Origin of the sequence: Acinetobacter sp. UBA991 (genome assembly GCF_002292065.1) — a bacterium.
Classification (GTDB): Bacteria; Pseudomonadota; Gammaproteobacteria; order Pseudomonadales; family Moraxellaceae; genus Acinetobacter; species Acinetobacter higginsii.
The window spans coordinates 57,672-99,331 of record NZ_DBBF01000035.1; the positions used below are offsets into that span (position 1 = coordinate 57,672).

A 41,660-nucleotide genomic window follows, 5' to 3' on the forward strand; every position below is an offset into this window, starting at 1 on the left:
ATAATACATTGGCAACCAATCCAGCTTCATTCATGCCGTCAGTCGTTGAAATATCATAACCTGTGGCAATCACACTGCCGTATTTAGCTTTCCATTTTAGAGATTTTGGCCCTGCATTGCTGTCTCTAAGTACACCACTGGGTAAAATCCAAAGATTAGTGCCTACATCAACCTTCCAGTCCATGGAGCGGGCGGTGATGATATGGTCATTGTTGCCTAAATAAACTGCTCGGGTGCAGGCATGGCTGGTTTGTAGAATGAATGAGGATGCGAGAAAGGAAAAACATAATATTTTTTTAAACACAAGTCAGACTCCTTGCTGTAGTATCAAAGTGATTTATATCAAATATTTTTATAATGACTTGGCTTTAGTCTATTAAAAAAAAATTCTTATTCAAGCATTAAAATGTAATCATTATAAAAAGTAGGGTTTTATTTTTTTGATCTGGAATTTAGATAAATGTGGATAGAGATTAATCTCTATCCACAAGAAAATGGATGTTCTAGTTTTCGTTTGGTGGTAATAACATCACGACGGCGGTATTCAGCAACGTTGTGATATCTTCTAGAATCTCAACTTCATTAAATCGGTCATCTAGCAAGAGGCTTTCACCATCTGCAATTTGCTTCAAAAAAGGAATAAAAGCTTCTGATACACAAACGGTATCGCCATTTGCCCAAAACTCTAAAGATTCACCTTGTTTTCTGTAAAGCAAACGAGAGGCGGGTTCTAGAATAATTTGATAATCCGCACCAATAATCTCGGCAACATCATGAGCATCAACCTCTTCAGGTTCTGGAATGTTGTTTGGATAGCTTGCTTCACTCATATAGGCCATGATCGCTGCATCAAATTCAGGTGCCTGAGTGAGATAATCAAGTAATTGAGTCTTTAAATATGAAAACTCAGTACTGTTAATTTCCCCTAAATGTGCTGTTTGCTGGCGTGCAATATCGATCAATGGATTTTTGAGTAAGGTATTCTCTGCAAATTTATCACTCACTTGATCAATCATTTCTGAGAGGTTTGGCATGCGGAAGCCAAAAGAGTAGGTTAAGCAATCATCTTCAGCCACACCATAATGCGCGAGACCTGGTGGGACATAAAGAAGGTCGCCTGGGGCAAGAATTTCATCAAAATGAATGTCTAAGTCTGCTAGAAGTTTCAGCGGTTGATCTGGCAAAAACTCAGTTGATTCATCACACATTTGACCTAATTGCCAACGGCGATGACCATGGCCTTGTACCAAGAACACATCATAAAAATCGAAGTGCTTACCAACAGAGCCACCTTTAGGTGCATAAGACACCATGATATCGTCGCGGCGCCATTGAGGGATAAATGGAAACTTCTTCCAAAGCTCTGAAATATCAAATGAATAATGATCTACTGCTTGAACTAGAAGTGTCCAAAGATTTGGCAGCTTTTGGAAATCACCTTTGGTTAAAGGAGAGGATTTCACATGCCACTCATTTGGATTTTTATTTTTCTGACGGATTAAGCGAGCGGTGACATCTTCTTCCAATGCCAGTTCTTGAACATCTGCTGGTTCTAATAAGCCGATAATTTCAGGCATTGCATTACGGACCAACAACGGCTTTTTCTGCCAATATTCATTAAGAAATTGTTCTGCGCTAATGCCGCCGAGTACCGTTAAAGATTGAGACATGGGAAATAAAACCAACAACACATAAATTAGTGCGTATTCTCCCTTGAGTTGAATATTGGCGCAAGTCTTGTCTGAATGTGATGAAAAGATCGGAAATAGTCATCAAAAGTGCAGCAATGTATTTAATCTTGATCAATTAGAAGCGGATTCATTCACAGACTTTCAAAAAAACAGTATGCTTAAGACGCAAAAAGGAGCATTCATGTATCAAGTACTGGCAAGAAAATACCGTCCACGTAATTTCAATGAGTTAGTGGGGCAAAACCATGTTTCTCGTGCTTTAACCAGCGCATTAGAACGTGGGCGTTTGCATCATGCCTACTTGTTTACTGGAACGCGTGGTGTCGGTAAAACCACGATTGCCCGTATTTTAGCCAAATGTTTGAACTGCGAGACAGGCGTGACGTCAACGCCCTGTGAAGTTTGTGCAACTTGTAAGGCGGTAAATGAAGGTCGTTTTATTGATTTAATTGAAATCGATGCGGCGTCACGGACCAAAGTTGAGGATACCCGCGAGTTACTCGACAATGTGCCTTATGCGCCGACACAGGGTCGCTTCAAAGTTTATCTGATCGATGAAGTGCATATGCTTTCAACGCATTCATTCAATGCCTTGCTCAAGACACTGGAAGAACCACCTGAGCATGTGAAGTTCCTCTTTGCAACGACAGATCCACAAAAACTGCCGATTACCGTCATCTCGCGCTGTTTGCAATTTACCTTACGTCCTTTGGCTGTTGATGAAATTACAGAACATTTGACAGCAATTTTAAATAAAGAGCATATCGAAGCCGATCAAGATGCGATTTGGCAAATTGCAGAATCTGCGCAAGGTTCATTGCGTGATGCATTGTCTTTGACAGATCAGGCAATCGCCTATGGTCAAGGTGCAGTCCATCATCAAGATGTTAAAGATATGCTTGGTTTGATTGACCGAACCATTATTTATGATTTGATTTTGGCAATTCATCAAAATCAGCAAGCACGAGTAAGTCAGCTACTTCTACAATTTAGACAGCAAGCTTTAGACGTGTCTTTGGTTTTGGATCAATTGGTTTCTACCTTGCATGAACTGGCATTGTTGCAATACTTGCCTGATCTTGCATTGAAATATAGTGAAGAAATTAACCAGAAAATTCTGCAGCTGTCGAAACTTATTTCTGCTCAAGATTTGCAGTTGTATTATCAAATTGCCTGTAAAGGTCGAGCTGAGTTGCAACTTGCGGTGACACAAGAGCAAGGATTTGAAATGACGGTGTTGCGTTTACTGGCATTTAGACCGTTAACGTTGAATGAAGTCACGGTTACGGCAATGCCTGTTACGCAAATTACAGCACCTGAAGTGCTTCAGCCAGTACCGGATTTAAGGATAGAAAATCAGTTTGCAGTTCAGCAAGAAACGGTTAGCGTTGAACCTGAACCTGAACCTGAACCTGAACCTGAACCTGAACCTGAACCTGAACCTGAACCTGAACCTGAACAGCGCAATCAAGATCCTCATCTCATGGTGTTTGATGTCGAGGACGGTCAGTTAATTGGATTGGATGTATCAGTACAACAACACACGATTCAGTCGAATATCGTTGAAGCAGATGAGGTGCTGGTTTTTCCTGTTGAGCAAAATCTTCAAGAACAGCTGGAGCAGCCCAAAGTTGAGCAAGTACTTGATCTCGTATCAGAGTCAGTAGCTGAAGTCGTTGTTTTGGAGCCGAGTGTTGTTGCAGACAAGCCCGTTGCACCTAAAATACAACAGCAAGTTCATGAACAAACTGATCTGATGCCTCAAGATATTTTAAAACTGCGTGAGCAGGTCTTAGACGGTGAGTGGGATTTGGAGAAGTGGGAATATTGGTTTAGAACCAGCCAGCTTTCACCTGCGGTTCAAGAGTTAGCTCAACATGGTGTGATGCAAGGACAGATCAATGGCACTTCTGTTTTTCAGATTCCTCAAGAATATGAAGGCATGTTGTCGCAATTGCAGCATGATTTGGAGGAGGCTTTAAAAGCGCAATGGCCACAAACCCTGTTTAGTGTGCAATATGCTGCAGTGGATTCCAATACGCCTTTAATGATGCAAAATGAGCGTAAAGAAAGAGCATATCATCGTGCAGTCGAGTTATTACACCAAGAGCCGACAATTAAGAGTTTGGTCGATACTTTTGATGCCGAACTAGTCAATATTAAGCTTAATCCTTAGCTGAAATAGGTAGACAGAAGAGTATTTATTTTTTACTTTGTAATGATTTAGATAAGCTAAAAGTGTAATCTAGGCTTAAAATTTAAATCATAACGAAATAAGGGTAAAAAATAATGCGTCGTTTACCAGTTTATTTATTACTTGATACCTCAGGTTCTATGCATGGTGAGCCTATAGAAGCCGTAAAAAATGGGGTACAAATTTTACTTTCGACTTTACGTCAAGATCCTTATGCGCTGGAAACGGCCTATTTATCTTTAATCAGTTTCGACAGCCAAGCCAAACAGTTAGTGCCTTTAACTGAATTGGCTGTTTTCCAAGCACCAGATTTGCAGGTCACAGGAACCACAGCCTTGGGCGATGCTTTAGCGCTATTAGCCGATAAAATAGAACAAGAAGTGGCAAAAACCACAGCAGATGTCAAAGGTGACTGGAAACCATTGATTTTCATTATGACTGATGGTGTGCCAACAGATGATTGGCGTAAAGGTTTGCAACGTTTACAACAAGTCAAAACAGGGGTGATCGTGGCCTGCGCAGCGGGACATGGTGCTGATACTTCAATTTTAAAACAAATCACAGAAGTTGTTGTTGAATTGGCAACGGCAGATTCAAATACGATTAAAGCATTCTTTAAATGGGTTTCTGCCAGTATTTCAACTGGCAGCCAGAAAGTGGATGCAGGGCAAAAAGAAGTCACAGGCTTGGGCGATTTGCCACCTCCACCGCCTGAAGTCAACATCGTACTATAAAAAAAGCAAAATAAAGATTAAATAAGAGGGTAAAACCATGGCTGTAAGTTTAAGTAAAGGTCAAGGCATAAGTTTAAGTAAAACTGAAAATAATTTGTCTCAAGTAACGATTGGTTTAGGTTGGGATATTCAGGAACAGAAAAAAGGCTTTCTTGGCGGATTATTTGGTGGCAATAGCGCTGAATATGATCTGGATGTGATTGCCTTCCTTGTGGGGAGTAATGGCAAGGTTAATAATCTGGGGCGAGATGCGCAGGGGAATGTCACCTTAGAAAATAGTGATGTTATCTTTTTTAATAATCAAAAGCATTCTTCGGGACATATCTGGTTAACCGGTGATAACCGTACAGGTGCGGGGGATGGCGATGATGAACAAATTATCGTGAAGCTCAATGACCTGAATCAACAATACCAAAAAGTGGTTTTTGTGGTGCAAATCTATAAAGCCGCAGAAAATAACCAACATTTTGGTCAAGTTAAAAATGCATTTATCCGTGCAGTGGATACCACAGGCAAGGAAATGGTCCGTTTCGATTTGTCGGGCACAGGCCAATATGATCAACAGCGCTCATTACTCTTTGCTGAACTTGTCCGTGAATCAGCTGGATGGAAATTTAATGCAGTCGGACAGGCCTCCCAATCCGATTCATTTGTAGAATGGTTAAAACAATACGCTTAAAAATTTGATTTTCGGCTAAAGAAAGGTTTAGAACAACATGCGCCGTTTACCCGTTTATATTTTATTAGATACCTCTGGATCGATGCGAGGTGAGCCAATTCATTCGGTGAACGTCGGCTTGCAGTCTATGTTGAGTGCATTGCGTCAAGACCCTTATGCATTGGAGAGTGTGCATTTAAGTATTATTACCTTTGATTTGGAGGCGAAGGTTTATTTGCCTTTAACGCCCTTAGATCAAGTGCAACTGGCTGATATCGATGTGCCGAGTGCGGGCGCAACTTTTATGGGCGCTGCACTTGAGTTGCTTGCTGAGCAAGTCACTCAGCAATTACAGAAAAGTACCGATGAGGTCAAAGGGGACTGGCGTCCACTATTGTTTGTGATGACAGACGGCTCACCGTCTGATGTCTATGCTTACCAGCAAGCGATTCCTGTCATAAAACAGTTAAACTTTGCCAGTATCGTTGCCTGTGCCGCTGGGCCAAAAGCCAAGCAGGAACATCTGCTACAACTTACTGATAAAGTCGTGGTATTGGATACCATGGATGCGGCCTCTTTTGCAGGATTCTTTAAGTGGGTGTCTGCCAGTGTTGTGGTGGGAAGCAGTAGTGCTGGGATTTCAGGCTCTGTTTCATTGCCACCACCGCCGCCAGAAGTGCAGTTGGTGCTGTAAATAAAATAAAGAATACATTAAGGATAATCAGAAGATGCGCCGTTTACCTGTTTTTTTCGTATTGGATTGTTCTGAGTCGATGGCGGGGCAAAATATTCAACAGATGCAACAAGGCATCCAGTTGATTATGCAGCAATTACGTCAAGATCCATATGCCTTGGAAACTGTATATGTTTCTGTTATTGCCTTTGCAGGGATTGTCCGAACTTTAGTTCCGTTAGTGGAAGTGTTTGCTTATTATCCTGCGAAATTACCTTTGGGCGGCGGGACACATTTAGGCAAAGCCTTAGAACATTTGATGAATGAATTTGATCGTCATTTGATTAAAACAACGGAAGAAATTAAAGGGGATTGGAAGCCAATCGTATATTTGTTTACAGATGGTCGTCCGACCGATGAATGTAAAGATGCGATTTACCGTTGGCAAAAGAAATATGCACGACGCTGTACGCTGATTGCCTTAGGAATGGGTAAAAACGTCGATTATGCAACGCTCAAGCAATTAACAGAACACTGTATTGCTTTTGATGAGTTGAAAGAACAAGACTTTAAAAAGTTTTTCCAGTGGATTAGTGCTTCTGTGGTTGCACAAAGTAAAAGTATTGGCGATGGACAGCAGCAAGATCATTTACCGCCAATCGATGAGCGTTATATGCGTCTGGTCAAGGATTTGCCAGCCAAGAAAACCTTGGTGGATGAAAACTGTGTCACTTTTGTGGGACGCTGTGGCAAGCTGAATCGACCCTATTTAATGAAATTTGAACGTGAAATTCAGTATCAAGCACCTCAAGATTTAAATATCAACCTGAATTTATATCATTTTCAATTAACCGAATGCTGCAAAATTGATGAGGATTATTTTACTTGGTCTGATCAAACCCAACATCAGCAGCAGGTCAATACCACGCTATTACAAGGTACTCCAGAATGTCCACATTGTTTGGCCGAAACGGCTTTTGCCATGTGTGGTTGTGGCCAATTGATGTGTTATGACGGTTTTAGCGAAGACGTGACTTGTCCATGGTGTCGTCGCCAAGTCAGTTTTGGCTATGGTGGAATGGACGGCTTCGATGTGCAACGAGGGCGTGGTTAACAATTGGATCTAGGAAAAGCCATGTCGCAAACTTTGACTCCTGACGTTCAGACAGTTTTTTTAAATACATTAAAGCAGCTGTTACAAGATCAAACTCAACAGAATCCTCTGTTACTGGATGATAATTCTATTGATCAATTACTAAGCAATAAGAAGATTTATAATGCCTATCATGATTTGGCTGAACAGATTTATGAGCTGATGGGCTTTCAATTAGAACAGTCAGCAGCGTTTCAGCATTCTTTATTACAGCGCATCCTGGAGCAGGGGCGCTTGCCGGTTTACATCTCTAAAGCTGAAAATATCAATAGCGCTGAATCAAGCCAACCGCTATTCGATCATATCCAAATGATGCAGAATTCAATTGATGAGACGGATGTATTGGAGTCAGTTGATCAGCTTGATTTTCTAGATGAACTTTATTTGTCCCCGTCTATTGAAGCAGAAGCTGATCCTTCTTTTATAAATGATTGCTTTGTCGCTACGCCACACCAGACAACCTCGCTGCTGTCAGTTAAGTCGATCACAGATATCGACGCAAATAATACAGACCACAATCAGAATAATGCCTCAGGAAAATCAAATCATGAGGTGAAAATGGTGAAAAAAATGCCTCATTTTCAGATACCCAATGCGCGTGTTGGGCAAGACTATCAAGCCCGTATCCAAATGCAATATCCAGTCAAAGAGGACGTGCTGATTTGCTCAGAATCGATCAAAATTCCAGACGACTTAGGCATCGTATTTGATGATGAAACGCAACAATTACAGGGCATACCGCTACAAGCTGGTGAATTTAAACTGGCATTTCAGTATAAAAATAACGAAGCCACACAAGCATGGTCTTCGGGTGAGGTGACCTTTATTATTACTGCCGATCCGCGTAGTTTATGGCAGGTCAATGAGCCTGATATCCATGCGCCTTATCAGAAAGCACATAGTGATCACCAATTGATCCAGACTGAGCACTTTAACCTTGCTGCCTGTAGCCAGCGCGGGCGCTCACATGAACACGCAGGTACATTCCGTGATGATGACTTTCTGATTACTCAAGTTGCAGAGACCGATTGGTCAGTATTGATCGTTGCAGACGGTGCTGGCAGTGCCAGTTATTCTCGACAAGGTTCTTTGCTTGCAGTGCAAAGTGCAGCCAAAACGCTGACGGATTATCTCGAACAGCATCATCCGCATCTTGATCGCTTATTGCAGCAATGGCAAGTTGGCAGTGACGATGAAATGACCAAGTCTGTTGCACAGAAAATCTATAAAGATTTTCATGATACTTTCTATAAAACAGCTCAAGTGGCCATTGAGGCCATTGAGCAGGAAGCCGAGTTAAAGCAGGTTGCAGCCAAGGCCTATGCCACGACTTTATTGGTGGCTGTGGTTAAACAATGCGAGCAAAAAACCTTTATTAGTACCTTTTGGATGGGCGATGGCGCGATTGCTGTATATGCCAAAGATAAAGTACGTTTAATGGGCAAACCAGATGGTGGCGAGTTTGCTGGGCAAACTCGTTTCTTGGATCGCAGTTTTGCACAGCAGTTTGCTAGTCGCGTCAATATTGGCTATTACGATGATTGTGAAGCTGTAATTCTGATGACAGATGGTATTTCCGATCCACGCTTTGAAACGGATGCTGGACTTGCGAACCACGAAAAATGGCAGGCCTTATGGCAAGAAATTGAACCACAGTTACAGCAGCCACACCCAGATCAGGCTTTATTGGAATGGTCAAAGTTCTTTAGTGCAGGGCATCATGATGATCGTACTTTGGCGATTTTATGGAATAAGCCTGTGAGTGTGGATGTGGAGGGTCTTGCCCATGACTAAGATTATCCAGTGTCAAACCTTAGATGGTCGGCCAGTTGCATTCGTTGATGAAGTCATTGGCTCAGGAGCAATGAAAGATGTCTATTTTTCTCCTGATAAATCTTATGTGGTGTGTTTTTTTAGCAAAGAAAAAAACCATTTCTATCAGTCACATGCTGAGCTGGAAAGACAGAAGGACCGCTTAAAGGAAATTGTTGGCAATAAATGGCAAGGTATTTTCAACAGTGCAGGCGGGGATTACTGGAAAAATGTGTTTTGCTGGCCCGATGGTTTGATTGAATATAATGGTTTGTTGGGGATTACAGCACCGACCTACCAAAAACAGTTTTTCTTTGAACATGGGTCTAAAAATAATGATTTTTTAGGCATTAAAGGTAAGGAAAAAGAAGGGAAATGGTTTGCCAGTGCCAATAACCAAAATCGGTTTTTAGATGAAAAAGAAAAAGGCAATTGGTCGAATTATCTGCGTATTTGTATTTTAATTGCCCGTGCTGTACGCCGTATGCATGCAGCAGGTTTGGCGCATTCAGATTTATCCTACAAAAATATTTTGATTGATCCTGTAACTGGCCGTGCCTGTGTAATTGATGTTGATGGTTTGGTTGTGCCGGGTAAATATCCACCTGATGTGGTCGGAACGCCTGATTTTATTGCACCTGAAGTGGTGAAAACCAATCATTTAAAAAAAGATGACCCACAGCGAAATCTCCCAAATATCATGACCGATCGCCATGCCTTGGCGGTCTTGATCTACATGTATTTGCTGTATCGGCATCCATTACGTGGTGGCAAAGTCCATGATGTGAATGATCCTCAGCGCGATGAAAATCTGGCAATGGGTGATAATGCCTTATTTATTGAACATCCAACCGATTCAAGCAATCGGGTAAAAGTTAGTCAAGTCCGTCCAAGTGCTTTACCGTGGGCCGATCCTGAAAAAATTCCATTCACTGTGACAGGCCCTTATTTAAAAGAACTGTTTTTACAAAATTTTGTGACAGGTTTACAGCAACCGCAGCAGCGGCCTTCAGCCAATGATTGGGAAACCGCTTTGGTTAAAACGGTGGATTTGATCCAGCCTTGTTTAAATAGCGATTGCAGTCAAAAATGGTATGTATTTGATAATACAACAAAACCAGTATGTCCATTTTGTGGTACAGCCTTTAAAGGCAAGTTACCTGTACTGAACCTCTATTCGGCACGCCGAGAAGGTAGTTTTAGACCTGATAATCATCGTTTAATGGTCTGGACAGGGCAGTCACTTTACCCGTGGCATGTCAATAATTTGATTGCACCGAACGAGCGTCTAACAGCAGAGCAAAGCAAACGTGTCGGCTATTTTGTTTTTCACCAAAATCAGTGGTGGCTGGTCAATGAAAATCTGCCTGACCTCATGGATGTGGCAAGCAAAACAACGATTCCAATTGGCGAAAAAGTTGAATTGCTGGATGGAAAACAAATTTTACTTTCACGTCAGGATGGAGGCCGCTTAGTGGTGGTGCAAATGGTGGAATGTGTATGACACAAATAGTGAATGATCTTGCTCAGATTGGAATTACTGAAGATTCGATCGGGATTTGGTTTACCCAAGCGCATTCTTGTCAACGTGATTTAATTTTGGCCGCAAAAACGGCGCCGTTTGATACCCGAATTCATGTGGTGGCATCACATGCAGACGATCGTCCTGAAATTACATCTGTTGCCGATATCGCTTTACAAGAACCGCCTTTGTTAGAGCGAGTCGAGTGGGTTTTACAGCAGGCACAACGCTTCAATGTCAAATTGATTATTGCTGGGCATCATGCTGAACTTTATCTGGCGAAAAAACAGCGCTTCGAACAATTGGGCATCCGTCTCATGGCGGGCTGTGATACGGTTGAGCAGATTGAGCAACTGAATGACAAAGCTCTGTTCACTCAGATCTGTGTAACACACGGCTTGGCGGTCGCGCCTGCAACCATTGTTGAAAATGCCGAGCAATTAGAAGATGCATATCATGACTGGTTGCAACAAGGCGATGTGTGCGTCAAGCCTGCCAAAGGGGTTTTTGCTTCAGGGTTTTGGCATTTAGATCCTAAAGCGGATGCTTTTGATGTGTTTGCCAATAGTATGAAATTCAAGGCGCATCCTGAAAGTTTTATTGAGAGTTATCGCCAGTTAGAACAGCCTCCTGTGTATTTGGTCATGCCATTTCTTGCTGGACTGGAGTGCTCAGTGGATATGTTGTGCGTACATGGTCAGGTGCATGGTGCGATCGCACGTTATAAGCAAAAGAATGGCTGCCAGAGTTTGACATTTGAAGATCCAGCGATTGAGTTGGCCAAACAGGTGGCTGCATTATTTGGTTGTGATGGGCTGGTGAATATGCAGGCTCGATATAATGATCAACAGCAGTTATATATTTTGGAAGTGAATTCTCGGCCATCAGGTGGCATTGCACATACCTTCATGAGCGGCGTGAATTTGGTGCATTTGGCGATTGCCCAAGCACTACAGCTCAATTATCAACCTGAAAAGATGAAAAGTTCGGTCACTGTACGCAGCATAAGTCAGAGTATTTGTGTAATATAAAGACCATTATGTATATTATTTTAACTTAGATTTAAGAATTATATGATTGAGATTGAATTACAACGTGGCAAATTGGATTTAAAGCCCGATGAAAATAGCCATTGGAAATGGCAGGATTTACTCGGTTTTGCTGAACGAATAAATCCGAAGAGAGCTTTTTTATTTGTCTCAAAAGTCTTGGGGAGACATATTCCAGTCAGTCCTCAGGTGATGCGCCATGCGTTTACTGATTTAGCCCAACTGATTCCGAGTGATTTACCTGAGCCAATCTTGGTGATTGGGATGGCAGAAACCGCGGTAGGTTTAGGCGCAGGTGTACATCAAGTCCTGCAAGAACGCTATCCAGATGCACTGTATGTCACCACGACTCGTCATCCTGTTGAAGGCGCACCGTTATTGGCTCGCTTTTTAGAAGAACATAGCCATGCCCAAGATCAATTGCTGTATGGATCTCCTGATGCTGATATCCAAAAGAAAATTTTAGCCAGCAAAAGTATCGTATTGGTTGATGATGAAGCTTCTACAGGGAAAACCTTTATCAATTTAGTGTCTGCACTACAAGCGGCTGGCTTTGATCAAATTTCCCATATTGTGACGGCTACTTTGGCAGATTGGTCATCAGGTATTCATATTGCTGGATTAGATTGTCAGTCCGTGGCGTTGATGACGGGTAAATGGCAGTGGCAGGATGCCGAAAATCCACCACAGATCAACATGCCCAAAGTCGATACCGTGGCATTTGGTGAGTACGCGACCTTGTCTGAACCGACTTGGGGACGTTTACCGATTCAGGATACTTCTGCCTATATTCGTTTGCAGGTCGAACCTCAGCAACGGATTTTAGTATTAGGAAGCGGTGAATATGTCTGGTCTTCATTCTTATTGGCTGAAGATTTGCAGCGTCAGGGCGCAGAGGTGAAATTTAGTGCGATCACCCGCTCACCGATTGCAGTAGGGCATGCAATTCAATCTGCTTTAGCTTTTTCAGATAACTATGGCTTAGGTATTCAGAACTTTGTCTACAATATCAATCCATTAGAGTATGACCGAATCTTTATTACAGTGGAAACCTGTGCTGAGTCAGTCGCCGATAGCCTATTAGACGCGATTCCAAATGCTGAAGTTATCAGCGCAGTAGAATTCCCACATCAAACCTTTAATCTGTGTAGTGCGAATGACTAATTTCTTATTTGACGCGCCAAATATTGCAACGCCGCTCATGTTGGTTGATCTGGATGATACTTTATTCCAGACCCATCGCCGTATTGTTCCCCAAGCTGACTTTAAAATGGTCACCACGGACAAACAGGGACAAGCATTGGCGTATATGAACCCGATTCAGCAGCACTTTGTGCAGTGGTTGTTGCATAGTACACATTTGATTCCCGTCACAGCACGAAGTGCAGAGGCATTGTCTCGGGTACATTTACCTTTTCAGTATGGAGCAGTTTGTTCTCATGGCGGTACGGTACTGAATGCAGATTTCAGTGTAAATCTGGATTGGCATGCACAGATGCAACATGCATTGGCCCCTTATCAAGCACGGCAACAGGCTTTAATTGAGGTGGTACAGCAACAGGCAACCCATTTTGGTTCTATCCGTACTTGGGTGGTCGAAGAGCAAGGTTTAGGTTTATACGTGGTGGCCAAGCAAAATACCGAAAATGATAATCCTTATGCACCGAATTTCTTACCAGAACTATTAAATAGCTTAAGTCCAGATGTATTAGATGGGTTCTATTTTCATTTAAATGGCAATAATTTGGCTTTGATTCCCGAACCTGTAAGCAAAGCCAATGCAGCCCGTTTTTTATTGCAACAGTTTGCGTCTCAACAACGTCCGATTCTCGGTTTTGGCGATAGTTTATCCGATGTGGAGTTTTTGAATCTATGTCATTGGTGGGGCATGCCGAATCACAGTCAATTGAATCGTTGGGTAAAACATAATTTGACGCAGCAATATAAACAAGAAGGATATTATGGCGATTATCAATAAAGATAAAGCAAATGAATTAATTTTAAAACAAGGGTTTAGCGGTAGTTATCAATCAGAACAAGTGACTTTTTTACTTAAACGGACGCATATTGAACCAACCGATACCATCGAAAAAGAACGCCTGATTCAATCGGGCGAAAAGCATTATTCGCAAATGATCAGTTTGGAGAGTGCACCGACCGAACGCCATTTACAGTTGTTTGAACAGGCCATGCAGCAAGGGCAACAGCGTTTGGCTCGAGAAGTTCAGCAGTTGGCACAAGCTTTGGTTGCACAATTCAAGGAACCAATTGTATTGGTGAGTTTTGTACGTGCGGGCGTACCCTTAGGTGTACTGCTTTATCATGCGGTACAGGATTTAGGTCGTGATTGTGTACATTATGGCATCAGTATTATTCGAGACCGTGGTATCGATTTTGCTGCCTTGGAAACCATTATTGCCAAACATGGACACCAATCGATTGTATTTGTGGATGGTTGGACGGGTAAAGGCGCGATTCGTCAAGAATTGCAGCGTAGTTTAGGCAATGATGCGCGTTTTGCTGGGCGGCCTTTACCGTTGGTGGTCTTGTCGGATATTGCCGGTTGTGCATGGTTGGCGGCCAGTGGTGAAGATTGGTTGATTCCGTCAGGTATTTTGGGGTCGACTATTTCGGGCCTTATTTCCCGCAGTATTTGTGAAGGTGAAACCTTGAGTGCCGAGGAAATCAATGCCGAGAATATCGATCAATGGCATCGCTGTATCGAATATAGCCATTTAAAAGAATTTGATACTTCGCAGCAATTTATTCAGCGCATCAACCAGATTCGCACCCAGCTTAATCCACAGCCCAATGCAGTTTGGGCAGAAATACAACAACAGGAACAACAAAATCAAAGCCAGCAAGTGGTACAGAAACTGGCTCAAGAATACGACATTCAAAATATAAATCGGATAAAACCGAGTATTGCTGAAGCAACCCGAGCGATTTTAAGACGAGTGCCTGATCTGGTCTTACTTCGCGACGCCGATGATGCCGATACCCGTTTATTGCGTTATTTAACGCAAGTCACTGAGACACCGGTACAAGTGGTTGGTGATCAAATTGCGCCGTATAGAGCGATTACATTGATTCAAAAATTGGGGAAAGGATAATTTTATGTTATCTGCATTATCTTTAGGGGCAACATTATACATGCCTGCCACGCGTCCAGATTTATGGGCTGTGGTGAAGGGTGAAAAATATCCAGAGTTGCGCTCTTTGGTGATCTGTCTGGAAGATGCGATCACTGAACAGGAAATTGAGTTTGCTAAACAAAATCTCAAACACTTGTTGCAGCAAATTCAACAGCAACAGCGCCTTGAACAACATCCAAAAGTATTTATTCGCCCTCGTCACCTTGCAATGGCCGCTGAGTTAGCAGAATGGCAAGAAATCACCGCTTTAGATGGCATGGTATTGCCGAAATTTGGTTTAGCCAGCTTTAAGCAATGGCTTAGCGTTCTTCCACCAGATCTTCATTATATGCCTACGCTTGAAACAGCTGATAGTTTTGACATGGGGCAAATGAAAGAGCTGAGACAAGCCTTGCCAGAATTTCATAAAGTATTGGTACTTCGGGTTGGGGGCAATGACTTACTCAATTGTTTGGCCTTACGTCGGCCGAGTGATATGACCTTATACCAAACGCCCATCGGCACACTCATTGCAAATCTAGCAGGTCAGTTTTTACCTTATGGTTTTGCACTGAGTGCACCTGTCTGTGAGCATTTTAGTCAGGTGAAATTATTGCAGGATGAATTATATCTGGATTTACAGCATGGCTTGTCGGGTAAAACTGTGATTCATCCTGCACAGATCTCGATTGTACATCAGGCTTATCAGGTCAATGAAATCGAGTTGAAACAAGCGCAGGGTATTTTACAGGATGGCAGCAAGGCTGTATTTGCCTGTCATGGCAGTATGCTTGAACCTGCAACCCATCGTCGTTGGGCGGAACGGATTTTAGAACGGGCAAAAGTGTTTGGGCTAAAAGTATAAAAATCAAAAAATATAGGAATAATCGATGCAACAACTGATTACAGGAGCCAATTTGGCATTGAGCCAGTCACAGTGCCAAGTGAAAATTAAAACCACATTAGCGGCGCATATCGGTTTAGATGTCACCGCCTATGTCTTGAATGCTCAGGCGAAGGTTCGTGGTGATGCGGACATGATCTTTTATGGGCAAAAGCAGACACCGAACCGTAGTGTGGAATTGGTCGAGGCAACCACAAAAGCCCCGTATATTGCGCAATTTAATCTGAACACTCAATTATTCGATGCGGATATCAGCAAGCTTGCGATGTGTGCAACGATTGATGGGCAAGGTGCAATCAATGCGATTCAAGATATTCAGATTGAATTATGGGAAAACGGACAGCTCACGGCAACAGCAACGGTAAAAAGTGCTGAAAAGACTGAAAAAGCACTGATTTTGGCCGAAGTTTATCGTCATAAAGAGCAGTGGAAATTCCGCTTTGTCAATCAGGGGTTCAATGGTGGTTTAAAACCGCTAGCTGAACATTTTGGCGTAGAAATTAGTGATCAAGCTGCAACGCCTGAGCCAGTGCCTCAACCTGTACCTACGCCAGTACCACAGCCTAGAATTAATTTAAGCAAAATTACCTTAGATAAACGCAATAGCCAGATTAATTTACAGAAACAGGCTCACGGTTTTGGTGAGATTAAAATTAATCTGAATTGGAACCAACGGACTCAACAAGCTCAGTCAGCTGGTTTCTTTAAAAAGCTGCTCAACCAAAATCAAGGTATTGATCTGGATTTGGGTTGCCTATTCGAGATGCAAGATGGTAGCAAATCGGTGATTCAGGCTTTAGGTAATCGATTTGGTGATTTTAACGGCTTCCCCTTTATCCAACTTTCTGCGGATGACCGTACTGGTGCATTAACAGAGGGTGAGTGGCTCAGAATTAATGGACAGCACTGGTCGCAGATTCGCCGTGTAGTGTTGTTTGCCTTTATTTATGAAGGTGTCCCGAACTGGGCTGAAACAGATGCTGTGGTCACCATTTATGTTCCAGATCAACCACCGATTGAAATCCGTTTAACTGAAGGGCAGCCTTTGGGGATGTGTGGAATTGTTGAATTGGTGAATCAAGGCGGTAGTATTCAAGTACAACGTCACGTGCGCTATGTACCTGGACATCAGGAGTTGGACCAAGCCTTTGGTTTTGGTCTGCGCTGGGTTGCAGGCAGTAAATAAAGTTGATATTTAATCATGTATTAGATAACAACAATTTCGTATCTATGTAGACATTATTAAGACCATTGAATTTTAAGTGTTCAAACGAGGAGAAAAAACAAAATGGCAATTAGTTTAAATAAAGGTGGAAATTTATCCCTAAGTAAAACAGATCCAAATTTAGTTCGTATTTTAATTGGATTGGGCTGGGATGAGCGTGCGACTGATGGCGCAGCATTTGACTTGGATGCGAGTGCATTCTTATTAACTGCAACAGGTAAAGTACGTGGTGATCACGACTTTATTTTCTACAACCAACTTAAATCTCAAGATGGTTCAGTCGAACATACGGGTGACAACCGTTCAGGTCAAGGCGATGGTGATGATGAAACCTTATTGGTTGATCTGTCAAAAGTCTCACCTGAAATTGAAAAAATTGCGATTACCGTGACCATTCATGATGCACAAACACGTGGTCAGAATTTTGGTCAGATTGCCAATGCCTTTATTCGTGTTGTGAACCAAGACACCAATGTAGAAGTGGTTCGTTTTGATTTGGCAGAAGATTATTCGACTGAAACTGCCATGGTGTTTGGCGAGGTTTATCGCCACAATGGCGAATGGAAATTTAAAGCCGTTGGTCAAGGCTATGCTGGTGGGCTTGCTGCAATGTGCCAACAATATGGTATTCAGGTCGGCTAAGGTTCTCATTTCAACACATAAATGATGAATAGCTTAAAGCTGTTTAGAAAAGGAAAAAAATGAAACATTTTCGTTTCTCAATTATTTTTACAGTAATCTGTCTAGGGTTATCAGCATGGTGGGGCTTTACGCATGGCCCAAATGCTGGTTTCTCGATGATGCTTAAAGTTTTATTGATTACGACAGTACTAGCGGTCATGGAAGTATCCCTGTCTTTTGATAATGCTGTTGTCAATGCATCAGTACTCAGAAACTGGGACGAGTTCTGGAAAAAACTATTTCTTACCGTTGGTATTTTAGTTGCTGTATTTGGTATGCGTTTAATCTTCCCACTCTTAATTGTTGGTGTAACCGCTGACATGGGAATGATTGAGGTTGCGAAACTGGCACTGAATGATCCAAAAACTTATTCAGAAAAGTTACTTGCACATCATGCTGAAATTGCAGCCTTTGGTGGGATGTTCCTACTGTTGGTGTTCTTAAACTTCTTGTTTGATGATGGTAAAGATACGCACTGGTTCCATTGGCTGGAAACCCATTTATCGAATCTAGCAAATATTCCTGCGATGTCAGTATTCGTGTCACTGATTGCTTTACTGACTATGGCTGCTTTTGTACCTGAGCAACAAAAACTGATTGTGATTGTCGCGGGGATCTGGGGCATCGTGGTTTATATCGGTGTACAGGTATTGGGTCATTTGCTTGAAGGCAGCAGCGAAGATGATGAAGCCGATGAAAAACCAGTTACTGGTACTTCAAGTAATATCGTCAAAGCAGGCATTGGTGGTTTCCTTTACCTCGAGGTATTAGATGCTTCGTTTAGTTTTGATGGTGTGATTGGTGCATTTGCGATCACAAGTGATGTGGTTGTGATTATGCTCGGTCTGGCCATTGGTGCAATGTTTGTCCGTTCGATGACGATTTATTTAGTTGAGAAAGGCACACTAGAAGCATTTATCTATCTGGAGCATGGCGCACATTATGCGATTGGTGCTTTAGCTGCAATTATGCTTTATACCGGAACAGGTGGTCATGTGCCTGAAGTTGTAACAGGCTTGATTGGTATTGCATTCATTATTTGGGCTGTATTATCTTCAATTGCTTACAGTAAACAACAAACACAAGCTTGATAAAAATGTATGGATACATCATTTATATGATGTCCATGATTCAAATGAAATAAACAATGAGTTGAAATTTAATAAGGAGAAACTCGAATGGCAATTAGTTTAACCAAAGGCGGCAACGTTAGCTTAACCAAAGAAGCGCCTGGCATTACAAAAACAACTGTTGGTTTAGGTTGGAATCCTCGCGTAACTGATGGTGCTGCATTTGACCTAGATGCAATTGCATTTTTAGTCAATGAAGGTGGTAAGGTTCGTGCTGATAATGACTTTATTTTCTTTAATAACTTAAAGTCATCTGATGGTTCTGTGGTTCACAATGGTGATAACCGTACAGGCGAAGGCGATGGTGATGACGAAACCCTAAGTATCGATTTAAGCAAAGTTCCAGCTGACGTTGCAAAAGTGATCTTTGCGGTTACGATTTATGATGGTCAAACCCGTAACCAAAACTTTGGTCAAGTTGCGAATGCCTACATTCGTGTAATTAACGATGCGGGGGGGACTGAAATTGCACGTTATGACTTGTCTGAAGACAGCAGCACTGAAACTGCAATGATCTTTGGTGAACTTTATAAACACGGTAGCGAGTGGAAATTCCGCGCAATCGGTCAAGGTTTTGCTGGTGGCTTAGGGCCATTAGCCGCTTCTTATGGTGTTTCTGTTTAAGATGCCTGTGGAAGATAGTGTTTAGGCACTATCTTCTTTTTCGATATTTATAAATGATAAAAATAGGTTATTCCTGAATATGTTGAATTTAGTTCGCGGACAAAAAATAAAATTAAATGATGTTTTACAGGGGCAATCCTCTTTTTATATCCAGATTCAATATCAAGCCGCTTTTGATTTAGATATCGCCAGTTTTGGGCTTGATCCGCAGTATCGTTTGAGTGATGAGCGATACATGACCTTTTATAATCAGCCTGAAACGCCATGCCAAGCGGTTCGTCTGATTGAAAATCACAATAAATGCAGCCGTTTTTTAGTTGATTCTGCAAAACTACCTGCAAATATTCAACATCTGGTTTTGACCGCTGCAATTGATGGACAGAATGTCATGTCGCAATTACAGCAAGCGACGATTCAAATTCTTAACTTGCAGTTACAGCCGATTGCTGAACTGAAGTTAGATGGCAGCATCTTTGATCAAGAACGTGCCACCATGCTGATTGAGATTTATCGAAAAGACGGTATTTGGCGTTTAGCCGCTATTGGACAAGGCTTTAATGCAGGTCTTGCTGCCTTAATTCAACATTTTGGTGGAGAGGTTGCCGAAGAGCCAACAGCACAACAGTCGACACCAGTAACACCACAATCGAATATCGATTTAAAGAAAAAATTATCTTTGCAAAAGGCCGGAAAAACGGGCAATGCATCCATTATCGATCTGACCAAAAAATCACTGGTCCAACTGGAAAAGAAAAACTTACTGGGTGTAACCGCACGCGTGGCACTGGTCTTGGATGCATCTGGCTCAATGGATGGGCAATATCGCCGCGGTGATGTGCAAAAGGTGGTGAATCGCTTAATGCCACTGGCCATTCATTTTGATGATGATGGCAGTTTTGAGTGTTGGGCTTTTGCTGCTAAAACGACACAACTAGATGATGTGACGCTCGACAATGTCAATGATTTCATTAATACCACCCAACGTGGCTGGAAAAACTGGCAAGTGGGGGCACGTTATAATGAGGAAATTCCAGCAATTGAAGCTGTGATTAATTATTTCCAAAAATTCAAAGATCAAATCCCGACTTATGTTTTATTTATTTCGGATGGTGGCGTGGGCAGCCGTCGACAAATGCAGAAAATATTATCCCAAGCAGCCAAACTGCCTATTTTCTGGCAATTTGTCGGGATTGGCGGGCGAGATTATGGTGCACTAGAAAAGCTGGATGAAATGTCAGGTCGAATTGTCGATAACTGTAATTTCTTTAGTTTAGACCGCATTGATAGTGTTTCAGATGAACGTTTATATGAATTGTTATTACAAGAATTCCCTGATTGGTTAATCGCTGCAAAGCAACATCAGATTGTTAGAAATTAAAAGGAATAAATAATGGCACAGTTTAGCTTAGTTGGTTCACCAGAACCGTTCCTGCATGTATCCATGCGCCGTGGCGACAAAATCTATTGCGAAAGTAATGCCATGGTGATGATGGAAGCGCCTTTGGAGTTAAAAGGGCGTTTGCAAGGTGGTTTAATGCAATCCCTATTACGTCGTTTTGCCAATGATGAATCGTTGTTTCAGCAGCATATTGAAGCTGTACGCGGTGATGGTGACTGTCTGTTATCCGCAGCGTTGGATGGGGATATGCAGATTTTAGATGTCGGTGCGACGCAGTATTTGCTGAGTGACGGGGCTTTCGTGGCGGCACATGACTCAGTTGAAGTCAAAGCTCGTTTAAACAGCAGTCTGGGTGGTGCATTTTTTGGTAATACAGGTGGTTTTTTGGTCATGGAAACCAGCGGGCAAGGCCAAGTGGTGGTGTCTGGTTGTGGCACCTTGTTTGAGCTTGAGGTTGAACCAAACAAAGAAGTGATTATTGATAATGGACATGTGGTCTGTTGGGATTCACGCTTAAATTATAATTTATCCGTTTCTACTTCACAGAGTAGTGGTTTTCTTGGCAATTTGGTCAATAGTGTGACCAGTGGCGAAGGGATGGTATTACGTTTTTCCGGCCAAGGTAAGGTGGTGATTTGTTCTCGAAACCGTAACAATTTCCTGCAATGGTTAAGCTCGAAGTTAAATTTAAACCGTAATCAATCCAATTAAAACAATCATTTTTATCTAGAGGAGAAAAACACATGGGAATTAATTTAGAAAAGGGCCAAAAAATTAGTTTGCAAAAAGCAGATGGCAGCAGCTTACAACAAATCTTTTTAGGTGTGGGCTGGGACGTTGCGAAAAGCAAAGGCTTTTTCGGCTTTGGTGGGGGCGGTGGGAATATTGACCTTGATGCCTCTGTCATTTTATTTGATGATAACAAACAAGTATTGGATGTGGTTTACTTTGGTCAATTGCAAAGTAAGGATGGCAGTATCCACCATTCTGGCGATAACTTAACCGGCGAGGGCGATGGTGATGATGAAGTCATTCGTGTTAATTTGAACCAGATTCCAGCACAAGTAAAATCGTTGGTATTTACTGTGAGCAGTTTCCGTGGACAGACATTTGAGAAAGTTGAAAATGCATTCTGTCGTTTGGTGGATCAATCCAGCAATCAGGAAATTGCAAGCTATAAGCTGTCTTCACAAGGCGCACATACTGGTTTGATTATTGCAAAAATTTATCGCCACAATGATGCATGGAAAATGCATGCGATTGGTGAAAATGTGCATGGTCGTACCTTCCAAGATATTGTGCCTTATGCTTTACCACATATCTAATGATTTAGATTGATCATGGCCTGCCGTAACATCGTTCAATACAATGTTGCGGCATGTTTATTTCTACGATCTGAAATTACAATAAATAGTGGTTTAGAACGTCCCGCATCGCTTCTGGAATGGTGGTGCTTTTTCGGCTTACCCGATCCACAAAGACATGGACAAAATGTCCTTGAGCAGCAGCCTCGTGCTGACCTTGTTTAAAGATCGCCAACTCGTATCTAAGTGATGAGTTTCCTACTTTGCCAATCGCTACACCTACTTCAATGATTTCTGGAAACGACAGTTCCTGTTGAAAGCTACAAGCCGAATCAACCACTAGACCAATAATTTCACTGTGATGAATATCGAAACCTGTTTTCTGAATCAGTAATGAATTGGCTGCAGTATCAAAATAACTATAATAAGTCACGTTGTTGACGTGGCCGTATATATCATTATCGGCCCAACGGGTCTGGATTGGAAAAAAGAACTTAAATTGTTCGCGTCGTTTTAAAGTCGGTTTGCTCATGCATAAATCGCCTGATAGATCTGTAATGCGTCTTGTTCGGTCATTTCTCTTGGATTGTTCTGCAACAGTCGAGTTTGCAGCATGGCATCTTTGGCAAGTTGTGGTAATTTCGCTTCAGCAATATCGAGTTCTTTTAACTTCAAGGTTAAGCCACTTTGGTCCAGATGATTCTGCATATGGTCTATAAACAGGTCGCAAAGGCCATCGGTACAACCCGTACTTCGAGGGTCTAGTAATTGCATCAATTCTGCATAGTGTTGTTTGGCTTTGGGTGCATTAAATTTTAAAACTTCAACCAGTACCAATGCATTGGTATGTCCATGCGAAAGGTGAAAATGCCCACCCAATGGGTATGCGAGGGCATGTACCGCACCAACGGGGGCATTAGCAAAGGCTTGACCAGCTAACATAGAGCCCACCAACATGTTTTGGCGTGCCTCTAAATCAGCCCCATTTTTCAAGACTTTGGCTAAATTATGATTAAGTAATTTCAATGCATTTTTAGCCAGCATATCGGCATAAAAATTCTTTTTAATATTTGAGGTATAAGCCTCAATGGCATGCACCATGGCATCGATGCCTGTCGCCGCAGTAAGATGCGCAGGTAAACCTTGAGTGAAAGTCGCATCTAAAATGGCAACATCGGCATATAAAATGGGTGAAACCACGCCCATTTTGGTGGTTGCACCTGTAGTCACAATTGAAATGGGAGTGACTTCTGAACCTGTGCCCGCTGTGGTCGGGATGAGAATCAGTGGTAAACGCGGGGCTTTGGCTTGGTTTACGCCGTAGATTTCACTGAGGTTTTGTTGTTGTTCAGGATGTGCCAGCAAGGCAATGATTTTGGCCACATCCATTGAACTACCGCCACCAAAACCGATGATCACATCTATCTTTTCTTGTTTCGCAAAATCAACAGCTTCCAGCACAATATGTTCTGGTGGATCTGCTTGGATATCGGAATAAATAATGTATTCAAGACTAATCTGATTCAGAATTTTTAAAATGGGTTGATGCAATTGATGTTGTATCATTCCTGCATCGGTTACAATCAATGCCTTATGATAATTTTGTTGTGTTAAAACACTTTTAAGTTCTTGTATTGAACCAAGCCCCGCAATGATGTTCGGAACAGTTTGAAATTGAAACGAGTTCATACATACATCCTTATTTTTCATAATAAATACAACATTTTTATATCATGTGACTATAAGTTTCACTGTCTAAATAAATTAACATAAGGCGTTCCTAAAAAGTGTAGCTCTGAGCAAGAAAAGAAGAAAAAGGTATTTGTTCTGTCCTCATTTAACATTAATAAAACTGGTTGTAAGTTCTAATATAGAACTAATTTTAATTTTAAGTAACCCATTTAAAAATGTTTATGTTAGCTTCAAGTCATTTAGGGCCAAAGGGCATTAAAGATATAGTTAATAGCAAATTAGCTAAGTTTTCAGGATATTTATTAGGTGCTGTAACCCCAAAGAAACAGAGTACACTTCCTAAAGCTTTTGAATTAAGCCCACATATTGACTATAAGCGATATGGAAGTACACATTACGGGATCATGGTACCAGACTTGCCTGAACCATATCGTTATCTCTCTTGGGCTTCAGTGATAGGTTATGTTGGCTTTCCGATAACAGACTCAGAATATCAAATGTCCATTAGAGGAAAAGGTGATACCGCTTCATTGGTCCATGGGACAGCTTTATCTTCTACTGAAGAAGCATTTAAAACATATTCGATAGTTGATGATATACAGTTTAGTGAAAAGCCATTTTCTGTCATTTTTAACAATGAAACTTCTCTCACAGAAATTGACAATGGGTTTCTTCTAACTACAAAAAGAAAAGATTTGCAAATTGAAATACATTTGGTACCTACCGGAGCAATCACATGGTTTGCATATGGTTCTTTATACAAGCATTTCAGTGTATTGATGAAATATGAAGGACGAATGATTCAAAATGATGAAAGTATGGAAGTAAATGGGCTTTGCACTCTTGAATCATGGAAAGCTATAGCAACATCAATGCTAAAAAATCAAACATTAGTAAATGCTATCCAAATTCCTGTAAAGATTTTCAGTTATCAAGTAATTAACTTAGATGATGAACAGCAATTGGTGCTGGCTTTTATTTGTTATGAAGATCAACCTATTTTAACATCAGTCTATTACCGTCATATCGATGGTACTTCAATTCAATTTAATGGTGATATAAGGTTTGAAGTTACTAAGAATAAGGTTGAACCTCAGATAACACCTGATGGTTATAGCATGTATGTACCAGAAACATTTGAATGGATTGCATATCACGATAATTTGAAGATTTTAGAAATCAGAGCAGAAGTAGATACCGCATATTGCTATGGTTTAGCGGCTGGTTATGTTTCTTCGTATAAGTGGCAAGGAATGTTCCAAGGGAAAGATCTTATTGGCAGAGGGTATTTAGAGTATATCGATAGACGTTAAAAAAATTAACTTAAGAATGAACTGAATAATTTTAAAAAAGTCCTCTGATGAGGGCTTTTTTAATTAAAGTGATTCGACCTTAAATTTTCAATGCGTCTATCAGCCTTGTATTCGAATACCGACTAAGAAATTAAAAAGCATCAGTTTTATAAAGTGGGATTACTACATTCTTTTTTAGTTTTGGCATAAGCGTTTCAATTAAAATTAGTGTAGATAGTGAAGTCAAAAGCATCAACAAAACTTCTAGAGAATGACTTAATAGGAATAGTATCGTGTAAAACACAGAAAAGCATAGAAGACTGACCAAAAAATTTTTAAAATACAGTGTGATAAATACAGAGTATAAGAGTGAGGAAAAGAATAAATTAAAGTTTTGGTTCATTCCCATCTTGTCAAACACGATTATAACTAGAGAAATAATTATTACAGAAAGAGCAAAAATAAAAAAATTCTTGATGATATTCATTGTTTTTCCTCTAATTCAAGTTGAAAAGAAAATCCCCACCTTTAAGGGCCTCATCTCAAAGGTGGGGATTTGTGTGTACACCATTTTTAAAGTAAGCCTATCTATTGGTTTTGTCGTCTAAAATAATCATGGCTAGAATTTTAAACTCAATAAAAATAATGGATTATCGAAATACTGGTGTATGAGAAAATTATAGTTATTCAAAAATCTAACGGTATAATCTTTGGCTTACATGATCATAAGAAATCTCGTACATTTGATTGTTATTTGATCAATAAATAGTTGGAATAAAAATTTAATATTTATTTATATCAAATTCTTAATTTTAATATCTCTGGAATTCTCAAAAATCCATTAATATTTTTTAACAGAAGTATGGCAGAAGGCATACGTAATGAAGTAAAAAATTAAAATAGTATTAAAAAACAAATGTATGTATTGTATTAGACGGTTTTATTGTAGTCGCTGATCCTATAGACTTTTCACTTTAGTCGGTAGATTTAGCTTTTACCTATTATGTAATTTTATAGCTGGAAGTGATAAAAATGGAGTTCGTGAGAGTTTTATACGCAAGCAAGGCCACCAATATCTATCCAGATCTTAAACAGGATTTGATAAAAATCTTGGATACAGCTGTAGATTTCAATTCTCGAAATGAAATTACAGGCGTTCTTTACTATGGGCATGGATACTTTGTTCAGTGTTTAGAAGGGCGTAAGAGTAAAATTGATGAGCTTTTCTATGAAAAAATTTTAAAAGATGATCGTCATAAAAACTGCGAAATTTTATTTTATGAAAAATGTGATTTTGGACTTTTTAAACATTGGAACATGAAGTTTGCACCAATTAATAAAAGATTAGGGGACTTCTTTTTAGAAAACCATAGAGATGATTTTAATCCTTTCTTACTTACTACAAATTCAATCCCATCATTCATTGAGCTTCTAGCTTCAGAGTATGCAACAGAGCCATATGTTTTTGAAGTAAATGACTAGTACCAAATTTTAACCATGCATCGTACATGAGAGAAGAAAATGAAGATTCAATTGTGCTATGCAAGTTCACGACAAGGTCTTGCTGACGATCTGATTGATGATCTAAGCAATATCCTGACTGTAGCAAGAGACTTTAATTCCAAGAATGCTGTATTTGGAGTTTTGTACTATGCAAATAATGCATTCTTCCAATGTTTAGAAGGGGAAGACTTTATTGTTTTACCTTTATTCGAAAGTATCAAAAAAGACGCTAGACATAACAGTATTATTGAATTTGAAGTTAAAAAAATTCAGAAATATAGTTTTAAAAACTGGTCTATGAAGTATGTTCAAAAAAGCTCGAAAGTAGATATTTTCTTTAATCGGTTAGGCTGTGAAGAATTTATCCCATCTGTTTTAAATGATCAAAATTTGAATGGATTGCTTGAAGCATTATTGAATGAAAATCAAACTCGCGTTCGTAAAAGAGTGGGTTTAAATCAAAGAGGTATTCACCCATATCTTTGAAAAAATTGATTGAAGCTTATGGGGGATAGGTTTTTAGGTAAATGTGTATTGTATCAGTGGTTCAGGAATATCTAATTTTACCCATAGAGTTAATTTCAATGACCTTGTAAAGCTTGTTCTTATAATGAATTACTTTATTGACATACGCATTGTCTAGCTCATCCCATATATCAAAGTTAAAAAACTCGGCTGTTTCAGCATAAATCCATAGCCAATTTGAAACTCTATTGTTGTGGGCTGAGTCGTACACGGAGTCTTGCACTTTTTGGAGCTTATGTAACTTTAAGTCTTCATCCTGAAGAACCACTGCATTAATCTTCAAAAAAATGCCTCTTAAAAAATATAGGTAGATGTAATTTTATACAATTCGAGGATAGAGTCACATTTCAGAATGTAAAATAATTTTTAAGAAAAATTAGGAGATGTAACGGTCTATACTGGCTTCTTATTTAAGTAAACGTTGTACAGTAGGCCTATAATTTGAGAGATCTTAATTTTTAGGAATCTCAGGCCTCGTTGGCTTTCCCACCTCCCTAATAAATCGTTCTTCCATTGCGCTATACTGTTTAAAGTTTTCACGGGCTTGGTTCAGTAATGGTGCATTTACTTAAGCGCGAAAGTCATGATCTTCTGCTTTACTGGATCAGCCTCCAAGAAATATACTGGACAGATGTCATAGCCGCCGTTATATGGTTCATCTTTAGTTAAATAGCCCAGCATAAACATGGCTAAAACATTCTATTTCTCTATTCGTCTTCGTAATCACACTGAAATTTGTGTAAAAGTTCTCATAAGAGGACTTGTTTCATCAGTTAATCTGTTCAAAGTGTGACTTTACGATTCATATTTGTTAAGTGATTCACCCATATATTTTTATCTTTAGATCAGCATGCCGTCTTGTTCAATTTTTTCTGCTGCCTTCCAACTTGGTAGTGAGCTTAAACGTTCTACATAACTTTTAATATATGGATAATTTTCACCTTGTTCCATATGATGAATTAAGCCGTGAAGCCCAAATCCCATCATAAAGTCTGCCCCTGTTAAACGATCATCCACTAAAAAATTTTTATCTTTTAAATAATCATTTAAAAAACCAAAAACTTTATCAAATTCAACTTGAGTATAGTTTTCTAGAAACACCAATTTCGTACCATGCCTAGCTTCTATCTGATTAAACGTTTTTAATAAAAATGGCACCATAGCAGAGCTTTCAGCGAAGTGAATCCATTGTAGATAATCTGCATAAATAGCGTCATTTATATCTGGTGCAAGATGTGGAGCAAGTCTTTGAATCAACAACTCTACTATAGCACCTGATTCCGCAATGACTTTACCTTGCCATTCAATTACAGGAGATTTTCCTAAAGGATGAATGGTTTTTAGTGACTCAGGTGCCAAATGAGTCGTTAAGTCACGGTAATAGCGTTGCAATTGATATGGTTGTTTGATTTCTTCGAGTAACCACAAAATTCGGAAAGAACGTGATTGGTCTAAGTGATGTAATGTAATCATGATAATGCCTGCTTTAAAAATCTTATGGGTCATTTCCCCAAATTTTACGGTTTCCAATATACGCTTAAGTTTACAGATAGTGCTGTTTAGCTACTTAAATAATAGTCGAACTGCTATAGCAAATATGAAAAAGCAAATGTTTTCAATGTTTAAAGTTGCAGAGCAGGATTAAGTGATTCCTTAATCAAAATGTATCTTAACTTTTTCAACAATCATTCTTAGTCTTTGATAGAGGTGGCGTGAGTCGAATGCCCGTCCGCAAAAACCGTATTCTTTGAGCGTTTTTTGCATTTTAGCTTTATATAATTGACCTTTAAACATTCAGTTTCTTTATGAGCTTGGTTGTTCAGTGTGGTTTCATGCAACGGTTGTGAGTGGTACACATTGTTAATTCCAAAAAAGTACATATTCATACAGAATATTCAAAAGAGACAAACACTATTTCCTTTCAAATCAAAGCAATTTTTGACAAAATAGCTGATGTCAGAAAGGTCAATTCAGGCATAATGACATTTAATCGTTTTGCGTTTATTTTGCTGGAATTTTGCATGCAATATTTTAATCTCCTTATAAAACAAAATATTGGAATGTTTTTCTAATGGCTACAAAATATAATGTGTTATGTGTCTGTTTAGGGAATATTTGTCGATCTCCAACTGCGGAAGCGATTCTCAGACATTATTGTGATGTGCATGGCCTAAATGTCACGGTCGACTCTGCTGGGACCAGTAATTACCATCCGAACAAAGCACCAGACCTACGTAGTCAAAAACATGCTGCAAAACGTGGTTATGATTTATCTACCTTACGTGCTAGACAGATTGTTTTAGCAGACTTTGTTGAATTCGACTTGATTTTAGCAATGGACCATGAAAACTTTGATGATATTCAAACACTCATGTCTCAGGCTGTGCAACAGTTCGGTACACATCAGATTCGCGCCAAGTTAGCATTGATGAGTGAACATGATCCTCAATTTAGTCAACAAGCGGTGCCTGATCCATACTATGGTGGTGCAGATGGATTTGATCGAGTACTTGATCAGTGTGAATCCAGCAGCCAAGCGTGGGTCGATATTTTTAAAAATCAAATGAAAGCAGGGCAATAGGATTTAATTTAATATGCAGCTACAAGCGCAGGTTCAGCTTAAAAACTTAAATACATTAAATTTGAATGCGATTGCTTCACATTATGTACAAATCAATCATCCAGATGACGTCCTTGCGGCATTAGAATTTGCGGAGCAGCAGCATTTAAACGTTTTGGTACTTTCGGGTGGCAGTAATGTTTTATTGCCACAGCAAGTACAAGCCTTGGTGATGCATTTAAATATTCAGGGAATTGAAGTTCTTTCTGAAGATGAAAATACTATTACGGTTAAGGTGGGTGCTGGGCAAGTCTGGCATGACTTTGTTTTATATAGCACGCAACAGCAATGGTTTGGATTGCAAAATCTTGCTTTGATACCGGGGTTAGTCGGTGCTTCACCTGTCCAGAATATTGGTGCCTATGGCGTTGAAGCGGGTGAGTTTATTGAATCGGTACAAGTTTATGATCGTGAACTAAAACAGTTTGATTCGATCTCTGCGCAAGATTGCCATTTTGCTTATCGCCATAGTATTTTCAAAGATCACCCCAATCGTTACATCATTGTCAGTGTGACTTTTAAACTATTGAAACAAGCTGAACTTAAACTGAATTATGGTGATCTGAAGCAAGCAGTAGGCGATGAACTGACCGCAGAAAACTTACAGAATCAGGTGATACACATTCGCCAAAGTAAATTGCCAGACCCGAAAGAATTTCCAAATGTTGGAAGCTTTTTTAAGAATCCAATTTTGGCACAAGTTGAATTTGATAAAATTACTCAACAATTTCCAAACATTCCGCATTATCCGCAGGCAAATAGCAGTGTTAAAGTGGCTGCAGGCTGGTTAATTGATCAAGCAGGTTGGAAGGGTAAGCAATTAGGCTCAGTTGGGATGTTTCATAAACAAGCTTTGGTTTTGGTGAATTATGCTGAGGCGACTCTAGCGGATGTACAAAGCACTTATCAGGCTGTACAAAGTGATGTAAAACAAAAGTTTAGTATTCTATTGGAACCTGAACCTGTGTTATACAGTGAACAAGGTTTGATTCAAGCGCATAGTGGGTGAAGAAATCTATGGCGAAAGTACATTGGATGGTCAGTTTAGTACGAGTAATTACCATATTATTCGTGCTACTGGGCTGGTTTGTGCTTTTTTTATATTCGCCTTTTTATTCACAGTTGGTGGTGAAAGGTCTGAACCGCTTTGTTCCTGTCGATGTCAATGAGGTTGCAGCGCAGAGTCAGCGCCCTGCAGCGTTGAGTGAGCACGAAACCTTAGAGCCTGGTTCGAACCTATGGATTGCTCGACAGGCTTATTTGAAACTCATGGAAAGAAGCTTTCAATCTGAGCAATCAGAAGATTTAAGATTAATACAAGCACGTTATAAGTTGTTGCAAGAGCTGATTGCTGAAGAGCAGGAAAAAGAAAGCCAAGATGAAAAAAAGCAACCCAGTATTCCATTGATGAGTGAACAACAAGCTGAGCAGGATCAAGCAAGCTCAGCTGTTGTGATTAATACACCCTTAGATTTTTTACAGTGGAATACACCTGATAATCAGGCATTGATGGGTAAATATATTGCCTTTTTAGAAACCTATCCAATTGCTTTACCTGTGAAGGAAGAAGATAAAGATCAGACCAATAAAGACCTGATTGAATTGAAAAATAATAAAGAGAACTTGGTTGAGCCACAAAGTGCTTCACAGCCGAATGCAATTGTCGTATTGGGCGGTGGCCTCACTCTTGGTGCCAATGGTAAAGATATTGTGGTGAATAATTACACACGCTTACGCTTGGAAAAAACCTTACAAGTCGAGAAGAAATATGCTTTACCAATCGTACTGAGTGGTGTCGAAGCACCTTATATGCAGGCATGGTTAAAAGAGCGTGGTGTGGATGCTAAATTGTTAGAAAACCGCAGTATGAATACTTGTGAAAACTCTCGATTCAGTTCTCTATTACTACAAAAGAAAGGTGGTGCGCCAACCGTCATTTTGATTACCGATGAGTACCACATGCCACGGACACGACGTTTATTTGCTTTAAATGGTATTGAGACTGTGCCTGTCATGGCCCCAATGCCAACGACCTTAACGCAATGGCGTCCAAGTGAACAAAACTATGATCATAGCCGCCGTGCCAACTATGAAATGCTGGCTACGATTCGTGATATGTTATTTGGCTCAAGTGATTGTCGAGAGATACCCTAATGTCCGATATTCCATTTTTAAATCCGACAATTTTAAAACAACTGGATTTACCTGTACCAAATCGTGAGACCACACCTCAGGTGCTTGAACCTTTGGATTTATCGCGTGTCACAGAGATCTCAAAGCCATTACAGGCGTATCGTAAGTTATATGGTTTACATTTATTGGATGGCGAACATTGGCAGGGCTATGTAGAAATGCCACTGTTCCGTGTGCATGTCCAAGTGTTTCAGCCTAAACAACAGAAATTACAGGGTACGGTGTGTTTGCTGCACGGTTATTTGGAACATAGCGGTATTTATCAACCGATTATCAAAGAAATTCTTGAGCAGGGCTTTAGTGTTGTTACTTACGATTTGCCTGGACATGGCTTAAGCAATGGTTCACCTGCCAGTATTCAGAATTTTGATCACTATCAGCAAGTTTTACACGCGGTTTACGATGCGGTTCGTGGTGCGAAGCAATTACCGAAGCCGTGGTTAGGGATTGGGCAAAGTACGGGTGGTGCAATTTGGATGCATCACTTACTTGAATATGCAGAACGCCGAGAAGATCCTATTGTCGATCGGGTATTATTGTTGTCGCCATTGATTCGGCCTGCGAAAACGGCATGGTGGCATAACTCGGTTGGTCTGGGCATTATCCGTAGGATCAAAAGTCAAGTACCACGACATTTCCGTCGTAATAATCATAATCCTGAATTTTTACGCTTTGTTCGTTTAAAGGATCCTTTGCAACCTCGAATGATGGGCATGGACTGGATTTTGGCGATGTCAAAATGGATGCTGGAAATGGAACAGCGACCAGCATGTCGTATTCCTGTGTGGCTCGCACAGGGTGCTTTAGATCAAACCGTAGATTGGCGTTATAACATTGAATATATTCGCCGTAAGTTTAGATTGCAGACTTTATTGATGCTGGAAGAAGGCTCACACCAATTAATTAATGAACGTGCTGATATTCGTGCTGCGCTGACAGGCTTAATTCCTGCTTTCTTACATGCAAAACCAAATCACCACTATTACTAGTGGTGATTTTTATTGGCTTAAACGTTTATATTAAAATTGATTGGCATCCGCCATTTTCCACATACGATAGTAGAAATTCTCGTCATCATTTAAATCGCTATGCAGCAATTCATTTTCTTTTAAGAAGAAGTGGATCTGTGCATAGTTTTTGATTTCGCGATCATTCATACGCTGTGCCAAATGATGCGCTTTAATGTCGGATGGGTGATGTAAACCCGCAGCTGCAATCATTTCAGATAAGGCGTGCAGCGTGTTTTTATGGAAGTTAAACACACGTTCAGCTTTACTTGGAACATCAATCGCTTTCTGACGATCTTTATCCTGTGTTGCAATACCAACAGGACATTGGTTGGTATGGCAGCTTTGTGCTTGGATACAACCTACCGCAAACATAAAGCCACGTGCGGAATTGACCCAATCCGCACCTAAGGCAAAGGTGCTGGCAATATCAAAGGCGCTGATCATTTTACCGCTGGCACCAATTTTGATTTGATCACGCAATCCTGTACCCACTAGTGTATTATGCACAAAGCGCAAACCTTCTCTGAGTGGCGTACCAATATAGTCACTAAACTCGATTGGTGCTGCGCCAGTTCCGCCTTCAGAACCATCAACCACCACAAAGTCAGGCACAATTTTGGTTTCGAGCATGGCTTTGACAATGCTCATAAATTGCCAAGGTTGACCAATACAGAGTTTAAAGCCAACTGGTTTACCACCTGAAAGCTCTCTGAGTTTTTGAATGAAATGCATCATTTCAATCGGGGTGTTAAAACTTGGGTGTTTAGAAGGGGAAACACAGTCATGGTCTCTGGAAATACCACGAATACGGGCAATTTCTTCAGTGATTTTATGCTTGGGTAAAATACCGCCGTGACCTGGTTTCGCACCTTGTGAGAGCTTGACCTCAATCATTTTAATATTCGGATTTTTGGCTTGCTGTGCAAACTTGTCTGGATCAAATAAGCCTTCAGCGGTACGGCAACCAAAATAGCCACTGGCAATTTGCCAGACAATATCGCCACCATGCTCTAAATGGTAGGGGCTGAGACTACCTTCACCGGTATCGTGGTAGAAGTTGCCTAAATGTGCACCTTTGTTCAATGCACGGATTGCGTTAGCACTCAGACTACCAAAGCTCATTGCTGAGATATTCATGATCGATGCGCTATACGGCTGGCTACATTGCGCATTACCAATCAGTACCCGGAAAGATTCTGGATTCGCAGGAGGACACGGGGCAATGGAATGTACAATGAAGCGATAGTTTGGATCATAGACATCAATGATTGAACCAAAGGGCTTATCCGCATTTTCATTTTTTGCACGTTGATAAACAAGGCTGCGTTGCATACGTGAAAAAGGCAGGGCATCTTGATCCGATTCAATGAAATATTGACGAATTTCAGGGCGAACATCTTCAAACAGAAAGCGGAAATGTCCCAAAATTGGATAGTTTCTCAAAATTGCATGTTTCTTTTGCAGTAAGTCGCGTAAACCAACAATGCTGAGCACCCCAGTGACTAACCAAAGACCGTTTAAAAGGGTATCAGATATAAAATAATAAATGGTATGTGGGGTATAGGTAAATTTAAACCAAGTAATGGTTAAAGCAGTAAAAATACAAAGAAACCAAACAGAATGTCTTGAAAAGAAAGTGTTAAGTAATTTATGTCTTATAGCTTGCGCTGGACTAGCCATCGGCAGGAGATTCCCATAATGAAGCAACTGACAAACGATGCCAAGAAGCTCACACAAGCTCAAGTAATGAATTGTTAGATATGAGAATTATTCTCTTTCCAGGGGCGTTATTCTAGCTCAAGCTGATAGTCATCTTTGGTGACTTTAATTTTAATCTTTTTATACTTTCTTTTATTGGGGTTTAAAGCGGAGTCAGTAACTTCGGTGGCAAAACTCGAATTTCCCATCAAGTCATAATAGGCCTTATAACCAATCAAAATCTTTTGCGGTCTACCACTATGCTCATGACTATAGCTTTCAATGAGTTGAGTTAACTGTTCTAAAATCGAAGTTTGTGTCATGTCTATCTCATTCGCCTGCGTAGCTCATAGGCTTAAGCTAATCGAACTTTGTTAAGGAAATAAGACAGGCCGTCTACTCACAATACTTTTATTCGTATCAGCTTGAGACCATAGTCTGATTTAGAGATATCGCCAATTATTCTTTAATAGCGACCTTTAATTGGCAGAGCCAAACAGTAATAAAATTACACATAACATAATTGAATTATGTATTGCATAAATTTAGACTTTCTTGTAGCATGAATTTATAGCTGAGAGCCAAGATCAAGAATCATGATTTCTTCATTTGGCTGACTTATGGACGGAAAGGGCTTTAATACGGATGCTTTTACATACTTATAAAAACACCGGTCGCCTTTTCTGATAACGCATGTATAGGTTGATGCTTTTAGATAGCGATTAAGCAATTGAAGAATAAGACCTATACAGAGCATTAAACGGATGAATTTATCTAAATAAGGGAAACTAGATGGACATTTTAGATAACCCATTAGAATTATGTGGTTTTGCTTTTATTGAATTTGTTTCGACGGAAAACGGATTAGATCAGATCTTTGAGACCATCGGTTTTTCTAAAGTCGCAAAGCATAAGTCTAAAAAAGTTTATTTATGGCGTCAGGGTAATATCAACATTATCTTGAACTACCAGCCTGAATCTTATGCTTCATTCTTCTTTAAAGAACATGGCCCTTCAGCCTGTGCAATGGGTTTTAGAACTCGTGATGCAGCCAAAGCATTTAGCAAAGCCGTGGAGCTTGGTGCAGAACCAATGTATTCACAAGCTGGGCCAATGGAATTAAATATCCCTGCGATCAAAGGGATTGGTGGCATGCCAATTTTCCTTGTTGATCGTGATATCTATGAAAATGACTTTATTTTCTTTGATGATGCAGACAGAAATCCAAAAGGTGCGGGCCTGAACGAAATCGACCATTTAACTCATAATGTCTATAAAGGACGTATGGAGTATTGGGCGAACTTCTACGAAAAAATCTTTAACTTCCAAGAAATCCGCTACTTTGACATCAAAGGCGAATATACAGGTTTAACCTCTAAAGCCTTGACTGCGCCAGATGGCATGATTCGTATTCCACTGAATGAAGATTCAGACAAGGGCAACGGTCAAATTGCAGAGTTCTTGGCAGATTTTAATGGTGAAGGCATTCAGCATATCGCGTTTATTACCGATGACCTGCTTTCAACATGGGACAAGTTAAAAGGGATTGGTATGCAGTTTATGACTGCACCACCTGAAACCTACTATGAAATGTTGAAAGAGCGTTTACCTAATCATGGTGAGCCAACGGAAGAACTGCAAAAACGCGGTATCTTGTTGGATGGCAATACCAAAGATGGTCAGAAAAAACTGTTGTTGCAGATTTTCTCGCAAAACATGCTTGGGCCTGTGTTCTTTGAATTTATTCAACGTAAAGATGATGATGGCTTTGGTGAAGGCAACTTCAAGGCATTGTTTGAATCCATCGAACGTGACCAGATCCGCCGTGGTGTACTAGAAGCAAAATAATTCAGCTCAAAGCTTGAAACAAAAAAGCCAAGAAGTTTGCTTCTTGGCTTTTTTATATGGATGAATTATTAACGGGTTTGAATATATTGATTGATTGCTGCAACTTCACGTTTAAACAGTTCTAAGTTCTCGCTGCCCTCATGAACTGAGAAAAACATTTCACTGTCCAACGCGACAATACAAAACTCCATTGAATGATGCGCATTAAAGATCGGTAGACCCACTGCATTAATCCCGACCAAAAGATCACCCTGAGCAATCGACATGCCATGTTGCAGGACATTCTCTTTGAGTAATAGAAACTCATCCCAATCAGTCGGTCTAATCGGGTAATGGTTATGAGCCGCTTTTTCCCATTCCGCTTGCATCAACGGCTTAATCACGGCTTCAGGCATATAAGAGGCAAACACACGACCCGCTGCGGAATTGACCAATGGCATGATCGAACCAACCTTGGTCACGATTGAAATTGGATGGTTGGATTCAATCGATTGAACCACTAAAGGCCCTTTGGGCGACCATTTACTGATTTGAATACCACAGCCAATCTTGTTTTGTAATTCATAAATCAGGTGCTGAACCAGCTGTAATACATCGGTATGCTGGATACAGTTCAAGCCTAAACGCCATGCTTGATCGCCTAAGGCGTACTGACCATCGGTGAGCTGCTTGGCGTAATTCATGCGAATCAGACTGACCAGATAACGGTGTACCTTGGCAGGGTGCATATCCAGTTTGCTGGATAGGTCTTTTAATATAATGGGCTTGTTATGCTCTAAAAGGGCATTGAGTACCGCTAAACCGACCTCAAGTGATTGAACCCCACCAGATAACTTTTCTTCAATCATTCAATAACCCTTAAGCTGCGTGCTTTCACGCCGTGTTTGTTGCTGTCAATCATGGACAATTTACATCCAGCACATAATGCCTGAGCAGTTGGCAAAATAGAAATCATCTTTTTAAATGAATCAAATTGGTGAATTGCATAAGCATACAATTGTTTTTAGAGAGATTGCACGCTATTTTGCTGAGCCTACTATGCCTTAAAAATATACAAAATGCTTTAAATTTAGACCATAAAAAAAGGCATTAACATTTTACAATGCTAATGCCAAATTCATGGAACTGAATTTATGCACCGAGTTCATCTTCGTGTAAGAAATGAGTATGGTGTGGTGCACGTTTGGTGCGACTCCACTCATCCAGCATTTCTAATTTCATTTCTTCGGTAATTCGTGCAATCTTGGCATCGGCATTGACATCATTATAGGTCAGTTCCAGACGATGACCATTTGGATCGAAGAAGTAAATCGAGTGGAAGATACCATGGTTGGTCACCCCTAATACCTTCACGTCATTGGCTTCGAGATGTGCTTTTGCTGCCATCAGCGCATCTAAATCTTCCACTTCAAAAGCAATATGCTGTACCCATTGTGGTGTGTTTTCATCACGGCCCATATCTGGTTGCGTCGGCAGTTCAAAGAAGGCCAATACATTGCCTTGGCCCGCATCTAAAAACAAATGCATGTACGGATCAAAGGCTTTGGTGGATGGCACATGGTCTTCTGCAAAGGCCAGAATGAAATCCATATGCAGCATTTTTTTGTACCATTCGACGGTTTCTTTCGCATCTTTACAGCGATAAGCCACATGATGAATTTTTTTAATTGCAAAGCTCATGATAAAACTCCTTTTATCTCTATTCCCAATCTGGTTGTTGTTCTGGGGTCGCATTCAAGAATGCGGGAAGGGTTAAACAATGTTGGTAGATCGACTCAATCTTGGGAAAAGCACTTAAATCAATTTTAAAGCGCTTGGCGTTGTAGACTTGAGGAATCAAGCAGCAGTCTGCAAAAGTTGGCTGTGAGCCAAAGCAGAATTGCCCATTGGAATGCTGTAATTGCATTTCTAAGCTGTGAAAGCCTTCTAAAATCCAATGTCTGTACCACAGCGTTTTTTGCTCATTACTGATCGCAAGATCGTTTTGTAGATACTTCAACACTCTCAGGTTATTGATCGGATGAATATCACAGGCAATGCTTTGTGCAAAGGCACGAACTTTGGCACGTTCAATCAGATCTTTGGGTAACAGCGCTTTGGCTGGATAACGTTCTTCCAGATATTCCAAAATGCTGAGCGACTGGGTAAAGACCTGATCTTGGTCAAGTAGTGTCGGCACCAACTGACTTGGATTGAGGGCACGATAACTTGCCAGTTGCTGCTCATTTTTAACGAGATGCACTGCTTCAGTTTCATAGGGCAATGCTTTTAGGTTAAGCGCGATACGTACCCGATAAGCCGCAGAGCTACGAAAGTAACTATACAGTTTCATAACGCTCGTCCTTTTGTTGATTAAAACGAAAGTGACGTGCTGGTAAAATGGTATTGGCAACTTCGCCAAAGCCCACGCGGATTCCATCTTTTTCACAGTAGCCTTTCATCACAACACGGTCACCATCTTCCAAGAAGCCACGCTTTTCGCCGTTGCAAAGGTTGAGCGGTTTGGTGGTATTCCACGTCAGTTCCAGTAAGCTGCCATAAGAATCTTCAGTTGGGCCTGAAATTGTGCCTGAACCCATTAAATCGCCGACTTGGACATTACAGCCTGCAATAGTGTGATGGGTCAGTTGCTGTGCCATTGACCAATACATATATTTGAAGTTGGTTTGGCAAATCACATTAGACTGTGAAGATTGAGGGGTTTGAACTTCAACACTAAGCTGAATATCATAGCTGTTTGCGGTGTTTTCTTGTAGATAGCCTAATGGTTTTGGTTGTTGCTCCGGACCTTTGACTTTAAATGGTTCAAGCGCTTCCATGGTCACCACCCACGGTGAGATGGCACTGGCAAAGGTTTTGGCATTGAAAGGACCTAAAGGGACATATTCCCATTGTTGAATATCACGTGCTGACCAATCATTCAGCAACACCATACCGAAGATATGTTCCCATGCATTTTCAATGGCAATCGGCTCGCCCAATTCAGTTGCTTTACCCACGACAAAAGCAGTTTCTAATTCAAAGTCGAGTTTACGGGTTGCCGAGAACATAGGACGTTCTTCATTCGGTAATTTGATTTGTCCTGAAGGGCGCACAATGTCTTTACCGCTGACAATCACAGAACTGGCACGACCGTTATAGCCGACAGGCAATTCGCTCCAGTTCGGCAATAGCGCATTTTTAGGGTCTCTAAACATGGTACCGACATTGGTGGCATGTTCTTTCGATGAATAGAAGTCGGTATAGCCAGGTACATGAATCGGTAAATGTAAAACCACATCTTCTTGTTTAAACAAGACTTGCTGACGTAAATCTGCATCATCACGTAAGGTCGGATTTTCCGCAGACAATAAGCTTTGCACAGTGCTGCGAACCGTATGCCAATTGTGTTTGCCTGTTTCAATAAATTTATTCAATGTTGGCTGATTAAAGCAGTTTACTGTTGTGAGCTGTAATAAGCCTTTTTGCTCTAATGCGGCAAGGTCAAGCACCCATTCACCAATTGCAACGCCAACGCGTTTTTCACCTTGTGCTGTCTCGCTGAAAATGCCGTATGGCAAATTATGTATTGTGAAATCTGATTGGGCATCAATCTCAAGAAAAGAAGTTAAATGATGTGCCATGATTCGCTTTCCTTGTCTTTAATTCTGTCGGTCTAATCTGGTTATTTAGGGAGTGTTTTGATTAAGCGATTGAAAGATAAAATGATGTATAGGTTTTTATCGGTCAATTCTAGTTTGCTTAGAGCAAAAATCCCTGTGTCTTAATTTCTATCATACTGAAAATAATTAATTACGCAATACATAATTTAATTACATTATTCATAATATTTGTTATTTGTTGAATTTTCTGTTTATATGCGCGGTTATTCGAAAAGTGAATTAATTATTTTTCGGGTTAGATATAGGCATTTGTGATTAACTTATGATATACGTAATTTTAGACAGAAAAATTACGCGACACGGATGAGAATAATCATATGTCAAAACAGGAGCAAGGAAACCTGAACCCAGGTTTAAGCAATCGGCATATCCAGCTTATTGCGCTAGGTGGTGCGATTGGCACAGGTTTGTTTCTAGGTATCTCACAATCGATTAAGCTGGCTGGCCCATCGGTCATTCTGGGTTATGCGATTGCAGGGCTCATTGCATTTTTAATGATGCGACAGTTAGGTGAAATGGTGGTACAAGAGCCAGTCAGTGGTTCATTTAGCCATTTTGCTTATAAATACTGGGGCTCATTTGCAGGTTTCATGTCAGGTTGGAACTATTGGGTACTCAATGTGCTGGTCTGTATGGCTGAGCTCACGGCGATTGGGTTATATATTCAATATTGGTGGCCTGAAATCCCGACATGGGTTTCGGCATTGGCCTTTTTTATCTTAATTAACGGTATCAACCTTTTGCATGTCAAGTTTTTTGGTGAAATGGAGTTTTGGTTCTCTATCATCAAAATTTTAGCAATCTTGGCCATGATTGGTTTTGGTTCGTATTTACTTGCAACAGGAACAGCAGGGCCACAAGCTGGTATCAGTAATCTTTGGGCATTGGGTGGATTCTTTCCATTTGGTGTAGAAGGTCTGGTCATGGCCATGGCAGTGATCATTTTCGCCTTTGGTGGAATTGAGTTATTTGGTATCACTGCGGCAGAAGCACGTGATCCTGATAAAACCTTGCCGAAAGCAGTGAATCAAATTATCTATCGTATTTTGATTTTCTATATTGCAACGCTTTTCATCTTATTCGCACTGTTCCCTTGGAACCAAATGGCGCAAGGTGGTAGCCCATTCGTGATGGTCTTCGCATCATTGGATAGCCAAGGCGTTGCAACAATGTTGAACTTTGTGATCTTAACTGCGGCTGTATCTGTTTATAACGGAACCAGCTATTGCAGTAGCCGTATGTTATTGGGCTTGGCTCAACAAGGTAATGCACCTAAGTTCCTTCAGAAAATCAACAAACGTGGTATTCCAACCAATGCGGTTTATGTATCTGCATTCGTTACGGTACTGTGTGTGTTGTTGAACTATGCATTCCCTGCGAAAGCATTTGGTTTGTTAATGATGCTGGTGGTTGCAGCGATTGTGATTAACTGGGTGGTGATTTCATGGACGCATTTAAAGTTCCGTAAGGCCATGCAAGCACAGGGTGTCACTACCAAGTTCCCAAGTATTGCTTATCCATTTAGTAATTATCTGTGCATGATCTTTATGTTGGGTATTCTCGTGGTGATGTCAATGACTGCGGATATGCGGATCGCAGTCATGATGATTCCCGCATGGATTCTGTGTTTAATGCTAGCCTATTATTTGAAACAGCGAAAATTAAGAAATGCTCAGCCGAGTGTGGCTTTAAATACGGATGTTTAACTTTCAAAGCGGATATGTAAAAAA

At 40.5% G+C, this 41,660-nt stretch carries 42 protein-coding genes (1 of these 42 only partly in view); 28 read left to right on the forward strand and 14 right to left on the reverse strand.

The genetic code is table 11. From position 1 onward, the window contains the following. Together B2727_RS14855 and B2727_RS14860 are read right to left on the reverse strand one after the other, a co-directional pair. Positions 1 to 304 carry the 5' end (the start) of a linear amide C-N hydrolase gene (locus tag B2727_RS14855; RefSeq protein ID WP_004807638.1) on the reverse strand. It extends 752 nt beyond the left edge of the window, so the window shows 304 of its 1,056 coding nt (coding positions 1-304); the start codon lies at positions 302 to 304; its stop codon lies beyond the left edge, outside the window. A gap of 199 nt (positions 305 to 503) precedes the next feature. Then, positions 504 to 1,670 carry a JmjC domain-containing protein gene (locus tag B2727_RS14860; protein WP_033133003.1) on the reverse strand — a complete coding sequence of 389 codons (1,167 nt, stop codon included), beginning with the start codon at positions 1,668 to 1,670 and terminating at the stop codon, positions 504 to 506. A 202-nt stretch (positions 1,671 to 1,872) separates the two neighbouring features. On the opposite strand from B2727_RS14860, the gene dnaX reads away from it, so the two are divergent. From dnaX to B2727_RS14955, 19 genes are all read left to right on the forward strand, one after another. Further along, positions 1,873 to 3,867 (forward strand): DNA polymerase III subunit gamma/tau, encoded by a 1,995-nt coding sequence (gene dnaX, locus B2727_RS14865; RefSeq protein WP_291349533.1) that lies wholly within the window; start codon positions 1,873 to 1,875, stop codon positions 3,865 to 3,867. Positions 3,868 to 3,980: 113 nt separating this feature from the next. Then, positions 3,981 to 4,619 carry a vWA domain-containing protein gene (locus B2727_RS14870; protein ID WP_005203231.1) on the forward strand — a complete coding sequence of 213 codons (639 nt, stop codon included), beginning with the start codon at positions 3,981 to 3,983 and terminating at the stop codon, positions 4,617 to 4,619. Between the two features lie 37 nt (positions 4,620 to 4,656). Beyond that, the gene (locus B2727_RS14875) at positions 4,657 to 5,298 is read left to right on the forward strand and encodes a TerD family protein (RefSeq protein ID WP_291349535.1); all 642 of its coding nucleotides are present in this window, start codon (positions 4,657 to 4,659) and stop codon (positions 5,296 to 5,298) included. A gap of 37 nt (positions 5,299 to 5,335) precedes the next feature. After that, positions 5,336 to 5,971, forward strand: coding sequence for a vWA domain-containing protein (locus tag B2727_RS14880; protein WP_005203233.1), 636 nt, complete (start codon positions 5,336 to 5,338; stop codon positions 5,969 to 5,971). Positions 5,972 to 6,005: 34 nt separating this feature from the next. Further along, positions 6,006 to 7,064 carry a TerY-C metal binding domain-containing protein gene (locus B2727_RS14885; RefSeq protein WP_033133004.1) on the forward strand — a complete coding sequence of 353 codons (1,059 nt, stop codon included), beginning with the start codon at positions 6,006 to 6,008 and terminating at the stop codon, positions 7,062 to 7,064. 21 nt (positions 7,065 to 7,085) lie between these two features. Continuing rightward, positions 7,086 to 8,897: a PP2C family serine/threonine-protein phosphatase gene (locus B2727_RS14890; RefSeq protein WP_033133005.1), complete on the forward strand. Its 1,812-nt coding sequence runs from the start codon at positions 7,086 to 7,088 to the stop codon at positions 8,895 to 8,897. Further along, positions 8,890 to 10,419 (forward strand): helix-hairpin-helix domain-containing protein, encoded by a 1,530-nt coding sequence (locus B2727_RS14895; RefSeq protein ID WP_033133006.1) that lies wholly within the window; start codon positions 8,890 to 8,892, stop codon positions 10,417 to 10,419. The genes B2727_RS14890 and B2727_RS14895 overlap by 8 nt, the downstream gene beginning before the upstream one ends. Further along, positions 10,416 to 11,468 (forward strand): ATP-grasp domain-containing protein, encoded by a 1,053-nt coding sequence (locus B2727_RS14900; protein ID WP_033133007.1) that lies wholly within the window; start codon positions 10,416 to 10,418, stop codon positions 11,466 to 11,468. Before B2727_RS14895 ends, B2727_RS14900 begins: the two co-directional genes overlap by 4 nt. 42 nt (positions 11,469 to 11,510) lie before the next feature. Beyond that, entirely contained in the window at positions 11,511 to 12,650 is a 1,140-nt protein-coding gene (locus tag B2727_RS14905) for a phosphoribosyltransferase domain-containing protein (RefSeq protein WP_033133008.1), read from the forward strand. Beyond that, positions 12,643 to 13,464 carry an HAD hydrolase family protein gene (locus tag B2727_RS14910; protein ID WP_005203240.1) on the forward strand — a complete coding sequence of 274 codons (822 nt, stop codon included), beginning with the start codon at positions 12,643 to 12,645 and terminating at the stop codon, positions 13,462 to 13,464. The genes B2727_RS14905 and B2727_RS14910 overlap by 8 nt, the downstream gene beginning before the upstream one ends. Next, positions 13,448 to 14,599, forward strand: a complete 1,152-nt coding sequence (stiP, locus tag B2727_RS14915; RefSeq protein ID WP_033133009.1) for a cysteine protease StiP — start codon at positions 13,448 to 13,450, stop codon at positions 14,597 to 14,599. The genes B2727_RS14910 and stiP overlap by 17 nt, the downstream gene beginning before the upstream one ends. Positions 14,600 to 14,603: 4 nt before the next feature. Beyond that, positions 14,604 to 15,485: an HpcH/HpaI aldolase/citrate lyase family protein gene (locus B2727_RS14920; protein ID WP_033133010.1), complete on the forward strand. Its 882-nt coding sequence runs from the start codon at positions 14,604 to 14,606 to the stop codon at positions 15,483 to 15,485. Between the two features lie 25 nt (positions 15,486 to 15,510). Beyond that, on the forward strand, positions 15,511 to 16,710 hold the full coding sequence (locus B2727_RS14925) for a TerD family protein (protein ID WP_033133011.1): 1,200 nt from the start codon (positions 15,511 to 15,513) through the stop codon (positions 16,708 to 16,710). Between the two features lie 102 nt (positions 16,711 to 16,812). Then, positions 16,813 to 17,391 carry a TerD family protein gene (locus B2727_RS14930; protein WP_033133012.1) on the forward strand — a complete coding sequence of 193 codons (579 nt, stop codon included), beginning with the start codon at positions 16,813 to 16,815 and terminating at the stop codon, positions 17,389 to 17,391. 59 nt (positions 17,392 to 17,450) lie between these two features. Beyond that, complete coding sequence (locus tag B2727_RS14935) at positions 17,451 to 18,521, forward strand: DUF475 domain-containing protein (protein ID WP_005203250.1); 1,071 nt, start codon at positions 17,451 to 17,453, stop codon at positions 18,519 to 18,521. An 87-nt stretch (positions 18,522 to 18,608) separates the two neighbouring features. After that, complete coding sequence (locus B2727_RS14940; RefSeq protein WP_004653185.1) at positions 18,609 to 19,184, forward strand: TerD family protein; 576 nt, start codon at positions 18,609 to 18,611, stop codon at positions 19,182 to 19,184. Positions 19,185 to 19,263: 79 nt separating this feature from the next. After that, positions 19,264 to 20,562 carry a VWA domain-containing protein gene (locus B2727_RS14945; RefSeq protein ID WP_033133013.1) on the forward strand — a complete coding sequence of 433 codons (1,299 nt, stop codon included), beginning with the start codon at positions 19,264 to 19,266 and terminating at the stop codon, positions 20,560 to 20,562. A 12-nt stretch (positions 20,563 to 20,574) separates the two neighbouring features. Beyond that, positions 20,575 to 21,294: a TIGR00266 family protein gene (locus B2727_RS14950; protein ID WP_033133014.1), complete on the forward strand. Its 720-nt coding sequence runs from the start codon at positions 20,575 to 20,577 to the stop codon at positions 21,292 to 21,294. A gap of 32 nt (positions 21,295 to 21,326) precedes the next feature. Beyond that, positions 21,327 to 21,908, forward strand: a complete 582-nt coding sequence (locus B2727_RS14955) for a TerD family protein (RefSeq protein WP_004807602.1) — start codon at positions 21,327 to 21,329, stop codon at positions 21,906 to 21,908. 76 nt (positions 21,909 to 21,984) lie between these two features. Here the strand turns inward: B2727_RS14955 and B2727_RS14960 are convergent, their stop codons facing one another. Continuing rightward, positions 21,985 to 22,419, reverse strand: coding sequence for an acyl-CoA thioesterase (locus B2727_RS14960; protein ID WP_004807599.1), 435 nt, complete (start codon positions 22,417 to 22,419; stop codon positions 21,985 to 21,987). Beyond that, positions 22,416 to 23,576: an iron-containing alcohol dehydrogenase gene (locus tag B2727_RS14965; protein WP_033133015.1), complete on the reverse strand. Its 1,161-nt coding sequence runs from the start codon at positions 23,574 to 23,576 to the stop codon at positions 22,416 to 22,418. Before B2727_RS14965 ends, B2727_RS14960 begins: the two co-directional genes overlap by 4 nt. Positions 23,577 to 23,800: 224 nt before the next feature. Here B2727_RS14965 and B2727_RS14970 point away from each other — a divergent pair, with 224 nt between their 5' ends. Beyond that, a complete protein-coding gene (locus tag B2727_RS14970) occupies positions 23,801 to 24,892 on the forward strand; it encodes a DUF6670 family protein (RefSeq protein ID WP_033133107.1) in 1,092 nt (363 codons plus the stop codon). A 130-nt stretch (positions 24,893 to 25,022) separates the two neighbouring features. Here the strand turns inward: B2727_RS14970 and B2727_RS14975 are convergent, their stop codons facing one another. After that, positions 25,023 to 25,358 (reverse strand): hypothetical protein, encoded by a 336-nt coding sequence (locus tag B2727_RS14975; protein WP_005203261.1) that lies wholly within the window; start codon positions 25,356 to 25,358, stop codon positions 25,023 to 25,025. 545 nt (positions 25,359 to 25,903) lie between these two features. On the opposite strand from B2727_RS14975, the gene B2727_RS14980 reads away from it, so the two are divergent. Both B2727_RS14980 and B2727_RS14985 read left to right on the forward strand, forming a co-directional pair. Continuing rightward, positions 25,904 to 26,353 carry a BLUF domain-containing protein gene (locus B2727_RS14980; RefSeq protein ID WP_005189145.1) on the forward strand — a complete coding sequence of 150 codons (450 nt, stop codon included), beginning with the start codon at positions 25,904 to 25,906 and terminating at the stop codon, positions 26,351 to 26,353. A gap of 39 nt (positions 26,354 to 26,392) precedes the next feature. Continuing rightward, positions 26,393 to 26,860: a BLUF domain-containing protein gene (locus B2727_RS14985; protein ID WP_005189133.1), complete on the forward strand. Its 468-nt coding sequence runs from the start codon at positions 26,393 to 26,395 to the stop codon at positions 26,858 to 26,860. Between the two features lie 490 nt (positions 26,861 to 27,350). Here B2727_RS14985 and B2727_RS19995 read toward each other — a convergent pair whose 3' ends face one another. From B2727_RS19995 to B2727_RS15000, 3 genes are all read right to left on the reverse strand, one after another. Next, positions 27,351 to 27,452 carry a hypothetical protein gene (locus B2727_RS19995; RefSeq protein WP_241345107.1) on the reverse strand — a complete coding sequence of 34 codons (102 nt, stop codon included), beginning with the start codon at positions 27,450 to 27,452 and terminating at the stop codon, positions 27,351 to 27,353. A gap of 11 nt (positions 27,453 to 27,463) precedes the next feature. Then, positions 27,464 to 27,586 (reverse strand): hypothetical protein, encoded by a 123-nt coding sequence (locus B2727_RS14995; RefSeq protein WP_264673601.1) that lies wholly within the window; start codon positions 27,584 to 27,586, stop codon positions 27,464 to 27,466. Between the two features lie 153 nt (positions 27,587 to 27,739). Beyond that, the gene (locus B2727_RS15000; RefSeq protein ID WP_033133108.1) at positions 27,740 to 28,372 is read right to left on the reverse strand and encodes a glutathione S-transferase family protein; all 633 of its coding nucleotides are present in this window, start codon (positions 28,370 to 28,372) and stop codon (positions 27,740 to 27,742) included. A gap of 598 nt (positions 28,373 to 28,970) precedes the next feature. Here B2727_RS15000 and B2727_RS15005 point away from each other — a divergent pair. From B2727_RS15005 to B2727_RS15020, 4 genes are read left to right on the forward strand one after another with little or no spacing between them, the layout of a single operon-like run. Then, entirely contained in the window at positions 28,971 to 29,480 is a 510-nt protein-coding gene (locus B2727_RS15005) for a low molecular weight protein-tyrosine-phosphatase (protein WP_033133017.1), read from the forward strand. 13 nt (positions 29,481 to 29,493) lie between these two features. Next, the gene (gene murB / locus B2727_RS15010) at positions 29,494 to 30,528 is read left to right on the forward strand and encodes a UDP-N-acetylmuramate dehydrogenase (RefSeq protein WP_005203267.1); all 1,035 of its coding nucleotides are present in this window, start codon (positions 29,494 to 29,496) and stop codon (positions 30,526 to 30,528) included. An 8-nt stretch (positions 30,529 to 30,536) separates the two neighbouring features. Beyond that, a complete protein-coding gene (locus B2727_RS15015; RefSeq protein WP_033133018.1) occupies positions 30,537 to 31,673 on the forward strand; it encodes a YdcF family protein in 1,137 nt (378 codons plus the stop codon). Further along, entirely contained in the window at positions 31,673 to 32,701 is a 1,029-nt protein-coding gene (locus tag B2727_RS15020; protein WP_033133019.1) for an alpha/beta hydrolase, read from the forward strand. The genes B2727_RS15015 and B2727_RS15020 overlap by 1 nt, the downstream gene beginning before the upstream one ends. A gap of 30 nt (positions 32,702 to 32,731) precedes the next feature. Here the strand turns inward: B2727_RS15020 and B2727_RS15025 are convergent, their stop codons facing one another. Both B2727_RS15025 and B2727_RS15030 read right to left on the reverse strand, forming a co-directional pair. Continuing rightward, the gene (locus tag B2727_RS15025; protein ID WP_033133020.1) at positions 32,732 to 34,402 is read right to left on the reverse strand and encodes an FMN-binding glutamate synthase family protein; all 1,671 of its coding nucleotides are present in this window, start codon (positions 34,400 to 34,402) and stop codon (positions 32,732 to 32,734) included. A gap of 107 nt (positions 34,403 to 34,509) precedes the next feature. Further along, a complete protein-coding gene (locus B2727_RS15030) occupies positions 34,510 to 34,743 on the reverse strand; it encodes a hypothetical protein (protein WP_004653215.1) in 234 nt (77 codons plus the stop codon). Between the two features lie 469 nt (positions 34,744 to 35,212). Here B2727_RS15030 and hppD point away from each other — a divergent pair, with 469 nt between their 5' ends. Continuing rightward, entirely contained in the window at positions 35,213 to 36,268 is a 1,056-nt protein-coding gene (gene hppD / locus B2727_RS15035) for a 4-hydroxyphenylpyruvate dioxygenase (RefSeq protein ID WP_004807569.1), read from the forward strand. Positions 36,269 to 36,336: 68 nt separating this feature from the next. Here the strand turns inward: hppD and B2727_RS15040 are convergent, their stop codons facing one another. From B2727_RS15040 to fahA, 4 genes are all read right to left on the reverse strand, one after another. Continuing rightward, a complete protein-coding gene (locus B2727_RS15040) occupies positions 36,337 to 37,116 on the reverse strand; it encodes an IclR family transcriptional regulator (protein WP_033133021.1) in 780 nt (259 codons plus the stop codon). 283 nt (positions 37,117 to 37,399) lie between these two features. After that, positions 37,400 to 37,948 carry a VOC family protein gene (locus B2727_RS15045; RefSeq protein WP_033133022.1) on the reverse strand — a complete coding sequence of 183 codons (549 nt, stop codon included), beginning with the start codon at positions 37,946 to 37,948 and terminating at the stop codon, positions 37,400 to 37,402. Positions 37,949 to 37,967: 19 nt separating this feature from the next. Then, positions 37,968 to 38,600 carry a maleylacetoacetate isomerase gene (maiA, locus tag B2727_RS15050; RefSeq protein ID WP_033133023.1) on the reverse strand — a complete coding sequence of 211 codons (633 nt, stop codon included), beginning with the start codon at positions 38,598 to 38,600 and terminating at the stop codon, positions 37,968 to 37,970. After that, positions 38,587 to 39,891, reverse strand: a complete 1,305-nt coding sequence (gene fahA, locus B2727_RS15055) for a fumarylacetoacetase (RefSeq protein WP_033133024.1) — start codon at positions 39,889 to 39,891, stop codon at positions 38,587 to 38,589. Before fahA ends, maiA begins: the two co-directional genes overlap by 14 nt. 356 nt (positions 39,892 to 40,247) lie before the next feature. On the opposite strand from fahA, the gene B2727_RS15060 reads away from it, so the two are divergent. Next, positions 40,248 to 41,636: an amino acid permease gene (locus tag B2727_RS15060; RefSeq protein WP_033133025.1), complete on the forward strand. Its 1,389-nt coding sequence runs from the start codon at positions 40,248 to 40,250 to the stop codon at positions 41,634 to 41,636. The last annotated feature ends 24 nt before the right edge of the window (positions 41,637 to 41,660 follow it).

Coding starts and splice junctions, on each gene's coding strand:
- maiA (WP_033133023.1), bottom strand. CDS start 38,600: ATGAAACTGTATAGTTACTTTCGTAGCTCTGCGGCTTATCGGGTACGT.
- B2727_RS14905 (WP_033133008.1), top strand. CDS start 11,511: ATGATTGAGATTGAATTACAACGTGGCAAATTGGATTTAAAGCCCGAT.
- B2727_RS15005 (WP_033133017.1), top strand. CDS start 28,971: ATGGCTACAAAATATAATGTGTTATGTGTCTGTTTAGGGAATATTTGT.
- murB (WP_005203267.1), top strand. CDS start 29,494: ATGCAGCTACAAGCGCAGGTTCAGCTTAAAAACTTAAATACATTAAAT.
- B2727_RS15020 (WP_033133019.1), top strand. CDS start 31,673: ATGTCCGATATTCCATTTTTAAATCCGACAATTTTAAAACAACTGGAT.
- B2727_RS14900 (WP_033133007.1), top strand. CDS start 10,416: ATGACACAAATAGTGAATGATCTTGCTCAGATTGGAATTACTGAAGAT.
- B2727_RS14965 (WP_033133015.1), bottom strand. CDS start 23,576: ATGAACTCGTTTCAATTTCAAACTGTTCCGAACATCATTGCGGGGCTT.
- B2727_RS14985 (WP_005189133.1), top strand. CDS start 26,393: ATGAAGATTCAATTGTGCTATGCAAGTTCACGACAAGGTCTTGCTGAC.
- B2727_RS14970 (WP_033133107.1), top strand. CDS start 23,801: ATGTTAGCTTCAAGTCATTTAGGGCCAAAGGGCATTAAAGATATAGTT.
- hppD (WP_004807569.1), top strand. CDS start 35,213: ATGGACATTTTAGATAACCCATTAGAATTATGTGGTTTTGCTTTTATT.
- B2727_RS14960 (WP_004807599.1), bottom strand. CDS start 22,419: ATGAGCAAACCGACTTTAAAACGACGCGAACAATTTAAGTTCTTTTTT.
- B2727_RS14955 (WP_004807602.1), top strand. CDS start 21,327: ATGGGAATTAATTTAGAAAAGGGCCAAAAAATTAGTTTGCAAAAAGCA.
- B2727_RS14895 (WP_033133006.1), top strand. CDS start 8,890: ATGACTAAGATTATCCAGTGTCAAACCTTAGATGGTCGGCCAGTTGCA.
- B2727_RS14870 (WP_005203231.1), top strand. CDS start 3,981: ATGCGTCGTTTACCAGTTTATTTATTACTTGATACCTCAGGTTCTATG.
- B2727_RS15030 (WP_004653215.1), bottom strand. CDS start 34,743: ATGACACAAACTTCGATTTTAGAACAGTTAACTCAACTCATTGAAAGC.
- B2727_RS14860 (WP_033133003.1), bottom strand. CDS start 1,670: ATGTCTCAATCTTTAACGGTACTCGGCGGCATTAGCGCAGAACAATTT.
- B2727_RS15015 (WP_033133018.1), top strand. CDS start 30,537: ATGGCGAAAGTACATTGGATGGTCAGTTTAGTACGAGTAATTACCATA.
- B2727_RS14880 (WP_005203233.1), top strand. CDS start 5,336: ATGCGCCGTTTACCCGTTTATATTTTATTAGATACCTCTGGATCGATG.
- B2727_RS15025 (WP_033133020.1), bottom strand. CDS start 34,402: ATGGCTAGTCCAGCGCAAGCTATAAGACATAAATTACTTAACACTTTC.
- B2727_RS14875 (WP_291349535.1), top strand. CDS start 4,657: ATGGCTGTAAGTTTAAGTAAAGGTCAAGGCATAAGTTTAAGTAAAACT.
- B2727_RS14930 (WP_033133012.1), top strand. CDS start 16,813: ATGGCAATTAGTTTAAATAAAGGTGGAAATTTATCCCTAAGTAAAACA.
- B2727_RS14945 (WP_033133013.1), top strand. CDS start 19,264: ATGTTGAATTTAGTTCGCGGACAAAAAATAAAATTAAATGATGTTTTA.
- B2727_RS14940 (WP_004653185.1), top strand. CDS start 18,609: ATGGCAATTAGTTTAACCAAAGGCGGCAACGTTAGCTTAACCAAAGAA.
- B2727_RS15060 (WP_033133025.1), top strand. CDS start 40,248: ATGTCAAAACAGGAGCAAGGAAACCTGAACCCAGGTTTAAGCAATCGG.
- B2727_RS14995 (WP_264673601.1), bottom strand. CDS start 27,586: ATGTTTATGCTGGGCTATTTAACTAAAGATGAACCATATAACGGCGGC.
- B2727_RS14920 (WP_033133010.1), top strand. CDS start 14,604: ATGTTATCTGCATTATCTTTAGGGGCAACATTATACATGCCTGCCACG.
- B2727_RS14885 (WP_033133004.1), top strand. CDS start 6,006: ATGCGCCGTTTACCTGTTTTTTTCGTATTGGATTGTTCTGAGTCGATG.
- B2727_RS14935 (WP_005203250.1), top strand. CDS start 17,451: ATGAAACATTTTCGTTTCTCAATTATTTTTACAGTAATCTGTCTAGGG.
- B2727_RS14950 (WP_033133014.1), top strand. CDS start 20,575: ATGGCACAGTTTAGCTTAGTTGGTTCACCAGAACCGTTCCTGCATGTA.
- B2727_RS14980 (WP_005189145.1), top strand. CDS start 25,904: ATGGAGTTCGTGAGAGTTTTATACGCAAGCAAGGCCACCAATATCTAT.
- stiP (WP_033133009.1), top strand. CDS start 13,448: ATGGCGATTATCAATAAAGATAAAGCAAATGAATTAATTTTAAAACAA.
- B2727_RS14975 (WP_005203261.1), bottom strand. CDS start 25,358: ATGAATATCATCAAGAATTTTTTTATTTTTGCTCTTTCTGTAATAATT.
- B2727_RS14925 (WP_033133011.1), top strand. CDS start 15,511: ATGCAACAACTGATTACAGGAGCCAATTTGGCATTGAGCCAGTCACAG.
- B2727_RS14910 (WP_005203240.1), top strand. CDS start 12,643: ATGACTAATTTCTTATTTGACGCGCCAAATATTGCAACGCCGCTCATG.
- B2727_RS15000 (WP_033133108.1), bottom strand. CDS start 28,372: ATGATTACATTACATCACTTAGACCAATCACGTTCTTTCCGAATTTTG.
- fahA (WP_033133024.1), bottom strand. CDS start 39,891: ATGGCACATCATTTAACTTCTTTTCTTGAGATTGATGCCCAATCAGAT.
- B2727_RS15045 (WP_033133022.1), bottom strand. CDS start 37,948: ATGAGCTTTGCAATTAAAAAAATTCATCATGTGGCTTATCGCTGTAAA.
- B2727_RS14890 (WP_033133005.1), top strand. CDS start 7,086: ATGTCGCAAACTTTGACTCCTGACGTTCAGACAGTTTTTTTAAATACA.
- dnaX (WP_291349533.1), top strand. CDS start 1,873: ATGTATCAAGTACTGGCAAGAAAATACCGTCCACGTAATTTCAATGAG.
- B2727_RS15040 (WP_033133021.1), bottom strand. CDS start 37,116: ATGATTGAAGAAAAGTTATCTGGTGGGGTTCAATCACTTGAGGTCGGT.